Annotated in this window: 58 protein-coding genes, 2 pseudogenes and 1 riboswitch (1 of these 61 running past the window's edge); of the genes and pseudogenes, 39 read left to right on the forward strand and 21 right to left on the reverse strand. The window is 64.0% G+C overall.

Annotated elements, in window-relative coordinates:
• Window positions 1-471 precede the first annotated feature (471 nt).
• Window positions 472-2,241, forward strand: a complete 1,770-nt coding sequence (locus tag FJ414_RS26095) for an acyl-CoA dehydrogenase family protein (RefSeq protein ID WP_140647250.1) — start codon at window positions 472-474, stop codon at window positions 2,239-2,241.
• A 26-nt stretch (window positions 2,242-2,267) separates the two neighbouring features.
• Complete coding sequence (locus tag FJ414_RS26100) at window positions 2,268-3,020, forward strand: crotonase/enoyl-CoA hydratase family protein (RefSeq protein WP_140647251.1); 753 nt, start codon at window positions 2,268-2,270, stop codon at window positions 3,018-3,020.
• Window positions 3,021-3,074: 54 nt separating this feature from the next.
• Here the strand turns inward: FJ414_RS26100 and FJ414_RS26105 are convergent, their stop codons facing one another.
• Window positions 3,075-4,268 carry a phytanoyl-CoA dioxygenase family protein gene (locus FJ414_RS26105; RefSeq protein WP_140647252.1) on the reverse strand — a complete coding sequence of 398 codons (1,194 nt, stop codon included), beginning with the start codon at window positions 4,266-4,268 and terminating at the stop codon, window positions 3,075-3,077.
• 95 nt (window positions 4,269-4,363) lie between these two features.
• Between FJ414_RS26105 and FJ414_RS26110 the strand changes: the two genes are divergently transcribed.
• Window positions 4,364-5,425, forward strand: coding sequence for a LacI family DNA-binding transcriptional regulator (locus FJ414_RS26110; protein WP_140647253.1), 1,062 nt, complete (start codon window positions 4,364-4,366; stop codon window positions 5,423-5,425).
• Here FJ414_RS26110 and pdxH read toward each other — a convergent pair.
• Window positions 5,416-6,033, reverse strand: a complete 618-nt coding sequence (gene pdxH, locus FJ414_RS26115; RefSeq protein WP_140647254.1) for a pyridoxamine 5'-phosphate oxidase — start codon at window positions 6,031-6,033, stop codon at window positions 5,416-5,418. The two genes, FJ414_RS26110 and pdxH, sit on opposite strands and share 10 nt — an antisense overlap.
• Before the next feature lie 40 nt (window positions 6,034-6,073).
• Here pdxH and FJ414_RS26120 point away from each other — a divergent pair, with 40 nt between their 5' ends.
• The 4 genes from FJ414_RS26120 (at window position 6,074) to FJ414_RS26135 (ending at window position 9,147) form a co-directional block, all read left to right on the forward strand.
• On the forward strand, window positions 6,074-6,538 hold the full coding sequence (locus FJ414_RS26120; protein ID WP_140647255.1) for an RT0821/Lpp0805 family surface protein: 465 nt from the start codon (window positions 6,074-6,076) through the stop codon (window positions 6,536-6,538).
• Between the two features lie 115 nt (window positions 6,539-6,653).
• Complete coding sequence (locus FJ414_RS26125; protein ID WP_140647256.1) at window positions 6,654-7,580, forward strand: J domain-containing protein; 927 nt, start codon at window positions 6,654-6,656, stop codon at window positions 7,578-7,580.
• A 108-nt stretch (window positions 7,581-7,688) separates the two neighbouring features.
• Window positions 7,689-8,507 carry an enoyl-ACP reductase FabI gene (gene fabI, locus FJ414_RS26130; RefSeq protein WP_140647257.1) on the forward strand — a complete coding sequence of 273 codons (819 nt, stop codon included), beginning with the start codon at window positions 7,689-7,691 and terminating at the stop codon, window positions 8,505-8,507.
• 52 nt (window positions 8,508-8,559) lie between these two features.
• A complete protein-coding gene (locus tag FJ414_RS26135) occupies window positions 8,560-9,147 on the forward strand; it encodes a histidine phosphatase family protein (protein ID WP_140647258.1) in 588 nt (195 codons plus the stop codon).
• A 136-nt stretch (window positions 9,148-9,283) separates the two neighbouring features.
• Here FJ414_RS26135 and FJ414_RS26140 read toward each other — a convergent pair whose 3' ends face one another.
• Window positions 9,284-9,547, reverse strand: a complete 264-nt coding sequence (locus FJ414_RS26140; RefSeq protein ID WP_041002438.1) for a DUF1344 domain-containing protein — start codon at window positions 9,545-9,547, stop codon at window positions 9,284-9,286.
• A gap of 247 nt (window positions 9,548-9,794) precedes the next feature.
• Between FJ414_RS26140 and aroC the strand changes: the two genes are divergently transcribed.
• Together aroC and ribB are read left to right on the forward strand one after the other, a co-directional pair.
• Window positions 9,795-10,910, forward strand: coding sequence for a chorismate synthase (aroC, locus tag FJ414_RS26145; RefSeq protein ID WP_140647259.1), 1,116 nt, complete (start codon window positions 9,795-9,797; stop codon window positions 10,908-10,910).
• Window positions 10,911-11,009: 99 nt separating this feature from the next.
• A complete protein-coding gene (gene ribB / locus FJ414_RS26150) occupies window positions 11,010-12,110 on the forward strand; it encodes a 3,4-dihydroxy-2-butanone-4-phosphate synthase (RefSeq protein ID WP_140647260.1) in 1,101 nt (366 codons plus the stop codon).
• A 212-nt stretch (window positions 12,111-12,322) separates the two neighbouring features.
• Here ribB and FJ414_RS26155 read toward each other — a convergent pair whose 3' ends face one another.
• A complete protein-coding gene (locus FJ414_RS26155; RefSeq protein WP_140647261.1) occupies window positions 12,323-13,543 on the reverse strand; it encodes an MFS transporter in 1,221 nt (406 codons plus the stop codon).
• Between the two features lie 120 nt (window positions 13,544-13,663).
• On the opposite strand from FJ414_RS26155, the gene FJ414_RS26160 reads away from it, so the two are divergent.
• From FJ414_RS26160 to FJ414_RS26175, 4 genes and pseudogenes are all read left to right on the forward strand, one after another.
• A complete protein-coding gene (locus FJ414_RS26160) occupies window positions 13,664-14,272 on the forward strand; it encodes a TetR/AcrR family transcriptional regulator (RefSeq protein WP_140647262.1) in 609 nt (202 codons plus the stop codon).
• Between the two features lie 220 nt (window positions 14,273-14,492).
• Complete coding sequence (locus FJ414_RS26165) at window positions 14,493-15,476, forward strand: hypothetical protein (protein ID WP_140647263.1); 984 nt, start codon at window positions 14,493-14,495, stop codon at window positions 15,474-15,476.
• Between the two features lie 173 nt (window positions 15,477-15,649).
• Window positions 15,650-16,000, forward strand: a pseudogene (locus FJ414_RS31925) (transposase).
• Entirely contained in the window at window positions 15,973-16,797 is an 825-nt protein-coding gene (locus FJ414_RS26175; RefSeq protein ID WP_246672507.1) for an IS3 family transposase, read from the forward strand. Before FJ414_RS31925 ends, FJ414_RS26175 begins: the two are co-directional and overlap by 28 nt.
• Before the next feature lie 37 nt (window positions 16,798-16,834).
• On the opposite strand, the gene bluB is transcribed toward FJ414_RS26175, so the two are convergent.
• Complete coding sequence (bluB, locus tag FJ414_RS26180; protein WP_140647265.1) at window positions 16,835-17,566, reverse strand: 5,6-dimethylbenzimidazole synthase; 732 nt, start codon at window positions 17,564-17,566, stop codon at window positions 16,835-16,837.
• Window positions 17,567-17,608: 42 nt separating this feature from the next.
• Window positions 17,609-17,786: riboswitch (cobalamin riboswitch) on the reverse strand.
• Window positions 17,787-17,900: 114 nt separating this feature from the next.
• Here bluB and FJ414_RS26185 point away from each other — a divergent pair.
• From FJ414_RS26185 to FJ414_RS26210, 6 genes are all read left to right on the forward strand, one after another.
• On the forward strand, window positions 17,901-18,827 hold the full coding sequence (locus tag FJ414_RS26185) for a histone deacetylase family protein (RefSeq protein ID WP_140647266.1): 927 nt from the start codon (window positions 17,901-17,903) through the stop codon (window positions 18,825-18,827).
• A 3-nt stretch (window positions 18,828-18,830) separates the two neighbouring features.
• On the forward strand, window positions 18,831-19,082 hold the full coding sequence (locus FJ414_RS26190; protein ID WP_140647267.1) for an exodeoxyribonuclease VII small subunit: 252 nt from the start codon (window positions 18,831-18,833) through the stop codon (window positions 19,080-19,082).
• Between the two features lie 56 nt (window positions 19,083-19,138).
• On the forward strand, window positions 19,139-19,405 hold the full coding sequence (locus FJ414_RS26195; RefSeq protein WP_140647268.1) for a DUF2277 domain-containing protein: 267 nt from the start codon (window positions 19,139-19,141) through the stop codon (window positions 19,403-19,405).
• 9 nt (window positions 19,406-19,414) lie between these two features.
• Window positions 19,415-20,335, forward strand: coding sequence for a pirin family protein (locus tag FJ414_RS26200; protein ID WP_140647269.1), 921 nt, complete (start codon window positions 19,415-19,417; stop codon window positions 20,333-20,335).
• 121 nt (window positions 20,336-20,456) lie between these two features.
• Window positions 20,457-22,364 carry a 1-deoxy-D-xylulose-5-phosphate synthase gene (gene dxs / locus FJ414_RS26205; protein WP_140647270.1) on the forward strand — a complete coding sequence of 636 codons (1,908 nt, stop codon included), beginning with the start codon at window positions 20,457-20,459 and terminating at the stop codon, window positions 22,362-22,364.
• Window positions 22,365-22,514: 150 nt separating this feature from the next.
• Window positions 22,515-22,805: a hypothetical protein gene (locus FJ414_RS26210; protein ID WP_140647271.1), complete on the forward strand. Its 291-nt coding sequence runs from the start codon at window positions 22,515-22,517 to the stop codon at window positions 22,803-22,805.
• On the opposite strand, the gene FJ414_RS26215 is transcribed toward FJ414_RS26210, so the two are convergent.
• Entirely contained in the window at window positions 22,802-23,203 is a 402-nt protein-coding gene (locus FJ414_RS26215; protein WP_140647272.1) for a GFA family protein, read from the reverse strand. The genes FJ414_RS26210 and FJ414_RS26215 overlap by 4 nt on opposite strands.
• A 109-nt stretch (window positions 23,204-23,312) precedes the next feature.
• On the opposite strand from FJ414_RS26215, the gene FJ414_RS26220 reads away from it, so the two are divergent.
• Together FJ414_RS26220 and FJ414_RS26225 are read left to right on the forward strand one after the other, a co-directional pair.
• On the forward strand, window positions 23,313-24,086 hold the full coding sequence (locus FJ414_RS26220; protein WP_140647273.1) for a TlyA family RNA methyltransferase: 774 nt from the start codon (window positions 23,313-23,315) through the stop codon (window positions 24,084-24,086).
• Window positions 24,083-25,324 carry a class I SAM-dependent RNA methyltransferase gene (locus FJ414_RS26225; protein WP_140647274.1) on the forward strand — a complete coding sequence of 414 codons (1,242 nt, stop codon included), beginning with the start codon at window positions 24,083-24,085 and terminating at the stop codon, window positions 25,322-25,324. Before FJ414_RS26220 ends, FJ414_RS26225 begins: the two co-directional genes overlap by 4 nt.
• A 42-nt stretch (window positions 25,325-25,366) precedes the next feature.
• Here FJ414_RS26225 and FJ414_RS26230 read toward each other — a convergent pair whose 3' ends face one another.
• From FJ414_RS26230 to FJ414_RS26250, 5 genes and pseudogenes are all read right to left on the reverse strand, one after another.
• Window positions 25,367-26,035 carry a transglutaminase-like cysteine peptidase gene (locus tag FJ414_RS26230; RefSeq protein ID WP_181181718.1) on the reverse strand — a complete coding sequence of 223 codons (669 nt, stop codon included), beginning with the start codon at window positions 26,033-26,035 and terminating at the stop codon, window positions 25,367-25,369.
• 82 nt (window positions 26,036-26,117) lie between these two features.
• Window positions 26,118-26,327, reverse strand: a pseudogene (locus tag FJ414_RS31930) (hypothetical protein); the annotation flags it as partial.
• Window positions 26,328-26,411: 84 nt separating this feature from the next.
• Window positions 26,412-27,824, reverse strand: coding sequence for a metalloprotease TldD (gene tldD, locus FJ414_RS26240; RefSeq protein ID WP_140647276.1), 1,413 nt, complete (start codon window positions 27,822-27,824; stop codon window positions 26,412-26,414).
• 98 nt (window positions 27,825-27,922) lie between these two features.
• Entirely contained in the window at window positions 27,923-28,390 is a 468-nt protein-coding gene (locus tag FJ414_RS26245) for a YbjN domain-containing protein (RefSeq protein ID WP_140647277.1), read from the reverse strand.
• Between the two features lie 70 nt (window positions 28,391-28,460).
• Complete coding sequence (locus tag FJ414_RS26250) at window positions 28,461-29,000, reverse strand: invasion associated locus B family protein (RefSeq protein WP_140647278.1); 540 nt, start codon at window positions 28,998-29,000, stop codon at window positions 28,461-28,463.
• A 328-nt stretch (window positions 29,001-29,328) separates the two neighbouring features.
• Between FJ414_RS26250 and coxB the strand changes: the two genes are divergently transcribed.
• The 15 genes from coxB (at window position 29,329) to FJ414_RS26325 (ending at window position 40,361) form a co-directional block, all read left to right on the forward strand.
• The gene (gene coxB, locus FJ414_RS26255; RefSeq protein WP_140647279.1) at window positions 29,329-30,213 is read left to right on the forward strand and encodes a cytochrome c oxidase subunit II; all 885 of its coding nucleotides are present in this window, start codon (window positions 29,329-29,331) and stop codon (window positions 30,211-30,213) included.
• Between the two features lie 38 nt (window positions 30,214-30,251).
• A complete protein-coding gene (gene ctaD, locus FJ414_RS26260) occupies window positions 30,252-31,901 on the forward strand; it encodes a cytochrome c oxidase subunit I (RefSeq protein ID WP_140647280.1) in 1,650 nt (549 codons plus the stop codon).
• A 76-nt stretch (window positions 31,902-31,977) separates the two neighbouring features.
• Complete coding sequence (locus FJ414_RS26265) at window positions 31,978-32,922, forward strand: heme o synthase (protein ID WP_140647281.1); 945 nt, start codon at window positions 31,978-31,980, stop codon at window positions 32,920-32,922.
• Window positions 32,919-33,110 (forward strand): hypothetical protein, encoded by a 192-nt coding sequence (locus tag FJ414_RS26270; RefSeq protein WP_140647282.1) that lies wholly within the window; start codon window positions 32,919-32,921, stop codon window positions 33,108-33,110. The genes FJ414_RS26265 and FJ414_RS26270 overlap by 4 nt, the downstream gene beginning before the upstream one ends.
• Window positions 33,110-33,739, forward strand: a complete 630-nt coding sequence (locus tag FJ414_RS26275; RefSeq protein ID WP_140647283.1) for a cytochrome c oxidase assembly protein — start codon at window positions 33,110-33,112, stop codon at window positions 33,737-33,739. Before FJ414_RS26270 ends, FJ414_RS26275 begins: the two co-directional genes overlap by 1 nt.
• 1 nt (window position 33,740) lies before the next feature.
• On the forward strand, window positions 33,741-34,622 hold the full coding sequence (locus FJ414_RS26280; protein ID WP_140647284.1) for a cytochrome c oxidase subunit 3: 882 nt from the start codon (window positions 33,741-33,743) through the stop codon (window positions 34,620-34,622).
• Window positions 34,623-34,815: 193 nt separating this feature from the next.
• Window positions 34,816-35,253, forward strand: a complete 438-nt coding sequence (locus FJ414_RS26285; protein ID WP_246672508.1) for a L,D-transpeptidase family protein — start codon at window positions 34,816-34,818, stop codon at window positions 35,251-35,253.
• 14 nt (window positions 35,254-35,267) lie between these two features.
• Entirely contained in the window at window positions 35,268-35,654 is a 387-nt protein-coding gene (locus FJ414_RS26290) for a DUF983 domain-containing protein (RefSeq protein WP_140647286.1), read from the forward strand.
• Window positions 35,651-36,406 (forward strand): SURF1 family protein, encoded by a 756-nt coding sequence (locus tag FJ414_RS26295; protein ID WP_181181719.1) that lies wholly within the window; start codon window positions 35,651-35,653, stop codon window positions 36,404-36,406. The genes FJ414_RS26290 and FJ414_RS26295 overlap by 4 nt, the downstream gene beginning before the upstream one ends.
• 135 nt (window positions 36,407-36,541) lie before the next feature.
• A complete protein-coding gene (gene ispH, locus FJ414_RS26300) occupies window positions 36,542-37,546 on the forward strand; it encodes a 4-hydroxy-3-methylbut-2-enyl diphosphate reductase (RefSeq protein ID WP_140647287.1) in 1,005 nt (334 codons plus the stop codon).
• A 6-nt stretch (window positions 37,547-37,552) separates the two neighbouring features.
• On the forward strand, window positions 37,553-38,515 hold the full coding sequence (locus FJ414_RS26305; RefSeq protein WP_140647288.1) for a homoserine kinase: 963 nt from the start codon (window positions 37,553-37,555) through the stop codon (window positions 38,513-38,515).
• The gene (rnhA, locus tag FJ414_RS26310; RefSeq protein WP_140647289.1) at window positions 38,512-39,057 is read left to right on the forward strand and encodes a ribonuclease HI; all 546 of its coding nucleotides are present in this window, start codon (window positions 38,512-38,514) and stop codon (window positions 39,055-39,057) included. The genes FJ414_RS26305 and rnhA overlap by 4 nt, the downstream gene beginning before the upstream one ends.
• A 41-nt stretch (window positions 39,058-39,098) precedes the next feature.
• Window positions 39,099-39,686 (forward strand): histidine phosphatase family protein, encoded by a 588-nt coding sequence (locus tag FJ414_RS26315; protein WP_140647290.1) that lies wholly within the window; start codon window positions 39,099-39,101, stop codon window positions 39,684-39,686.
• 92 nt (window positions 39,687-39,778) lie between these two features.
• A complete protein-coding gene (locus FJ414_RS26320; protein WP_140647291.1) occupies window positions 39,779-40,060 on the forward strand; it encodes a type II toxin-antitoxin system ParD family antitoxin in 282 nt (93 codons plus the stop codon).
• On the forward strand, window positions 40,050-40,361 hold the full coding sequence (locus FJ414_RS26325; RefSeq protein WP_140647292.1) for a type II toxin-antitoxin system RelE/ParE family toxin: 312 nt from the start codon (window positions 40,050-40,052) through the stop codon (window positions 40,359-40,361). Before FJ414_RS26320 ends, FJ414_RS26325 begins: the two co-directional genes overlap by 11 nt.
• A gap of 4 nt (window positions 40,362-40,365) precedes the next feature.
• On the opposite strand, the gene FJ414_RS26330 is transcribed toward FJ414_RS26325, so the two are convergent.
• The 3 genes from FJ414_RS26330 to FJ414_RS26345 form a co-directional block, all read right to left on the reverse strand.
• Entirely contained in the window at window positions 40,366-40,842 is a 477-nt protein-coding gene (locus FJ414_RS26330) for a DUF2938 domain-containing protein (RefSeq protein ID WP_140647293.1), read from the reverse strand.
• A gap of 121 nt (window positions 40,843-40,963) precedes the next feature.
• Window positions 40,964-41,446 carry a peroxiredoxin gene (locus tag FJ414_RS26340; protein WP_140647294.1) on the reverse strand — a complete coding sequence of 161 codons (483 nt, stop codon included), beginning with the start codon at window positions 41,444-41,446 and terminating at the stop codon, window positions 40,964-40,966.
• Window positions 41,447-41,644: 198 nt separating this feature from the next.
• Window positions 41,645-42,451 (reverse strand): protein-disulfide reductase DsbD domain-containing protein, encoded by an 807-nt coding sequence (locus tag FJ414_RS26345; protein ID WP_140647295.1) that lies wholly within the window; start codon window positions 42,449-42,451, stop codon window positions 41,645-41,647.
• A 126-nt stretch (window positions 42,452-42,577) separates the two neighbouring features.
• Here FJ414_RS26345 and FJ414_RS26350 point away from each other — a divergent pair, with 126 nt between their 5' ends.
• Window positions 42,578-43,186 carry a YqgE/AlgH family protein gene (locus FJ414_RS26350; protein ID WP_140647296.1) on the forward strand — a complete coding sequence of 203 codons (609 nt, stop codon included), beginning with the start codon at window positions 42,578-42,580 and terminating at the stop codon, window positions 43,184-43,186.
• A 187-nt stretch (window positions 43,187-43,373) separates the two neighbouring features.
• Here FJ414_RS26350 and FJ414_RS26355 read toward each other — a convergent pair whose 3' ends face one another.
• The 4 genes from FJ414_RS26355 to thrC form a co-directional block, all read right to left on the reverse strand.
• Window positions 43,374-46,220: an EAL domain-containing protein gene (locus FJ414_RS26355; RefSeq protein ID WP_140647310.1), complete on the reverse strand. Its 2,847-nt coding sequence runs from the start codon at window positions 46,218-46,220 to the stop codon at window positions 43,374-43,376.
• Window positions 46,221-46,264: 44 nt separating this feature from the next.
• On the reverse strand, window positions 46,265-46,861 hold the full coding sequence (locus FJ414_RS26360) for a GNAT family protein (RefSeq protein ID WP_140647297.1): 597 nt from the start codon (window positions 46,859-46,861) through the stop codon (window positions 46,265-46,267).
• Window positions 46,862-46,977: 116 nt separating this feature from the next.
• Window positions 46,978-48,270: a pitrilysin family protein gene (locus tag FJ414_RS26365; protein WP_140647298.1), complete on the reverse strand. Its 1,293-nt coding sequence runs from the start codon at window positions 48,268-48,270 to the stop codon at window positions 46,978-46,980.
• 14 nt (window positions 48,271-48,284) lie between these two features.
• On the reverse strand, window positions 48,285-49,682 hold the full coding sequence (thrC, locus tag FJ414_RS26370; RefSeq protein ID WP_140647311.1) for a threonine synthase: 1,398 nt from the start codon (window positions 49,680-49,682) through the stop codon (window positions 48,285-48,287).
• A 128-nt stretch (window positions 49,683-49,810) separates the two neighbouring features.
• Here thrC and FJ414_RS26375 point away from each other — a divergent pair, with 128 nt between their 5' ends.
• Complete coding sequence (locus FJ414_RS26375) at window positions 49,811-50,557, forward strand: hypothetical protein (protein ID WP_140647299.1); 747 nt, start codon at window positions 49,811-49,813, stop codon at window positions 50,555-50,557.
• A gap of 1 nt (window position 50,558) precedes the next feature.
• On the opposite strand, the gene FJ414_RS26380 is transcribed toward FJ414_RS26375, so the two are convergent.
• Window positions 50,559-51,248, reverse strand: coding sequence for an HAD family phosphatase (locus tag FJ414_RS26380; RefSeq protein WP_140647300.1), 690 nt, complete (start codon window positions 51,246-51,248; stop codon window positions 50,559-50,561).
• Between the two features lie 237 nt (window positions 51,249-51,485).
• Here FJ414_RS26380 and FJ414_RS26385 point away from each other — a divergent pair, with 237 nt between their 5' ends.
• Window positions 51,486-52,619: a site-specific DNA-methyltransferase gene (locus tag FJ414_RS26385; protein ID WP_140647301.1), complete on the forward strand. Its 1,134-nt coding sequence runs from the start codon at window positions 51,486-51,488 to the stop codon at window positions 52,617-52,619.
• A 100-nt stretch (window positions 52,620-52,719) separates the two neighbouring features.
• Here the strand turns inward: FJ414_RS26385 and FJ414_RS26390 are convergent, their stop codons facing one another.
• Window positions 52,720-53,331 (reverse strand): HAD family phosphatase, encoded by a 612-nt coding sequence (locus tag FJ414_RS26390; protein WP_140647302.1) that lies wholly within the window; start codon window positions 53,329-53,331, stop codon window positions 52,720-52,722.
• A protein-coding gene (gene mutY, locus FJ414_RS26395) for an A/G-specific adenine glycosylase (protein WP_140647303.1) crosses the window boundary here: on the reverse strand, window positions 53,328-54,350 show its 3' portion. It continues 150 nt past the right edge of the window; only the last 1,023 of its 1,173 coding nucleotides appear in the window; its start codon lies off the right edge, out of view; it ends in the stop codon at window positions 53,328-53,330. Before mutY ends, FJ414_RS26390 begins: the two co-directional genes overlap by 4 nt.

The following is a 54,350-nucleotide window of genomic DNA, read 5'->3' on the forward strand; positions in this document are numbered from 1 at the left end:
CCTTGAAAATTGGCCTTGGCCGTCGCGATTTCGTCATTCTATGGCGAAGCAAGGAGCGAAGCGACGGGGCGCAGACCATAGAATCAATTCCGTGACGTTAAGGCGTTACCACGGTCCAGAATTCTGCTCCGCTGCATCCCTCGCGCGAGATCACGGAATGGATCCTCGGGTCTGCGCGCGTCGCTTCGCTCCTTGCTCCGCCCGTGGATGACGACGTTCGGGCGCTTCGGCTAATCCCTGAGGTCCGCGATCCGCTTCGTTGGGCAAAAGTGTCGATCACGTTCGTGATTAGCCCCGAACGCTCGTCAGGTTGTCATTCTATGGCGTCGCTCGCCCGTGGATGACGAAGTCCACCCTTGCAAAATCCGCGTGACAAAGTTTGACGTTTACGTAAAAAGAAGGTGCGAGATCGACGCATGGGTTTCGCTTCGGCCATGCACTAGGATTGGCTGGAACGCAGGAGGAGCAGACATGTATCGCGCGCCGGTCGAGGACATCGCCTTCACGCTGAAGCAGGTGGCCGGGCTGAAGCCGGCACTGGATGCCGGCACCTTCGGCGATCTCGGCGAGGACTTGGTCGATGCGATCCTGGCCGAGGCCGGGCGCTTCGCCAGCGAGGAGGTCGCTCCCCTCTACAAGATCGGCGACGAGCATGGCGCGGTGCTGAAGGACGCTGCCGTCACCACGCCGCCCGGCTGGAAGGAACTCTACCGGCGCTGGATCGACGGCGGCTGGAACGCGCTGTCCGGGCCGGAAGAATTCGGCGGCCAAGGCCTGCCGACCATGCTCGGCGTCGCCGCGCTCGAAATGTGGAATTCCGGCGCCATGGCCTTCGGCATCGGCCCGACGCTCACCATGGGCGCGGTCGAGGCGCTCGACAAGCACGCTTCGCAGGAACTCAAGGCCAAATACCTCGCAAAACTCGTCTCCGGCGAGTGGATGGGCACGATGAACCTGACCGAGCCTCAGGCGGGCTCGGATCTCGCGGCCTTGCGCAGCCGTGCCGAGCCCGTCGGCGACGGCACCTACCGCATCTTCGGCCAGAAGATGTTCATCACCTATGGCGAGCACGATTTCACCGACAACATCGTGCATCTGGTGCTGGCCAGATTGCCCGACGCGCCGGCCGGAACGCGCGGCATCTCGCTGTTTTTGGTGCCGAAGTTCTTCGTCAACGACGATGGTTCGCTCGGCGCCCGCAACGACGTCTTCTGTTCCGGTCTCGAGCATAAGCTCGGCATCCATGCCTCTCCGACCTGCACTATGATCTATGGCGACGGTTTCCAGGGCGCCAACCCCGGCGCCATCGGCTGGCTGATCGGCGAGGAGAACAAGGGCCTGGCCTGCATGTTCACGATGATGAACAACGCCCGCCTTGCCGTGGGCATGCAGGGCGTGGCCGTCGCTGAGACAGCCACGCAGAAGGCGATCGCTTATGCCAATGAGCGCCGCCAGGGCAAGGCCTCGAACTATTCCGGCTCCGGCATGGCGCCGATCGTCCATCATCCCGATGTGCAGCGCAGTTTGCTCACCATGCGGGCGCTGACCCAGATCGCCCGCTCGATCAGCTATTCCTGCGCGCATGCCATCGACCGCGCGCGCCTCGGCGAGGGCGAGGCCGCCGCCAATTGGCGCGACCGCGCCAACCTGCTGACGCCGCTTGCCAAAGCCTTCTCGACCGATGTCGGCGTCGAGGTCGCTTCGCTTGGCGTCCAGGTGCATGGCGGCATGGGCTTCGTCGAGGAGACGGGTGCGGCGGCGCTTTATCGCGACGCCCGCATCGCGCCGATCTATGAAGGCACCAACGGCATCCAGGCGATCGATCTTGTGGCGCGAAAGCTGCCGCTTGGCGGCGGTGAGCATGTGCATTCCTATATCGGCGAGTTGAAAGCGATGGCCGATGCGGTGCGCACCTCCAACATCGATGGTTTCGGCCGCACCGCCGACAATCTCGACCGTGCGCTTGCCGATCTCGACGAAGCGACCCGCTTCTTGCAGAAGCTGCTTGCCGGCGGCAAGGCGGACGCCGCCATGGCCGGCGCCACGCCCTATCTGCGCCTGATCTCGCTCGCCGCCGGCGGCGCCTATCTGGCGCAGGGCGGGCTGGCCGACCGTGGCCGCATCGCGCTTTGCCGCTTCTTTGCCGAAAACCTGCTTGGCGAGACGCGCGCGCTGAAGGAGCGCGTCATCGACGGCGCCGAGAGCCTCGCCGCCGCCGGCGAGGCTCTGATTTCCGCTTAGGCATCTCGACCTTCAAAGGACCAACCGTGACAGACCATATCCTCGTCGAGCGCCAGGGCGCCGTGCAGACCATCCGCATCAACCGCCCCGACAAGAAGAACGCGCTGACGCGCGCCATGTACGCGAAAATGTCAGCCGCCCTTGCCGAAGGCGACGCCGATCCGACGGTCCGCGTGCATGTGTTCCTCGGCGTTCCGGGCGCCTTTTCCGCCGGCAACGACCTCGCCGATTTCCTGGTCATCGCCACCGGCGGCGAGGGCGGCAACGAGGTCTGGGATTTCCTGATGGCGCTGGCCAAGGCCGAGAAGCCGATGGTGTCGGGCGTCGACGGCATTGCGGTGGGCATCGGCACCACGCTCAACCTGCATTGCGATCTGACCTTCGCTACGCCGCGCACGCTGTTCCGCACGCCCTTCGTCGATCTCGGCCTTGTGCCGGAGGCCGGCTCAAGCCTGATCGCGCCGCGGCTCCTCGGCCGGCAGGGCGCCTTCGCGCTGCTCGGCCTCGGCGAAGGCTTTTCGGCCGAGCGCGCCAAGGCGGCCGGTATGATCTACGACGTCGTCGCGGAAGACGTGCTGGAAGGCGCGGTGCTGGCCGCCGCCGGCGACATCGCCGCCAAGCCGCCGCAGGCGCTGAAGATCGCGCGCGACCTGATGCGCGAGCCGCGCGAGGAATTGATCGCCCGCATCAAGGTCGAAAGCGAGCATTTCCGCGAGCGGCTGACATCCGAGGAGGCGCGCGCCGCGCTGACTGCGTTCATGACCCGCAAGAAGGGATAGGCGCGAAGCCCATCCGGAAAGGGGCGCCCTCTGTGGCGGACGCCCGCGGACTTGTCACGTTAGCTTCTTGGCCGCCTGTTCATCTAGCGCCTTGCCGAAAGCCTCTGCTGTCCATCCGGCTTCGAGCGCGCGGTGGAACAGCGCTTGCTGCGTTTCCGGCGCCAGCCCGCCGATCGGCGGATCGCGATCGAGATTGGTCGGGAAGGAATAGCCCTCCGCCGTCGAGGCGATCGCGTTGGCGGCCGCTGCCTTCGAGATCGCGCCTTCTGCCAGCATCGTCTGGATCGCGGGATAGAGCGCGCGGCTCATCCTGGTGCGGTCCACGCTCTCCATCGCGCGGCCGTAACCCGAAGACACCTGCAGCAGATTGGCCATGCGCCGGATGTCGGCGGAGCGGTTGTTGCCGGCGGCATGGAACAGCGCCGGGTTGAAGAAAGCGGCATCGCCCTTTTCCAACGCAAGCTGCACGTGATGCTCGGCGAAATATGCCTTGAACGCCGGCAGGCTGGTGGCGAGATATCCGGGCAGATAGGCCTGCGAGTAGGGGAGGTAGAGCGTCGGGCCGCTCTCCAGCGGCATATCGCAATGGGCGACGGCCCCCTGCAGCGTCAGCACCGGCGAGATGGAGTGCACATGCACCGGATAGCGCTCGATCACTTCGGGGGTCTGGAAGCCCAGATGATAGTCGCGATGCGCCGATTGCGCGGCGCCTCCGGGATTAACGCAGTTGATCTGCGAGGTCATCTGATAGGCCGGCCCGAGCCAGGCTTCCGAGATCAATGCGATGATGTCGTTGCCGTAATAGGCGGCGAAGGCTTGCGGATCGCGCAGGCAGAATTTCTCCAGCGCATTCCAGATGCGATCATTGGCGCCCGGCTTGGCGAAATGGTCGCCGCCGCCGGTCCCGATGGCGTGCTGCTCGGCGATCATCTCGTTGAAGAGCTTGGTCGCCCTATTGATCGGCGCCGTGTCGGCGAACGCTTTCTTGAAGGCCACGACGCCAGGCCCGCTGGTCATCGCCTCGACCCACTCCGCCAGCAGCGCCTTGCGTGTCTCGGGCTCGGCCGCCGCCTTGCGGACAGCATCGCCGTCATAGACGAGCACGTTCTTTTCGACGCCGGCGGCGAAGGGGTAGTCGGCGAGCTTGGTCGCTTGCTCGACGATCGCCCGGAAGCCTTCGATGTCGCACTGGTCCTTGGTCAGCCAGACCCGTTCGGACCTGGCCTTGGCTGGGTTGTCGGCCTTCATGACGCATCCTCCTGTTGCGATCCCGGTTGTCGTTGCCGTATACCGCAATCTGCGGCGCCGGTTGCCTCCAAAACACCTCAAAAACACCTCAGAAGATGTCTCGCCCCTTTCTCGTCAAGGATATCGCTCTCCAGGCCGGGCTCAGCCTGGCGACGGTCGACCGCGTCCTCAACGAGAGGCCGGGCGTGCGCGAGCACACCGTACGGCGGGTCAGGCAGGCTATCGGCGAGCTTGAAAAGCAGCGCGCCCAGATCGGCCTTTCCGGCCGCAAGCTTGTCCTCGACGTCGTCATGGAAGCGCCGTCGCGCTTCAGCGAGGCGGTGCGGCAGGGGCTGGAGCAGGCGATGCCGTCGCTGCAGCCGGTGATCTTTCGCGCGCGCTACCATGTCGCCGAGACGCGCGGCGTCGGCGACACGGTCGCGATCATCGAGGCCTTGCGGCGGCGCGGCAGCAACGGCGTGTTCCTCAAGGCGCCCGATGTCGCGGAGGTGAGGGGCGCGACGGCCGGGCTGGTCACCGCCGGCATCCCCGTCGTCACGCTGGTAACGGATCTTCCCGACACGGGTCGGCAGGCCTATGTCGGCATGGACAACCGGGCGGCCGGCGAGACCGCGGCCTATCTTCTCGGCGAGTGGCTTGGCGGCGGACCGGCGCGCATCCTCGTCACCATCAGCAGCAACCGGTTTCGCGGCGAGGAGGAGCGCGAGATAGGCTTCCGGCAAGCGCTTCGCGAGCGCTATCCGGCGCTCGGCATCATCGAGGTCAGCGAGGGCCATGGCCTCGACCGCAACACCGGCATGCTCGCGCTCGCGGCCTTGCGGGCTAACCCCGACATTGCCGGCGTCTATTCGATCGGCGGCGGCAACCGTGCCATCGTCGAAGCCTTCGCCGCGCTCGGCCGCACGTGCCGCGCCTTTGTCGGCCATGACCTCGACGCCGACAATCTCGCGCTCCTACGCGCCGGACGTGTCAGCGCCGTGCTGCATCACGATCTCGGCCACGACATGCGAAACGCCTGCCTGCATGTCATGCGCGCGCATGGTTTGCTGCCGAAATCGCCGGTCTCGGGCATGGCCAACATCCAGATCATCACGCCCTTCAATGTGCCGCAGGCGGCTGGCAACACATGGGGCAATGCCACAGTGCTTCAGGGATAAAGCCTGACCTTGTCCCAACCGCCTTGCGCGTTGCGCGAAAAGACGACCCGGTCATGCAGGCGGAACGGGCGGTCGTGCCAGAACTCGATCGTTTGCGGCAGGATGCGGAAGCCCGACCAGTGTTTCGGCCGCGGGATCTCGCCGATGGCGTAGCGCGCCGTGTATTCGGCCACCGCCTTCTCCAGCGCGAAGCGGCCCTCCAGCGGCCGCGACTGTTTCGAGGCCCAGGCGCCGATGCGGCTGCCGCGCGGCCTGGTCGCATAATAGGCGTCGGCCTCGGCGTCGCTGACGATCTCCACCGGCCCGCGCACCCGCACCTGGCGGCGCAGCGATTTCCAGTGGAAGCACATCGCCGCCTTCATGCTGCCAAGAATCTCGCGGCCCTTGGCGCTCTCGAAATTCGTGTAGAAGACAAACCCCTTTTCGTCGAACCCCTTGAGCAGCACCATCCGCACATCCGGCATGCCGTCGGCATCGACGGTTGCCAGGGCGACGCCGTTGGCGTCGTTGATCTCGCTTTTGGTTGCGTCCTCCAGCCATGCGGCAAAGAGCCGGAACGGCTCCGCAGCCTCTGTGAAGTCACTGCTTGTTAACTCGGTTTCGTTCATAGTTTTCCAAATTTTTAATATTGCGGGAGGAGTTCGCCGATTGTCGCGTATCGCGCAAGCTTTTGACAGCGGGCAATGGAGCGTTATCGCTTCGGCCAGTGCCAAGGCTGCGCTGTTGACGTTGGCGCTTCCTCTTGCCGCCTGCGGCGCCGGCGGGTTCAGCCTGGAAAAGGCGGAGGTCGATCGCTCGATCATCACCTCCAGCGCGCCGTCCTCGCCCGCGGCTCCGGCGGCGGTCGACAAGGACTCCGACCAGACCACCATCGGCAACGCCGTTTCCTCCGCCGACATCAAGGAACTGGGCGGCCAGTCCGTGCCATGGGCCAATGCCGACACCGGCTCGCGCGGCGCCATCACCGAATTGCTGGAACTGAAGGATGGCGGCCTGACCTGTCGCCGTTTCAGCGCCACGCGCGAGAGCTTCGACGGCGTTGCCCTCTACAAGGGCGAGCTGTGCCTGGCCGGCGCCGGCGGCTGGCGCATGCAGGAATTCAAGGCGCTCTGATTTCGGGCACTCTGATTTTCGGGCGCCAATTCCCCTTGCGCCACTGGAATTTCTTCCTATGCGAGCGCATATAGGGGGCGACCCGTGAATTCAATCTCTCTTGCAGGCAGGAAGCATGCGCGACCCCTATGAGGTGCTGGGCGTTGCCAAGAACGCATCGGCCAAGGACATAAAATCGGCTTATCGCAAGCTCGCCAAGAAGCATCATCCGGACCAGAATCCGAATGATCCCAAGGCGAAGGACCGTTTTGCCGCCGTCAACCAGGCATACGAAGTCGTCGGCGACGAGAAGGCGCGCGGCGCCTACGATCGCGGCGAGATCGACGCCGAGGGCAAGCCGAAATTCCAGGGTTTTGAAGGCGCGGCCGGCGGCGATCCATTCGCCGGGTTCCGCCGTCAGCAGGGCCCGGGCGGCGCGCATTTCGAGTTCCGTAGCGGACGTCCGGGCGGCGATCCGTTCGACGGCAACAGCGACATCTTCAGCCAGATCTTCGGCGATGCCTTTTCCGGGGCCCGCGGCGCCGGCCGGGGCGATCGCCGCCAGCCTGTCCAGGCGGCCGACCTCAACGTCACCATGGACATCAGCATCGAAGAGGCAGCCAGCGCCGATAAGGTGACGGCGATGTTTCCGGACGGCCGCAAGGTGGCGGTCAAGCTGCCGGCCTATGTCGAGGACGGCCAGACGATTCGTCTGAAGGGCCAGGGCGAGCAGGGCCCGGGCCAGCCGGGCGATGCGCTGGTCAAGATCCACATCCGCCGCCACGCCCGCTACCGCATCGAAGGGCGCGACCTGCATGTCGATCTGCCTGTCGATCTGGCCGACGCCGTGCTCGGCGCCAAGGTGGCGGTCGAGACGCCGACCGGCAAGCTCGCGGTCAACGTTCCGGCATGGTCGAGTTCCGACAAGGTGCTGCGCCTCAAGGGCAGGGGTCTGCCGGAAAAGGCCGGCGGCCATGGCGATCTTTATGCCCATGTGCGGCTGATGCTGCCGGAAGGCGGCGATGCCGAGCTTGAGGCCCTTATGCGCCGCCAAAAAGGCTGATCGGCGGAATTTTGTTCCTGGTGCAGTATCTTTTGGGCGCTTGAAGGGGCTTTGTGCCTGTGCGATAGGGCTCTCCACAAAGCAGATATTCTTGCGGAGAGCTTGCACATGGCAGGTGGACAGGGCCTGATGGCCGGTAAGCGGGGCCTGATCCTGGGCGTCGCCAACAATCGGTCGATCGCTTTCGGCATCGCCAAGGCGTGCGTCGATCATGGCGCCGAAATTGCGCTGACCTATCAGGGCGAGGCCTTCAAGAAGCGCGTCGAGCCGCTCGCGGCCGAGCTCAACGCGCATGTCGCGGGCCATTGCGACGTGACCGACCCGGAAAGCCTCGACGCCGTCTTTGCCGACATCGCCGGGCATTGGGGCAAGCTCGACTTCCTCGTCCATGCCATCGCCTTCTCCGATAAGGACGAGCTGACCGGCCGCTATGTCGAGACGACGCGCGACAATTTCCTGCGCACCATGGACATCTCGGTCTATTCCTTCACCACCATCGCCAAGCGCGCCGAGCCGCTGATGACCGATGGCGGCTCGCTGCTGACGCTGACCTATTACGGCGCCGAGAAGGTGATGCCGCATTACAACGTCATGGGCGTCGCCAAGGCGGCGCTCGAAGCGAGCGTACGCTATCTCGCCGTCGACCTCGGCGCCAAGAAGATCCGCGTCAACGCGATCTCGGCCGGTCCGATCAAGACGCTGGCCGCCTCCGGCATCGGCGATTTCCGCTATATCCTGAAGTGGAACGAGTACAATTCGCCGCTCAAGCAGACGGTGACGCAGGAAGAGGTCGGCGATTCCGGCGTCTACTTCCTGTCGGATCTGTCGCGCGGCGTGACCGGCGAGGTCCATCATGTCGATTCCGGCTACCATGTCGTCGGCATGAAGGCGGTCGACGCGCCGGATATCTCGACCGTCAAGGACTGATCGCCTCCGCTTATCATCCGTCCAGGCCCTGGCCCGACCTACGGAAGACCTGATGTATCCGCTCGTCTACATCGCGCGCCACGGCCAGACCGAGTGGAATGCCGAGCACCGCCTGCAGGGCCAGGCCGACACCGACCTCAACGATTTTGGCCGCGAGCAGGCGAGGCTCAACGGCCGGCGGCTGGCGGAGCTCGTCAGAAATCCTGCGGATTTCGACTTCGTCGCCAGCCCGATGCGGCGCACCCGCGAGACGATGGAACTGGTGCGCGAAGCGATGGGGCTCGATCCCTCCGCCTACCGCACCGATGCGCGCCTGGTGGAGATAAGCTTCGGCGACTGGCAAGGTTTTACCTTCGCCGAGCTCGAGGAACGCGCCCCCGGTTCAACCAACGGCCGTCGCCACGCCAAATGGGATTTCCAGCCGCCCGGCGAGGGCGCGGAAAGCTACGAGATGCTGCTCGAGCGGATCAGGCCGTGGCTCGACGCGCTGCGTCAGCCGACCGTCTGCGTCACCCACGGCGGCGTCATCCGCTGCTTCTTCCGCTTCGTCGCGGGCTTTTCCAAGCAGGAAGCCGCCGGCCTCGAGGTGCCGCAGGACCGACTGCTGCGACTGGAAGGCCGGAGCTTGGAGTGGCTTTAACAAATCGCGCCCTGGCAAATTCAGGTCAGGCCGAGTCGAGAAGGGTGGATTCCGAGAACCGGAGCGGAGCGTACTTTCAGTACGTGAGCACCGGAAGCGCAGGAAGCCGCCCTTCGCAGGCCGGCCTCACCTGAATTCAGTTCTGGTCGCTGTCGGGCAGTTGCATATCCGTCACGACATTCTCGCCATTGGTCACGTCATAGGCGATGACGATGTCCATGCCGGGCTTCAGCGAGTCGATATCGGTCTCGGCGTTGAGCTTGTAGGCTTTGCCGTCGTCAAGCGTCAGCGTCAGCGTGTCCTTGTCGACCTTCTTGATCAGGCCTTCGGTCTGGCCGGCGAACGCGGCGGCGGTGGAAATCAGCAACATGGCGCAGGCGGCGCCAATCAGGGTACGCATCGTCGTCCTCTTTGGTCATTGCGCCGGCTGGTCAGCGGCGGATCCTCAACGGCGGATGGGAAGAGAGCAGAAACCAACCGAATGTGTCAAAACTAAATCCGCCAGATCACAGTTTGATGCAGCCGTTTGACCACTGTGGAAAACGCCAATAGAAGGCAAGCCGGCAGCGCCGCGCGTGCTTTTAGATGCGCAGGGGATGCTGCACCACTTCAGGTTGCCGGCTCCGCCGCCGGGCAGGGCGTTTTCCATGTCTCATAACACATTCGGCCATCTCTTCCGCGTCACCACCTGGGGTGAAAGCCACGGCGCCGCGCTCGGCTGCGTTGTCGATGGCTGCCCGCCTGGCATTCGCTTCAAGCGCGAGGATATCCAGGCCGAGCTCGACCGCCGCCGCCCTGGACAGTCGCGCTTCGTCACCCAGCGCCGCGAGCCGGACGAGGTCAAGATCCTGTCCGGCTTCATCCTCGACGAGGACGGCGAGACGATGATCACCACCGGCACGCCGGTTTCGATGCTGATCGAGAATGTCGACCAGCGTTCCAAGGACTATGGCGAGATCGCCCGCCAGTACCGGCCGGGCCATGCCGACTACACCTACGACGTCAAATACGGTCTGCGCGATCACCGCGGCGGCGGCCGTTCCTCGGCGCGCGAGACGGCGGCCAGAGTGGCGGCGGGCGCCCTGGCGCGCAGGATAGTGCCCGGCATGACGGTGCGCGGCGCGCTGGTCTCGATGGGCGAGAAATCGATCGACCGCGCCAACTGGAACTGGAATTTCGTAGGCGATGCCGAAAACCCGTTCTTCACACCCGATCCTGCTTCGGTGCCTGTCTTCACCCGGTATCTCGACGGCATCCGCAAGGCCGGCTCCTCGGTCGGCGCGGTGATCGAGATCGTCGCCGATGGCGTGCCGCCGGGCCTCGGCGCGCCGATCTACGCCAAGCTCGACCAGGACATCGCGTCCGGCCTGATGTCGATCAACGCCGTCAAGGGCGTCGAGATCGGCAACGGCTTCGAGGCGGCCCGCATCACCGGCGAACAGAACGCCGACGAGATGCGCATGGGCAATGACGGCAAGCCGGTGTTTTTATCCAACAATGCTGGCGGCATCCTGGGCGGCATCTCGACAGGACAGGCGATTGTGGCCCGTTTCGCCGTCAAGCCGACCTCGTCGATCCTGACCCCGCGCCAGTCGATCGACAAGGACGGCAAGGATGTCGAGGTGATGACCAAGGGCCGCCACGACCCGTGCGTCGGCATCCGCGCCGTGCCGATCGGCGAGGCCATGGTTGCCTGCGCGGTCGCCGATCATTATCTCCGGCACAGAGGACAGACAGGGAAGGCAGTAGGCAGTAGGGATTAGGCAGTAGACCGCCCGACACAGCCGTTTTCTTTCTTCTACTGCCTACTGCCTACTGCCTACTGCCTACTGCCTAATTCCTGCGAGCGAAGCGAGCGCGCCATGCCATACGACCAGAAGAAGATCGTCGAAGCGATCCGCGCCTTCGAGCGCGGCGAGATCGTCGTCGTCATGGACGACGACGGGCGCGAGAACGAAGGCGATCTGATCGTCGCCGCCGTCCACTGCACGCCGGAGAAGATGGCCTTCATCGTCCGCAACACCTCCGGCATCGTCTGCACGCCGATGCTGCGTGACGATGCCAGGCGGCTGAACCTCGCGCCGATGGTGGCGGACAACGACTCCGCCCACACCACCGCATTCACGGTCAGCGTCGATTTCAAGCACGGCACAACGACCGGCATTTCCGCCGACGACCGCACGTTGACCGTACGCAACCTTGCCAACGGCAATGTCGGCCCGTCCGATTTCGTGCGTCCCGGCCATATCTTCCCGCTGATCGCGCGCGAAGGCGGTGTCTTGATGCGCTCTGGCCACACCGAGGCCGCGGTCGACCTCTGCAAGCTTGCCGGCCTGCCCCCCGTCGGTGTCATCTCCGAACTGGTCAACGACGACGGCACGGTCAAGCGCGGCCCTGAAGTGCAGGCCTTCGCGGAACAGCATGGCCTGAAGCAGGTCTCGGTCGCAGACCTCATCGCCTACCGCCAGCGCAAGGAAACGCTGGTCGAGCGCGTCGCCTGCTCCGACATCGACACGCCCGGCGGCAAGGCGCAGGTCTTCACCTACACGCTGCCCTGGGATTCCATGCACCATGTCGCGGTCGTCTTCGGCGACATCCGTGACGGCGAGGATGTGCCGGTGCGTCTGCATTCGGAAGATGTCGTCACCGACGTCTTCGGCACCAGCCATCGCCTCGACGGCATCATGAAGGCGATGGGCGAGCGCAGGCGCGGCGTCATCGTCTATCTGCGCGAGGGCTCGGTCGGCGTCGCCCACCAGGAGCGCAAGCGCCCTGTGAGTGGCGAGCGCGAAGATCATGAAGAAGCGCGCCGCCGCGAGAACGAATGGCGCGAGATCGGCCTCGGCGCCCAGATCCTCAAGGATCTCGGCATCTCCTCGATCAACCTGATCGCCTCTCGCGAGCGCCACTATGTCGGCCTCGAAGGCTTTGGCATCCACATCGCCAAGACCGAGATTCTTTAGGCTGCCGGGGCGCCGAAGGTCCTGGCGGCAGCCCCGCCGGCGTTGCTGATTGACCAGAGCTCCGCGACGGAGGCGATTGGCCGGAGCCTCCGCGACCTCGTCATCTCGGGTCTATGCCCCGCTTCGAGTCGCTCCGCCCGTGAATGACGAAGTCGCGTAGGTCTCGGCTAACTTCCAACGTCTGCGATGATGATCGGACGGCCGAATAATCGTCACTCCGCAGGCACCACCGCTTCGCCTCTGTCCGCGTCGCAATCGCCCGTCGCCAGCCGGCACTGCCCGGCAAGCACGGTGGCCAGCGCGATCGCCCCGGCCGCCACCGACACCCAGAACCCGTTCTGCGGACCGAAATTGTCGACCATCCAGCCGGCGGCGAAGGAGCCCAGCGCCATGCCGATGCCGATGCCGGTGGTCACCCAGGTGACGCCTTCGGTGAGCATTGCCGGCGGCACGTGGCGCTCGATCAGGCCGAAGGCTGTGATGAAGGTCGGCGAGATAGCGACGCCGCTGACGAAGACCGCCAGCGCCAGCGTCGGCACCGTGTCGGCGAAAAGCAATGGCAGGGTGGTGAGCGCGATCACCGTGACCGCGACCGCGAGTTGCCGCTGCAGCGGCGCCTTCAGGCTGAGCGCGCCGACGATGATGCCGAGCACGAAGGATCCAAGCGCATAGACGCCGATGACGAGGCTTGCAGCCTCGGGCTGGCCGAGCGCCTTGGTGATGGCGACGGTGGTGACTTCCGTGGTGGCGAAGGTCGCGCCGACGAAGATCAGCGCGAAGGTGATGATCTGCACCGGCCGCAGGCGGATAGCCGAACCGGTCGCGCCATGTTCCGCCGGACGTACCGGCGGCTCGGACGAGCGGTGCAGCAGGAATGCCGCCGAACCGAGCGCGAGCAGCAACGTGCTGACCACCATGCCTGCTTCGGGAAACAGAGCCGCGCTCAAGCCCACCGACAGCGAGGCTCCGGCGACATAGACCAATTCGTCCGCGGCCGATTCGAACGCGAAGGCGGTGCTCAACTCGGGACGATCGCGAAAAATCTCTGTCCAGCGAGCCCTGACCAGCGCCGGGATGTTGGGCATGGCGGCGGCAAGCAGCGCCGACCCGAACAGGGTCCAGGCCGGCCAGTGCTGGTTGGCCGCCACGATCAATGTCGTGAAGGCAAGCACCGAGACCAGCGTGGTCGGCAGGGCAATCGCGCTTTGGCCAAGCTGATCCACCCATCGCGAGATCTGCGGTGACAAAACAGCATTCACAAGGGCGTAGGTCGCGGAGACCGCCCCGGCCAGCCAATATTCGCCATGCGTCTGCGAGAGCATCGCCACGATGCCGATCGGCGCCATGGCGATCGGCAGCCGCGCGATGAAGGCGGCCGTGGCGAAGCCTTTCGTGCCGGGAGCCCGAAAGATGTCCGCATAGGGGTTTCGCATGATCCTGCTCCTCGACAAGGTTGCATACTAAAACTACATGCGCTGCGTATGAATGTGAGATAATTCATACGCTGCGTATGTCAATTGGCATACGAGACGTATGTGAGTAGGGCCAGAGCCATGCACAGACCGCGCAAGGAGATGATCGCCGAGACGCGCGCCAAGCTGATCGCGGCCGCCCGCCACGCCTTCGGCACGGTCGGCTACGCCGAGGCCTCGATGGACGATTTCACCGCGTCGGCCGGCCTGACGCGCGGCGCGCTCTACCATCATTTCGGCGACAAGAAGGGGCTGCTGCAGGCGGTGATCGCCGAGATCGACGGCGAAATGGCCGAGCGGGTGAACGAGGTGGCTTCGAAGGCGCCGACCCGCTGGCAGCATTTCGTCGATGAATGCACCAGCTATATCGAAATGGCGCTGGAGCCGGAAATCCAGCGCATCATGTTCCGCGACGGTCCGGCGGTGCTCGGCGACCCGGCGCAGTGGCCGAATGCCAGCGCTTGCATCGCCTCGATGACCGACCATCTGACGAAGCTGCAGGACGAGGGGGTGGTCGTTCCAGAGCTTGATCCCGAGACGACCTCACGGCTGATCAATGGCGCCAGCAGCCAGGCCGCGCAGCGCATCGCCAATTCGAACGATCCCGAAGCGACGTCGAAGAAGGCGATCGCGGCGTTCAAGCAACTGCTCGAAGGCTTGCGCAAGAGGGTTGACGGCACGCTTGGGTAACCAAGCCACCGGGTTGTGCACCGCTTTCCGGCCGACGCAACCCCGCCGCGATTGACAATCAATGGGGCGAGCGCATCCTCCACCGCCAACTCTTACAGCGCCGCGCGTTCTTTGAACGCGCAAAGGACGCTGTAAAAACTTTGATTCAGCGCATGACCCTTCTCCGAAAATCGATTCCGATTTTCGGGATCATGCGCGGGGGGGTGTGGAGAGTCGGGGCATGTGGGACTTCAGCATCGCCAGGTCGGTGTCCATCATGATGCGGACATGGCCGTTCATCGTCTTTCGCATGATCGTCTATTTCGGCATCACGGTCGCCTACATCATGGCGACCGGCACGGGCGCCAGCGTCGGCTACGGCGTCGGCCACATCTCGACCGATCCCGACGGGCCGATGTCCTTCGCGCTCTGGGGCGGCGTGGTCGGCTTCGGCGTCGTGTCGATCGCCGTCTACTGGATCCGCGAATACATCCTCTACGTGCTGAAGGCGGGCCATATCGCCGTCATGGTGCATCTGATCGACGGCCACGATGTCCCTGACGGCCAGAACCAGATCGCCTATGCCAAGGAAGTGGTCACCCAGCGTTTCGCCGAGGCCAACATCCTTTTCGTCGTCGACCAACTGGTCAAGGGCGCCATCCGCGCCATCACCGGCCTGATCGGCGGGATAGCCGCCTTCCTGCCGATCCCGGGCCTGAGCGGCATCGTCAGCTTCATCAACACCGTCATCCGTATCTCGCTGACCTATGTCGACGAGATCATCCTCGGCTACAACATCCGCATCAATTCGAACTTGCCCTTCGAGACGGCCAGGCAAGGTGTCGTCCTCTACGCCCAGAACGGCAAGCACATGGTCAAGAACGCCGTCTGGCTGGCGGCGATCATGTGGGGCGTGTCCTTCGTCATCTTCCTGTTGATGCTGGCGCCCGCGGCCGCGATCCTCTGGGTCATGCCGGGTCAGCTTGCCGGCTGGGCTTTCGTGCTGGCCATCGTCTTTGCCTGGGCCTTCAAGGCGGCCTTCATCGAGCCCTTCGCCATTGCCTCGCTGATGCAGGTTTATTTCGAAGCCATCGAGGGCCAGGTGCCCAATCCCGAATGGGACCACCGGCTGGCCGAGGCCTCGTCCAAGTTCAGGGAACTGCGCGACAAGGCGCTGGGCTCCTTCGGCGGCGGCTCGCGCTGGGATACGCCCCGGGCCGCTTGATCAGGATTTTGAAGGACCGCCTAAAGCGCGTCGCGTCGAAACGGATTCACGCGACGCGCTTTAGGTCGTTGCTTGATGCATGTCGTTGACGCAAAACTGGAGTGCGCCCCTGGGGGTGGACAGATTGGCTTGATGAATTGACCAGGCTTGCCGGGTTTCCGAAAGTGGAGCCGATGGCAAAACATCGCACTCACAGTATGGAATTCAAACGGCAGGTCGCGCAGGAGTTTCTCTCGGGCGAGACGCTCTACAGTCTGGCAAAGCGCCACGACGTGTCACGCACCTTGCTGCGGATTTGAGTACGCAAGTATGAGCAAGGCGCGTTCGACGATGAGGCTCAGGCCGCCGACCTTGTCCAGGAATACGAGGCGCGGATTGCTGCCCTCGAGCGCCTGGTTGGCAAACAGGCGCTGGAGCTGGAGTTTCTAAAGGGGGCTCTGAAAAGAACACCACGGCCGAGAAGCGGAACCACATCCGTCATTACCGGCCCGCTGGTATCTCCGTCGCCGAAGGATGCCGGCTGATGGGGATCGCACGCTCTACCTACTATGACGGCCCCGAAAAGCCTGTCGATGACACCTCGATCGTGGAGGCCATGTTTGCCATTTGCGATGAGTTTGAATTTTACGGCTATCGTCGCGTTGGTGCCGCGCTGCGCCAGCAGGGCCTGGTCATCAACCACAAGAAGATCAGGCGGTTAATGCGTCAACACGGCCTGCATCCGAAGATCCGCCGTAGGTTCGTCGCGACCACAGACGGCAATCATGACGGCCCGATCTTCCCGAACCTGGCCAAGGATATCGTACCGACCGGCCCCCATCAGCTCTGGGTTTGCGACATCACTTACGTCGCGCTGCCAACCCGCTGCATCTACGTCGCGGTCGTCCTCGATGCCTGGTCACGGTTGATCGTCGGTTATGCCATCAGTCGCAGCATCGACGCGCGTCTGACGGTTGCAGCTTTGAAGGCAGCGATAGAGCGTCGCCGGCCACCACGGGGCTGCGTCCATCATTCCGACCGCGGCTCCCAATACGCAGCTCAGGCATATCGGGATGCACTGGCTGGCGCTGAACTCGCCGGCTCGATGGGCCGCAAAGGCAATCCCTATGACAACGCCAGGGCCGAAAGCCTTATGAAGACGCTGAAGGTCGAAGCGGTCTATCCGATGGCCTATGAAACATTGGAAGACGTCACCGAACACCTTCCCCGCCTCATAGAGGAGGTTTACAACACCCGCAGACTTCATTCAGCGCTCGGTTATCTGAGCCCGCAGCAGTTCGAGGATCAACACATCCGGCAGACTGGCAAAACAGCGGCCTGATCATTGTCCACCCGCAGGGGCGCACTCCAAACCGAGGTCACTTTTGCGCGACATGCATTAGCCTTGCGATCGCCGATTTGAGCGGCGCCTCGCCAGCGCCGCGAAAAGTCTCGCTCATCACCAGTTCCGGCAGCGGCAGGCGCTTGCCCCAGCCATGCGCCTCGAGATCGGGCTTCGGCGCGAAGGCTGAGACGCGGCCGACGCAGAGATAAGCGATCGGCGTCACATGTTCCGGGATCGACAAGAGCTGCTTCAGCGCTTCCGTCTCGATGATGCTGACCCAGCCGACGCCGACACCCTCGGCCCGCGCCGCCAGCCAGAAATTCTGCACCGCGCAGACGGTGCTGTAGAGGTCCATCTCCGGATTGTGCCAGCGCCCGAGCGGCGAATCCTTCGACCGCTGCCGGTCGCAGGTGATGCACAGATTGAGCGCGCTTTCGCAGATGCCCTCGAGCTTAAGCTTTCGGTACAGCGCCTGCCGTTCCGCCTCGATCGCCGGCAGTTCCTGCTCGCGCGCGGCGAGGAACAGGTCGCGCACCTGCCGACGCCTTGCTGCATCGCGGATGACGATGAAATTCCACGGCTGCATGTAGCCGACCGACGGCGCATGATGCGCGGCGGTGATCAGCCGCGCCAACACGCTGTCATCGAGGTCGTCGGGGGCAAAATGGCTGCGCACGTCACGCCTGGTGAACATCGCCCGATAGACCGCGTCGCGCGCCAATTGGTCAAAGTCGTCGCCGCTCGCGGCGATCGCTGCTGCCGTCATCGCTTTTCCCCTTGCGACAAGCAATTTCCCGCCTGACCAAGCGGAAAACCATGTCTGCCGGGCCGGTCTTCTGGCTCGGGATCCTCCCGCATCCGGCGCCTTCCCGTCATCGACAGTGGCTTTGCCGGCGCGGTCCCCCTCACAGCGTTGGGCACGCCACGGAGTTCAACCGTGTTCCCGATTCTCCCGCGTCACGGGCACCAGGCAGCGAAGAACCTTACCGCGAAGCTTGCGCCGCGCCAATGGCGCCAGCGACACGGGCTGGCGCAATTTTCCCCAGCCATTCGGCTTTCAAACATGGTCATCCGCGCCGCCGGTGCCTAGATTAGGCGCCATGACCACCCGTCTCTACACGCACCCGATCTTTCTGGAACACCTCACGCCGCCCGGCCATCCCGAGCGGCCTGACCGCCTGCGCGCCATCGAACGCGTGCTCGACGACGAGGCTTTTTCGGCGCTCGACCGCGTCAAGGCGCCCGAAGGCGACGAGAAAACGATCCTCTATGCGCATCCCGAGGATTTCGTCGAGCGCGTGCGCGCGGCGATCCCTGAGAGCGGCATCGTCTCGATCGACGCCGATACCAGCGCCAGCCCGAAAAGCTGGCAGGCCGTGGTGACGGCGATCGGCGGCGCCAACGCGGCGGTGGACGACGTCTTCGAGGGCCGTGCCGCCAACGTCTTCGTCGCTGCCCGTCCGCCGGGTCACCACGCCGAAAAGACCACCGCGATGGGCTTCTGCCTGTTCAACACGGCCGCGATCGCCGCCCGCTACGCGCAGAAGAAGCATCATGCCGAGCGCGTCGCCATCGTCGACTGGGACGTCCACCACGGCAACGGCACACAGGACATTTTTTGGGACGACCCGTCGGTGCTCTATTGCTCGACGCACCAGATGCCGCTTTACCCCGGTACCGGAGCGAAAAGCGAAACCGGCGCCGGCAACATCGTCAATGCGCCGCTCGCGCCGCAGACCGGCAGCGACCTGTTCCGCGACGCCTTCCTGTCGCGTGTGCTGCCCTCGATCGATGCGTTCGCGCCGGACCTGATCATCATTTCCGCCGGTTTCGACGCGCACCACCGCGATCCGCTCGCCGAGATCAACCTGACCGAGGACGATTTCGACTGGGCGACCGGGCAATTGATGGAGCGCGCCGGCCGCCACAGCTCCAACAGGCTCGTCAGCCTGCTGGAAGGCGGCTACGATCTGCAGGGACTGGCATTTTCAGTCGCCGCCCATGTCGGGCGGCTGATGAAGGGATAGGCTATGGCATTGGAAGGCAATGAGGACGTCAAGGCGATGAGCTTCGAACAGGCGCTCGACGCGCTGGAGAAGATCGTCGATGATCTTGAGCGCGGCGACGTCCCGCTCGACCAATCGATCAAGATTTACGAGCGCGGCGAAGCGCTGAAGGCGCATTGCGACCGGCTGCTGAAAGCGGCCGAGGACAAGGTCGAGAAGATCAGGCTGTCGCGCGACGGCAAACCGGTTGGAACGGAGCCGCTCGACGCAGAGTAACGACGCAGAGTAATTGGACGACGGTGGGCAAAGAAAGCAGGTAAGGAGTTCAAGCTATGTGCCGCAACATCAAGACCCTGGCCAATTTCGAGCCGCCGGCGACCAATGACGAAGTGCATGACGCAGCGCTGCAATTCGTGCGCAAGCTGAGCGGCTCGACCAAGCCCTCCAAGCGCAACGAGCATGCCTTCCACCATGCGGTCGAGGCGATCACAGCTGTCGCGCGCGAATTGATCGATTCGCTCGAAACCAACCAGGAGCCGCGCAACCGCGAGGAAGAAGCTGCCAAGGCCAAGGCCAGGTCTGCGCTGCGTTTCGCCTGAGGATCCGACATGAGCTTCTTTCCGGGAAACGATCCTGAACCGGGCGATGCCTTCGCCTGCGACCAGATCGAACTGATGGTCGTCCCCAACGCCAAGGACATTGGCGGCTTCGAGGTGCGCCGCGCCTTGCCGACGGCAAAACGCCGTCTGGTCGGGCCGTTCATCTTCTTCGACCGCATGGGGCCAGCGATCCTGCGCGCCGGCCATGCGCTCGACGTGCGCCCGCATCCGCATATCGGGCTTTCCACCGTCACCTACCTGTTCGACGGCAAGATCAGGCATCGCGACTCGCTCGGCACTGAAATGGTGATCGCGCCGGGCGACGTGAATTTGATGACCGCCGGGCTCGGTATCGTCCATTCCGAGCGCACGCCGGAGGAGTTGCGCGGCGCACCGATGTCGGTCTCCGGCCTGCAGACCTGGCTGGCGCTGCCCGACGGCAAGGAGGAAATTGCCCCGGTGTTCGCGAACACGTCGGTGGCCCGCTTGCCGCAGATCGATGCCGAGGGCGTCAGCGGCCGCGTCGTCATCGGCGAATTCTCAGGCCTGCGCTCGCCCGTGGCGACCGCTTCGGACACGCTTTACGCCGATCTCAGGCTGGCGGCGGGCGCGAGCGTGAAGATCCCGGCCGATGCCGAGGAGCGCGCCATCTACACGCTGGAGGGCGACGTGTCGATCGCCGGCGATATTTTCCCGGCCGAGCGGCTCCTGGTGTTCAAGCCGGGCGAGGAGATCGTCGTTTCCTCCGAGCGCGGCGCGCATTTCATGCTGTTCGGCGGCGCTTCGCTGGGCTCCAAGCGCTATATCTGGTGGAATTTCGTGTCGTCCTCGAAGGAACGCATCGAGCAGGCCAAGCAGGAATGGAAGACAGGTCGCTTCGATATCGTTCCCGGCGATGAAGAAGAGTTCATCCCGCTGCCGGAGAATTAGGGTCCGCTTGCGCGTCACTGGCGCGCATTTACATTCGTCCGCCGGCGGCCTATTCCGCGCATGATTATGGCGCAATCTGCTGATAGTGCCGTGTTCGATCGATAAGGCAGGACGCGCCCGAGTGAAGCCAGATACGCCGCTGCTCGACAAGGTCCGCATTCCGGCGGATTTGCGGACGCTCGATGAGGGCGCGCTGCCGCAATTTGCCGCGGAACTGCGCGCCGAGCTCATCGACGCCGTCTCGCAGACCGGCGGCCATCTCGGTGCCGGCCTCGGCGTCGTCGAACTGACGGTTGCGCTGCACTATATCTTCAACACCCCGGCAGACCGGCTGATCTGGGACGTCGGCCACCAGGCCTATCCGCACAAGATCCTGACCGGCCGCCGCGACCGCATCCGCACGCTGCGCCAGGAGGGCGGCCTCTCCGGTTTCACCCGGCGCGCTGAGAGCGAATACGACCCGTTCGGCGCCGCGCATTCCTCGACCTCGATTTCGGCCGGCCTCGGCATGGCCATGGGCCGCGACCTATCGGACGGCCGCAACAATGTGATTTCCGTCATCGGCGACGGCTCGATGTCGGCCGGCATGGCCTTCGAGGCGCTGAACAATGCCGGCGCGCTCGACGCCCGGCTGATCGTCATCCTCAACGACAACGACATGTCGATCGCGCCGCCGACCGGCGCCATGAGCGCCTATCTGGCCAGGCTCGCCTCCGGCAAGGCCTATCTCGGCCTGCGCGATTTCGGCAAGAAGCTGACATCCTATCTCGGCAAGCGCGCCGACCGCGCCATCACCCGGGCGGTCGAGCATGCGCGCGGCTACGTCACCGGCGGCACCCTGTTCGAAGAACTCGGCTTCTATCACATCGGCCCCATCGACGGGCACAATCTCGAACATCTGATCCCGGTGCTGAAGAACGTGCGCGACAACGGCAAAGGCCCGGTTCTGGTCCATGTCGTGACCCAGAAGGGCAAGGGCTACGCGCCGGCGGAGGCCGCGGCCGACAAATATCACGGCGTCAACAAGTTCGACGTCATCACCGGCGCGCAGGCCAAGGCGCCGGCCAACGCCCCCGCCTACACCAAGGTGTTCGCCGAAAGCCTGATCCAGGAAGCACGTGAGGACGACCGTATCGTCGCCATCACCGCCGCCATGCCGGGCGGCACCGGCCTCGACCTGTTCGGCGAGGTGTTCCCGAAGCGGACTTTCGATGTCGGCATCGCCGAGCAGCATGCGGTGACCTTCGCCGCCGGGCTGGCCACCGAAGGCTACAAGCCCTTCGCCGCCATCTATTCCACCTTCCTGCAGCGCGCCTACGACCAGGTCGTCCACGACGTTGCGATCCAGAAATTGCCGGTGCGCTTTCCCATCGACCGCGCCGGTTTCGTCGGCGCCGACGGCGCCACCCATTGCGGCGCGTTCGACACCACCTTCCTCGCTACGCTGCCGGGCTTCGTCGTCATGGCCGCCGCGGACGAGGCGGAACTGCGCCATATGGTGCGCACCGCGGCGTCCTATGATGACGGCCCGATCGCCTTCCGCTATCCGCGCGGCAACGGCGTCGGCGTCGACATGCCGGAGCGCGGCTCGCTGCTCGAAATCGGCAAGGGTCGTATTCTCAAGGAAGGGACCAAGGTCGCACTGCTTTCCTTCGGCACGCGGCTGCAGGATTGCCTTCTGGCCGCCGAGGAACTCGGCGCGGCGGGCCTGTCCACCACCGTCGCCGACGCCCGCTTCGCCAAGCCGCTGGACGAAGATCTTATCCGCCGGCTCGCCCGCTCGCACGAAGTGCTGGTGACCGTGGAGGAGGGTGCGATTGGCGGTTTCGCCAGCCAGGTGCTGCATTTCCTCGCCCATGAAGGCCTGCTGGAAAGCGGCCTCAAGGTGCGCCCGCTGGTCTTGCCGGACATGTTCGCCGACCATGCGAAACCCGAAAAGATGTATGCCGATGCCGGCCTGGATTCGGCCGGCATCGTGCGCACGGTCTTCGCGACGCTCGGCCGTGGCGTTCAGGCGCAGCGCGCCTGAATCAGGACTTCAACACGCTGAATCGGTTTGCCGGCTTTCGGATGTAACTATCTGTTAACGCTCCCGTTTGGCGGTTCGCTTACCTTGTCTCTTGGCCGATTTTCAACGGCGCCCTGCTAGAAGCTCGAGCCAGGCAGGGAGACAACAAAAATGAAAACGCTTCTGTGCGGCGTGGGCCTTTTGGCTGCCATGGCCGCGCCGGCGACAGCCGAAACGCGTTACGACCGCAACCTTGAAAAGGCGGTGCTGGATATCGTCGCCGGCAAGATGGGCAACATCCGCGGCGCCTTCTCCTACAAGCAGGTTCCTCAACTCGTCATGGTGCCGGAAGCGACGACGCCGGCTGTGCCGGCGCCGGTCGAGCCGCCGCGCAAGGAAGCTTCCGGCAATGATGGCCTGACGCCGGCCGTCGAGCGCCGGGTTTCGCGAACCGTATTTTAGAACCACATATCGCGCACGCAGCGGCCGTCGCGCGGCAGGTCGTCATACGTATCGAGGCCGTCGAAATGGTCGATCGGCAGGTCGGCGACGTCCTCGGGCGGCGCCAGTCTGACATTGACGGCGATGCGCGTGCGGCCGCTCTTGCCGGAACGCAGGCCGCGCCAGGCGACGACGCAGGCGCAGGTCGGGCAGAACAGGATCTCCAGCGAGGGTTCGGCCACCCCGGCGCGCGTATAGGATTTCACCGGCCCGGCGACGCGAATGCGCTCGTCGACATAGTCATAGGCCCAGAGCGTGCCGTAGCGGCGGCAAAGCGTGCAGTTGCAGGCGGTGATTCCGCCGGGATCTCCTTCCAGCGTCCGATGGACCGCGCCGCAATGACAGGTACCCTTCAGCATCGCCACCTCCACCGACTGACGAACGGCCCGTTCCTGTCCACATTCTGCAGCCTGTCGCCCGATATTCAAACCCATTGCGTTCGCGCCCGGCTTTCGCCAATGAAGGCCGATGAGTTCCCCTTTGCCAGCCAGCCAGCGCCAGCGGCTCGACGAATTGCTCGTCGGGCGCGGCCTGTTCGCCAGCCGCTCGCGTGCCCGCGACGCGATCGAGCGCGGCACGGTAACGGTTGACGGCATCGTTGCCCGCAAGCCCGGCCAGGCTGTCGCGCCGGACTGCCTGGTCGCCATCGACGATCCGGCGCAGGCCTATGTGTCGCGCGCGGCATTGAAGCTGATCGCCGGCCTCGATCGTTTCGGCCTCGATCCTTCCGGCAGCGAGGCGCTCGATATCGGCGCCTCGACCGGCGGCTTCACCCAGGTGCTGCTCGAGCGCGGCGCGGCGCATGTCACGGCGATCGATGTCGGCCACGGCCAGATGCATCCCGACATTGCCGGTAACCCGCGTGTGACGGTGATCGAAGGGCTGAACGCCCGCGACATGACGGCGGCCGATCTCGGCGGCCGCGTTCCCGCTTTCCTGGTCTGCGACGTCAGCTTCATTTCGCTGAAGCTGGCGCTGCCGCCAGCGCTGCAATTGGCGGGCGAGGGCGCCAGGGCAATTCTTCTGGTCAAGCCGCAATTCGAGGCCGGGCGCGAGGCCATCGGCAAGGGCGGCCTGCTCAGGCAGCCAGAAGACGCTGAGCGCATTGCTGTCAGCTTGGCTGATTGGCTTGCCGGCATTCCCGGCTGGCGGGTGCTCGGGCTGCACCCGTCGCCGATCGAAGGCGGCGACGGTAACCGCGAGTTCCTGCTCGCCGCCATAAAGGATGCGGGGTCGCGATGAGCACACGCTTCACCATCGCCAGGCTGGGCTCGCAAGGCGACGGCATCGCCAACGCCGAGGGCGGGGAGGTCTTCATCCCCTTCACGCTGCCAGGCGAAACCGTCACGGCCGCGCGCCAGAGGGATCGCGCTGCGTTGATGTCGGTGCTGGAAGCCTCGCCGTTCAGGATCGATCCCGCCTGCCGTCATTTCACCGAATGCGGCGGCTGCGCGCTGCAGCATTACGAGGCTGAAGCCTACCGGCAATGGAAGCGCGAGAAGGTCGTGCAGGCGCTGAAGGCCAAGGGCATAGCTTGCGAGATCGCTGCGCTGGTGCCGTGCGCGCCGCACACCCGCCGCCGCGTCACCTTCAGTGCCAGGCGCACCGATGCCGGCATGCTGCTCGGCTTCGTGCGCGCCCTGTCCTCCGAGATCATCCCGATCGAGGAATGCCCGATCTCGCTGCCGGCGATTGTTTCGGCGCTCGATAAATTGCGTGCTCTGGCCGGATTGGTCTGCGCCACGCCGAAGGCGTTCCATATGACGGTGACCGTCACGGCTTCGGGCCTCGACATTGCCGTCCATGATGCCGGCAAGCTCGGCGACCACCAGCGCCGCATCGCGTCGAATTTCGTCATGGCCGAGGGGCTGGCGCGGCTTTCCGTCGACGGCGAGATCGTCGTCGAACCGAAGAAGCCGGTGGTGCAGTTCGGATCCGTCGCCGTCGCCGTGCCGCCCGGCGCCTTCCTGCAGGCGACGGAAGCCGCCGAGCAGGCGATGGCGGACCTTGTCGGCCAGCACCTGTCGCGCGCCAGGAAAGTCGCGGACCTGTTTGCCGGCTGCGGCAGCTTCGCGCTGCGGCTTGGCGTGAAGTCGGAGGTCCATGCCGTCGAAGGCGATGCCGCAGCGCTCGCCGCACTCGACCGCGCCTTTCGTTTCGCCGGTGGCCTGAAGCGGGTGACCAGCGAACGCCGCGACCTTTTCCGCAGACCGCTGACCTTCAAGGAGCTGAACGCTTTCGACGGAGTGGTCTTCGATCCGCCGCGCGCCGGCGCCGAGGACCAGTCGAAGCAGATCGCCCGTTCCGACGTGCCGCTGGTCGCCGCAGTCTCCTGCAATCCGGCGACGCTGGCGCGGGATTTGCGGATTCTTCTCGATGGCGGCTACACGCTGAAGACTGTCACCCCAATCGACCAGTTTCTGTGGTCGTCGCATGTCGAGGCCGTGGCGCTTTTGGAGAAGCCGAAGCGGCGACGGTAGCCTTGCCGGTTGCAGCTCACTTCACTCAAATGGCGACTTGCCTTACGAGCTCGGCAAACGTTTCGCCGTGCCGCCGCGCTGGTTGATCGAAACCCAGCTGTTCGGGTTCTGCTGCGACTGCCGTTTCAGGAAATAATAGCCGGTGGCGTTCCAGGGGCGGATCTCGTCGACCAGATTGTCCAGGACGAGATCGCCCTTGTCGGTCTTCACCGTCAGGATGGTGTGGCCCTCATCGTGAAGGTCACGCACCACCGTCATCAGCAGCGCCTGCCGGGGAAATCCCGCTTCCTGGAGAAGCTTGCGCTTGTAGAGCGCGTAGATCTTGCAATCGCCCTTGCCGTCCACCGGATAGTCCCAGTGGTCCATCATCGTGCCCCAGTGGTCGTAATTGCTGACGGGCTTGATGGAGCGGTTCGCCTTCTGGTTGATCTGCTTGAGGATGCTCATGTTCTGCGCGGTCAGCTTGACGCTCGTGGCAGGCAAAGCGCGCACCTTGCACTCTTTCGGCCGGCGATGGCAGAAATCGAGCCAGCCGTAGGGGACGCTGGTGCTGCCGCCGACGGTGGCGTAGCTCGCAGCAGGTCGTGTCGTCGTTAGCTTGAACAGCGACGACTGCGCCGCTGCAGCGCCTATTTGCAGCGAAGTCGCACCTATCAACGAAACAAAACCAAGGAGGAGGGAAGAGGTCAGGACGCCAGGGGAACGCTGCATTGCCGACACCACCGCAACGAGAAGACTGGCGAGAAGCTAATGCGCAAACGCCCGCCCCGCCAATTAAACAATTAATAATGTCCTAACACGATTGTGTCTGGCGTAAGGCAGAGGCTGCCCCTCTTCCGGAGTTGGCATCAATCCGAGCGTGGCACTGCCGCGCTTCGGCGAGTACGCTCGCGTCCATATCTTCAAGTGTTTTTGGCCCGCCAGCACGCGGTAGGATTCCAAACACGTCCTGCGGCCGCATCGGTGCAAAGGCCGGCACCGGTTTCAAATCAACGCCCTCTGGCGCGTTCTCGGATTTGGATATGATGGCTACACGCTCGAGTGAAATGTCTTTGGCAGACGATTCTACCGGAACGGCGCCAACCCCTCAAACCCTCGTCCCGCCCACCGTCATCTGGTTCATCCGCAGATGCGGCTGGCCGACGCCGACCGGCACGCCCTGACCGGCCTTGCCGCACATGCCGATGCCGCTGTCGAGCTTCATGTCGTTGCCGATCATGCTGACGCGGTGCATGGCGTCCGGCCCGTTGCCGATCAGCATCGCGCCCTTGATCGGCTGCGTCACCTTGCCGTTCTCGATCATGTAGGCCTCGGTGCAGCCGAACACGAACTTGCCCGACGTGATGTCGACCTGGCCGCCGCCGAAGGAGACGGCGTAAATGCCGTTCTTGACCGAGGCGATGATCTCCTCCGGCTGCATGTCGCCCGCGGTCATGTAGGTGTTGGTCATGCGCGGCATCGGCTGGTGCGCATAGCCCTCGCGTCGGCCGTTGCCCGTCGCCTTCATGCCCATCAGCCGCGCGTTCTGGCGGTCCTGCATATAGCCGACCAGTTTGCCGTCCTCGATCAAGACGTTGCGCGCCGAAGGCGTTCCTTCGTCGTCGACGGTGAGCGAGCCGCGCCGCTCGGGGATGGTGCCGTCGTCGACCACGGTGACGCCCTTCGCCGCCACTTGGCTACCCATCAGGCCGGCGAAGGCCGATGTCTTCTTGCGGTTGAAGTCGCCTTCGAGCCCGTGGCCGACCGCCTCGTGCAGCATCACCCCCGGCCAGCCGCTGGAGAGCACGATGTCGAACGTGCCCGCCGGCGCAGGGACGGCCTCGAGATTGACCAGCGCCTGCCGCAGCGCCTCGTTTGCCGCATGCTTCCAACTTTCCTCGCTGACGAACTCGCCGAAACTCTTGCGGCCGCCCATGCCGTAGGAGCCGCTCTCCTGCCGGTCGCCATCGCCGACCACGACGGAAACGTTGACCCGGACCAGCGGGCGGATGTCGCGCACGATCTGTCCGTCGCCGCGCACGACCTCGACATGCTGCCACGAGGCGGCGAGCGAGGCCGTCACCTGGCGCACGCGCGGGTCCTTCGCACGCAACCAGCCGTCGATCTCCTGCAACAGCTTGGCCTTGGCCTCGAAGGAAGGCGAGGGGATCGGGTTCTCGTCGCCATAGAGGTGGCGGTTGGTGCGGGCGGGCGCTCCGGCCAATGTGCCGGAATAGCCGCCCTTGACCGCCGAGACGGCGTCGGCCGCGCGCAGTAGCGAGGCTTCGGAGAGATCGCTGGAATGTGCATAGCCGCTGGCCTCGCCGGCCACGGCGCGCAGGCCGAACCCCTGGTCGGTGTTGAAATTGGCCGTCTTCAGCCGGCCGTTGTCGAACATCAGCGCTTCGCTCTCGCTGTATTCGAGGAACAGCTCGCCGTCGTCGGCGCCCTTGATGGTCTCGGCGACGATCTCCTTGACGCGATCGTCGGAAATGTCGAATTGGCCGATCAGGCTGTTCATGGCAAATCCATTCTTGGAAACAAATCGTTCCTCGGCATGTAGGCGCGAAGCCGCCGTCGCACAATCGTCAAAGGGCCAAGTCGGCGATTACCCCGCCATCACTTGCCGTTGACGAAGTCCTTGATGTTGGCGGCCATCTCGTTCCAGTTGGAAAACTGCTCCTCGAGATTGGCCCTGGTGATGCCGCCGGCGAAGCTGACATCCATCCTGAAATTCGAACCGTCGCCGGCATAGGCCTTTACCCAGCGGTATTTCGCGTTCCAGACATTGGCCTGGTCGGCGGTCAGCGGGTCGGTGTAGCCGGTCGAGAATTGCAGCGACTTGCAGTTCTCGTGATCCTCGCAGCCATAGAAATAGATCACGTATTTGACGCCCTCGATCCGGCCGGAAAGCATCGGATCGCCATTGTCGTCCTTGTCCATCCTGGCCGAGCCGAAGCCTTTGGCGATGTCGAGGATCGCCGCCGGGTCGGGCGTCTGGAGGATTTCGGCATCCTCGGCCCGTACGGCCGAAACCGTGCCGATCAGCGCCAGACCGATAATGAAAGCGGATAAATTCGCGCGCATTGAGCCTCCTGCCGCCAAATGCGCATTCGCCACCGACCTCAGCGTCAGGAGCGGCGCATGGGCAAGAAGATCAAGGTAGGGCGGCGAAGCCTTCCGCAAAGCCCTTGAGGTCGACGGGAATGCCGATGCCTTCCTCGGGCGTCTGGAAGACGATGAAGGTGGCCGAGGTGCCGCTCTTCAGCGTGTCGAGCAGCGGCTTTTCGAGGATCACCTCGGCATAGCAGCCGTCCTGGAAGCAGCGCACGAAATAGGCGCGGCCGATATCCTTGCCATCGACATTGAGACCGAGGCCGTTGGGAAGCAGCACGCCCAGCGGCGCCAGCACGCGCAGAATCTCGGCCTTGTTGTCGGCGGTGCGCAGCACCACGACCGAAAGCCCCATTTCAGGGCGGTCCTCGGCGACGACGTTCTGCATCATCACGCATTGCTCGGAGGTAGCGCCTGCGGGCGTATCGCAGATGATCGACCACGCGCCATGCGTCGACTTCACCGTGCCGCTCGGCGGCGTGGCGTTGTTCGGCGAGGCAGCGGCGCCAACGGCTACGCCGACACCGAGCAAGGCGACGGCAAGGACGACCTTCGCCAGGGTTCTCGAAAGCCAGGAAGTCATAACGGCTCCATTGCGAATCACGGCACTTTAAGCCGCGCCGGGGCCAAGTAAAGGACGAGACCGCCGCCGGTCCGCCCCGATACCGGCAATTCCATGCTTTTCCAAAGCAAATTCGCCCGAATTGCGACCGTGGCGCATATAGCACGGCAAGCGCCGAACACGGCCTTCGGCTTGCGCGCAAAAATGCCGCACGGTTTCCTCCGCTCCTTCCTTGCGGAGGGAAATAGAGTATGGTTTGAACCACTCTAGGGACAGACCGGGATTCCCAATCCCGGCATCGTCGATTATTGGTGCGATCGGATCGCGGGAAGTGGGAGACGAGAGGGCGATGAGGAAATTCCTGGCAAGCGCTGAATTCTTGGCAGGTGCGGCAGCTTCGGCCGTGCTCTTCTCCAGCGCGGCGGCCCATGCCGACCAGCCGCGGCCATGGGAGATGACCTTCCAGGCTCCGGCCACCGACATGATGCGGCAGATCGAGCGGTTCGGGAACTACACCATGTGGTTCATCGTCCCGATCACCATCCTCGTTCTGCTGCTGCTGCTGGTTTGCATCGTCAGGTTCCGCGCCAGCGTCAATCCGGTGCCGTCCAAGACCAGCCACAACACGCTGATCGAAGTGATCTGGACGGTCGGGCCGGTGATCGTGCTTCTGCTTATCGCCATTCCCTCCTTCCAACTGCTCACCGCGCAATACACCCCGCCGGAAGAAGCCAAGCTCACCGTCAAGGCGACCGGCAACCAGTGGAACTGGGATTATGAATACCAGGTCGACAAGACCTTCTCCTTCAACTCGGCGGTTCTCCAGGATGCCGACCGCGCCAAGGCCGGCAAGGAAGATCGCGGCCTCTATCCGCGCCTGCTCGCGGTCGACAACGAGCTTGTCGTGCCGGTCAACACCTTGACCCGCGTGCTGATCACCGCCACCGACGTCATCCACTCCTTCGCCGTGCCGTCCTTCGGCATCAAGATGGACGCCGTGCCCGGCCGCACCAACGAGACCTGGTTCAAGGCGGAGAAGGAAGGCCTCTACTACGGCCAGTGCTCGCAGCTCTGCGGCAAGGACCATGCCTTCATGCCGATCGCCGTCCGCGTCGTGTCCGACGCGCAGTTCAAGACCTGGCTTGATACGGCCAAGACCGACGTGCCGGCTGCCAACAAGGCGCTGATGGCCGAGATCGATGGTACCAACAAGGTAGCGGCCGCCGGCAACTGATGCCGCGGGTTAGCAAGATTTAGGGAACGGAGCGGAACATGGCAGAGGCTGCAGCTCACGATCACGGCGACCACAGGCCGCATGGCTGGGTCCGCTGGGTCTACTCGACCAACCACAAGGACATCGGCACGCTCTACCTGATCTTCGCGATCATTGCCGGCATCATCGGCGGCGCGCTCTCGGTCGCCATCCGCATGGAGCTGCAGGAGCCGGGCATCCAGATCTTCAGCGGCCTGGCGCAGATGGTCTATGGCATGCAGGGCGACGCCGCCATCGACGGCGGCAAGAGCATGTACAATGCCTTCGGCGCCGCGCACGGCCTGATCATGATCTTCTTCATGGTCATGCCGGCCCTGATCGGCGGCTTCGCCAACTGGATGGTGCCGATCATGATCGGCGCGCCGGACATGGCCTTCCCGCGCATGAACAACATTTCCTTCTGGCTGCTGCCGCCGGCCTTCATCCTCTTGCTCTCCTCGATGTTCGTGCCGAGCGCGCCGGGCGCCTTCGGTGTCGGCGGCGGCTGGACGATCTATCCGCCGCTCTCGACGTCCGGCCAGCCCGGCCCCGCGATGGACCTCGCGATCCTGTCGATCCACATTGCCGGCGCGTCGTCGATCCTCGGCGCCATCAACTTCATCACCACCATCTTCAACATGCGCGCTCCCGGCATGACGCTGCACAAGATGCCGCTGTTCGCCTGGGCGGTGCTGATCACCGCCTTCCTGCTGCTGCTCTCGCTGCCGGTCCTGGCGGGCGCCATCACCATGCTGCTCACCGACCGTAATTTCGGCACCTCCTTCTTCGTGCCGGACAATGGCGGTGACCCGATCCTCTTCCAGCACCTGTTCTGGTTCTTCGGCCACCCCGAGGTGTACATCCTGATCCTGCCGGGCTTCGGCATCGTCAGCCATATCGTCTCGACCTTCTCGAAGAAGCCGGTGTTCGGTTATCTCGGCATGGCCTACGCCATGGTCGCGATCGGCGCCGTCGGCTTCATCGTCTGGGCGCACCACATGTATACGACCGGACTGTCGCTCGACACGCAGCGTTACTTCGTGTTCGCCACCATGGTCATCGCGGTGCCCACCGGCGTGAAGATCTTCTCCTGGATTGCCACCATGTGGGGCGGCTCGATCTCCTTCAAGCCGCCGATGCTGTGGGCGCTGGGTTTCATCTTCCTTTTCACCATCGGTGGCGTCACCGGCGTTCAGCTGGCCAATGCCGGCCTCGACCGCTCGCTGCACGACACCTATTTCGTGATCGCCCACTTCCACTACGTGCTGTCGCTGGGCGCGGTGTTCGCGATCTTCGCCGGCTGGTACTACTGGTTCCCGAAGATGACCGGCTACATGTACTCGCCGGTGATCGCCAACACCCACTTCTGGGTGACCTTCGTCGGCGTCAACCTGATCTTCTTCCCGCAGCACTTCCTCGGCCTCGCCGGCATGCCGCGCCGTACCGTCGACTATCCGGATGCCTTCGCCGGCTGGAACATGGTCTCGTCCTACGGCTCCTACATCTCGGCCGTCGGTGTTGCGATCTTCCTCTACGGCGTGTTCGAGGCCTTCCAGAAGAAGCGCGTCGCCGGCGCCAATCCGTGGGGCGAGGGTGCCACCACGCTCGAATGGCAGCTGCCTTCGCCGCCGCCGTTCCACCAGTGGGAACAGCTGCCGAAAATCAAGTAAGCAGCGTCCCGACGCATACGAGGCCGCCGGCTTGTCCGGCGGTCTTGGCCAACGGAATGATGGACTTTAAGTACGCATGGCCCTTGCCGAAGACAGATTGATGGAGGAAGCGGGTTTTCGCATGTCGGAAGCGACCGCAGCCGATTTCTTCGCCCTGTTGAAGCCGCGCGTGATGTCGCTGGTCGTCTTCACGGCCTTTGTCGGCTTGGTCGCGGCGCCCGTCGCCATCAACCCGCTGCTGGCGATGATCGCCATCCTGGCCATTGCTATCGGCGCCGGCGCTTCCGGCGCGCTCAATATGTGGTACGACGCCGACATCGACGCGGTGATGACCAGAACCGCCGGGCGCCCGGTGCCGGCCGGCCGCGTCACGCCGGGAGAGGCGTTGAGCTTCGGCCTGGTGCTGTCGGTGCTGTCGGTGATGACGCTGGGCGTGCTGATCAACTGGCTGTCGGCCGCGCTTCTCGCCTTCACCATCTTCTTCTACGCTGTCGTCTACACCATGTGGCTGAAGCGCTGGACGCCGCAGAACATCGTCATCGGCGGTGCCGCCGGCGCCATCCCGCCGGTGATCGGCTGGGCCGCGGTGACCGGTTCGGTCAGCCTCGAGAGTGTGATCCTGTTCCTGATCATCTTCCTGTGGACGCCGCCGCATTTCTGGGCGCTGGCTCTCTTCAAGTCCGACGATTACGCCCGCGCCGGCATCCCGATGATGCCGAATGTCGCCGGCCAGGCCTCGACCCGTCGGCAGATCTTTGCCTATGCGCTGATCCTGGCGCCGGTCGGCGTGCTGCCCTGGGCGCTCGGCTACACCACGGCTGGCTATGGGGTCGTCTCGGCGGTCCTCGGCGCGGGCTTCGTCTGGCATGCCTGGAAAGTGCTTGCCATGGCCGACGACGACCGCGCGATGAAGCCGGCCAAGGCCCTGTTCGGCTACTCGCTGCTCTATCTCTTCGCGATCTTTGCCGCCTATCTCGTCGACTGCGTGGTCGGGCGCGCCCTTATGATGGGGGGAGTATGATCGTGGCCGACAAGAAACTCGAACTGGTCACGCTGACCGAACGCCAGCAGAAGGCGCGCCGCAACCGCTCGATCGCCATCGGCGTCGCGCTGGCGGCATTGGTCGTCATCTTCTATGCCGCCACCATCGTGCGCTTCGGCCACACCGGGGCCAGCATCACCGGCTCCGGCCTGTTGGGAGGCGGCTGATGGGCGGCGAGACCGGCAGCAAGCCCCGCAAGGTGAACAACGGCATCGTCGCCGCCGTCTGCCTCGCCTTCTTCACCGGCATGGTCGGCATGGCCTACGCGGCGGTGCCGCTCTACAAGATGTTCTGCCAGGTCACCGGCTATGGCGGCACCACGCAGCGCGCCGAAAAGCAATATGCCGGCCGCGTGCTCGACCGCGACATAACAATCCGCTTCGACGCCAACACCAACGGCATTCCGTGGCGGTTCGAGCCTGTCGCCCGCTCGGTGACGATCAAGATCGGCGCGACGGCGCAGGCGCATTACAGCGCCACCAACAAATTCAACCGCACCATCACCGGCCGCGCCTCGTTCAACGTGCAGCCGGAAATGGCCGGTGCCTATTTCAACAAGGTGGAGTGCTTCTGCTTCACCGACACGACGCTGAAGCCCGGCGAGACGCTGGACATGCCGGTCGTGTTCTATGTCGATCCAGACATCGTCAACGTGCCGGAACTCAAGGACTTGAAGACGATCACCCTGTCCTACACGATGTTCCCGGTCGAAAAGAAACAGCCGGTCGCCTCGTCGGCGCCGGCCGCTGGCAGCAGCAACAAAGTTCCAGATTCCGACGCAAGCCTCGGGGGTTGATATGGCAGACGCGCACGCAAAACCACAACACGACTACCATCTCGTCAACCCGAGCCCGTGGCCTTTCCTGGGATCCATCGGCGCGCTGGTCACCGCCATCGGCGGCGTCTGCCTGATGCAGTATCTGAAGGCCGGCAACTTCCCGGTCTTCGGCCACAACATCGCCAATCCATGGCTGTTCTTCATCGGCCTGATCATCGTGCTCTACACGATGTTCGCCTGGTGGTCGGACACCATCAAGGAAGCGCATGAGGGTCATCACACGCGCGTCGTGTCGCTGCACCTGCGCTACGGCATGATCATGTTCATCGCCTCGGAGGTGATGTTCTTCGTCGCCTGGTTCTGGGCCTTTTTCGACGCCAGCCTGTTCCCGGGCGAAGCCTCGCAATATGCCCGCGCCGCCTTCACCGGCGGCGTCTGGCCGCCGAAGGGGTTGGAGGTTCTCGATCCCTTCCACCTGCCGCTCTACAACACCATCATCCTGCTTCTGTCGGGCACGACGGTGACCTGGGCGCACCACGCGCTGCTGCATGGCGACCGCAAGGGTCTGATCAACGGCCTGGTGCTGACCGTCGGCCTCGGCATGCTGTTCACCATGGTGCAGGCCTACGAGTACATGCACGCCCCCTTCGCGTTCAAGGATTCGATCTACGGCGCCACCTTCTTCATGGCGACCGGCTTCCACGGCTTCCATGTCATCATCGGCACCATCTTCCTGCTCGTCTGCCTGGTGCGTGCGATGCGCGGCGACTTCACGCCGAAGCAGCATTTCGGCTTCGAGGCGGCCGCCTGGTACTGGCACTTCGTCGACGTGGTCTGGCTGTTCCTGTTCAGCGCGATCTATGTCTGGGCCTCGAACGGCGCGCTGATCGAAGGCCACTGATAAAAAGCAATCCGGGAAAGCGCGTGGCGATTTTTCCGGAATTTGCTTTCAGGAGTTTTGAAGGCGGCCGCGGCGACGCGGCCTCCTTCTTCTTTTCGGCGCAATGGCCGGCCATCGGTAGGTCATGTGGGCGAAAATTCCCTTGGCCATCTGCGCGTATCTGATCACCACAGGCTCACTGCTCGACAGGGGTATGTGGCCCGGACAGACGGTCGATCTGGTGCGTGTCGAGAAATCGCAACGGCAGTTGCAACTGATCGGCGGCGGCCAAATCCTGCGCCGCTACAGCATCGCGCTCGGCGGCGATCCGGTCGGCCACAAGCACCGCGAGGGTGACGGGCGAACGCCGGAGGGGCGCTATGTGCTCGACTGGCGCAATCCCAACAGCGTCGCGCACAGGTCGATCCATATCTCCTATCCAAATGCCGACGATAAGGTGGCGGCGAAAGCGCTGGGCGTCGATCCAGGCGGCCTCATCATGATCCACGGCCAGCCGAACGGTTTCGGCTGGCTGGGCAGGCTGCTTCAAATGGTCGACTGGACCGACGGCTGTATTGCGGTTACGAACCCCGAGATGGATGAAATCTGGACAAGGGTGGCCGACGGCACACCGATCGAGATCATGAAATGAGCGAAGCTCTCTAAATGAGTGAAGACAAGGCGATCTGGCCACCCATAGATCCGATCTCGGCCGGCCTGCATGGCCGCTGCCCGCGCTGCGGCGAAGGCAAGCTGTTCTCCAGTTTCCTCACCGTCGGCAAGCGCTGCTACAATTGCGGGCTCGACTATTCCTTCGCCGATGCCGGCGACGGACCGGCGGTGTTCGTCATCCTGATCATCGGCTTCGTCGTCGTCGGCCTCGCATTGTGGATGGAGGTGACGTTCAGTCCGCCGCTTTGGCTGCACTTCATGTTGTGGATACCGCTGGCGCTGGTGCTGTGCCTGACGGCGCTGCGCCTGATCAAGGGCGTGCTGATCACCTTGCAGTATTCGAAGAGAGCCTCCGAGGGCAGGCTGGATTCCAACGAATGAGCGAGACGACCAGTTTGGTTGCCGGCCGTTCACGGTCCCGCACGGCGTTGCTCATCGGCCTCGGCCTTGTCCTGTTCGCCGTCCTGATCGGGCTCGGCACCTGGCAGGTTCAGCGCCTGCATTGGAAGGAAGGCCTGCTCGCAACCATCGATAAGCGCACGCATTCCGCGCCGCTGGCTCTAGCGGACGTCGAGAAGGAATTCGCCACTTCGCATGATGTCGATTACACGCCGGTGACGGTGACCGGCACTTTCCTGCACCAGGGCGAGCGGCACTTCTTTTCCACCTGGCAAGGCGACAGCGGCTTCAACGTCTACACGCCCCTGCAGCTCGAGGATGGCCGCTTCGCGCTCGTCAACCGCGGCTTCGTTCCCTACGATCTCAAGGATCCTTCCAAGCGCCGGCAGGGCGAAATTGCCGGCAAGGTGACCCTGACCGGGCTTGCCCGCAATCCGCTGCCTGGAAAACCGTCGATGATGCTTCCCGACAATGACGTCGCCAAGAACATCTTCTACTGGAAGGACCGCGACGTCATGGCGGCGACCGCCGGCCTGCCCGCCGGCTTCGTGCTGGTGCCGTTCTTCATCGATGCCGACAAGACGCCGAACCCTGGCGGCCTGCCGGTCGGAGGCGTCACCATCATCGACCTGCCGAACAACCACCTGCAATATGCGGTCACCTGGTATGGCTTGGCCGCCGCCCTTGCGGCGGTGCTTGTCCTCAGGCTTCGCCGCCCAGCGAATGAAGCATGAAGCCTCCTGCTCTTGACAGGGCAGGGGTGTGCACCTCATTTCGCCTTGAGCAATTCCAGGAAAGGTGTGAGCGGCTTTCCGTCCGGAATCGCGTCAAAACAAAGAGATCGATTCCGACCGAACCGGCCCGTTTTAATGACTGAGAAAAAGCCACCGCTGACGATCAGGCTCTGCCAGCCACGCGGCTTTTGCGCCGGCGTCGACCGTGCCATCCAGATCGTCGTGCTGGCGCTGAAGAAATACGGTGCGCCGGTCTATGTCCGCCACGAGATCGTGCACAATCGTTACGTCGTCGAAGGGCTGCAGAGCCTGGGCGCGGTCTTCATCGAGGAACTTTCCGAGATTCCGCCGGAGCATCGCCAGTCGCCGGTGGTCTTTTCCGCGCATGGCGTGCCGAAATCGGTGCCGGCGGATGCCGAGGCGCGCAACCTTTTCTACCTCGATGCCACGTGCCCGCTCGTCTCCAAGGTGCACAAGCAGGCGATGCGCCACCAGCGGCTCGGTCGCCATGTGCTTTTGATCGGCCACGCCGGGCACCCCGAAGTGATCGGCACGATGGGCCAGTTGCCGCAAGGCGCCGTGACGCTGATCGAGACCGAGGCCGATGCGGCGCGCTTCGTGCCGGTCGACGCTTCGGCCCTTGGCTTCGTCACCCAGACGACCTTGTCGGTCGAGGACACCGCTGGCATCATCCGGGCGCTCCAGGAGCGGTTTCCCGAATTGCACGCGGCCGCGGCCGAATCGATCTGCTACGCCACCACCAACCGCCAGGAAGCGGTGAAGGAGACGGCGGCGGGCGCCGATCTTTTCCTTATCGTCGGTGCTCCCAATTCGTCCAACTCGCGTCGCCTTGTCGAAGTGGCGGAGCGCGCGGGTGCCACGATGTCGCTTCTCGTGCAGCGCGCCGCTGAAATTCCGTGGGATGAGATCGCCGGGATCGGGACGCTCGGCCTGTCGGCCGGCGCATCGGCGCCGGAGATCATCGTCGATGAGATCATCGACGCGTTCCGCCAGCGTTTCGACGTCACCATCGATCTGGCCATCACGGCCACGGAAACGGAGGATTTTCCGGTGATGCGGGTTTTGCGCGATGTCGAACTGACGGCGGCCGACATGGCCTTCGTCAATGGAGCGGCGTGAAAACGGATGGCCGTCTACACCGACGTCAACGAGAACGAACTCAGCGCGTTCCTGAAAGCCTATCCGGTGGGCGAATTGCTCTCCTACAAAGGCATCGCCGAAGGCACCGAGAATTCCAATTTCCTGGTCCACGCCTCGACCGGCTCCTACATCCTGACGCTCTACGAGAAGCGCGTCGACAAGGCCGACCTGCCGTTCTTTCTCGGCCTGATGGGCCATCTCGCCAGGAAGGGCATTTCCTGCCCGCTGCCGGTCACCGCCGATGACGGCACCGTGATCGGCACGCTCGCCGGCCGGCCCGCCGTCATCATCACCTTCCTCGAAGGCCTGTCGTTGCGGCGGCCGACGGCCGCGCATTGCGCGGAAGTCGGCAAGGCGCTCGCCAGCCTCCATCTTGCCGGCCAGGATTTTCAGATGAGACGGCCGAACGCGCTGGCGATCGACGGCTGGCGCAAGCTCTGGACGGCCTCGCGCGACCGCGCCGACGAGGTCGAGCCGGGCCTGGCGGCCGAGGTCGATGCCGACTTTGGCGATTTCGAGCGCAACTGGCCGACCGGCCTGCCGCGGGGCATCATCCACGCCGATCTGTTCCCGGACAATGTCTTCTTTCTCGGCGAGAAGCTGTCCGGGCTGATCGACTTCTATTTCGCCTGCGACGACCTCTACGCCTATGATGTCGCCACCTGCCTCAACGCCTGGTGCTTCGAGAAGGATTTTTCCTTCAACCTGACCAAGGGGACGGCGCTGCTGGCCGGCTACCAGTCGGTGCGGCCGCTTCAGGGTGACGAGCAGGCGGCGCTGCCGATGCTGGCGCGCGGCTCGGCGCTGCGCTTCATGCTGACCCGCCTCTATGACTGGCTGACCATTCCGGATGGCGGGCTGGTGATGAAGCGCGATCCGACCGAATATATCCGCCGCATGCGCTTTCACCGCGCGATCCGATCTCCTTCCGAATACGGGCTGACATGAGCAAGCACGTTGAAATCTTCACCGACGGTGCCTGCTCCGGCAACCCGGGGCCGGGCGGCTGGGGCGCGATCCTGCGCTTCAATGGCGTTACCAGGGAATTGTCGGGCGGCGAAGCCGAGACCACCAACAACCGCATGGAGCTGCTTGCCGCCATCACCGCGCTCGATGCGCTGAAGGAGCCTTGCACAGTCGATCTCTACACCGACAGCAAATACGTCATGGACGGTATTTCCAAATGGATCCATGGCTGGAAGAAAAACGGCTGGAGGACCGCCGACAAGAAGCCGGTGAAGAACGGCGAACTATGGCAAGCGCTCGACGCAGCCAACCGCCGCCACAAGGTGACCTGGAACTGGGTCAGGGGCCATGCCGGCCATTCCGAAAACGAACGCGCCGACGAACTCGCGCGCGAAGGCATGGCGCCGTTCAAGAAGGGCTCGTCAGTGTCTGCAACGCCGAAGCCGGCAGCGGCGCCGAAACCGGCCACACGGGCAAGGCAGCCGGCAACCCCAAGGGCACGTCGTTCCACACAGAGCTATTGATTTCGGCGGGCTAGCTTGCACTCTGACCGGAGAAGCATGTCGTGCCGATAGCCTATTACATCACACACCCGCAGGTGCGCATCGACGCCGACGTTCCGGTGCCTGGATGGAGATTGTCCGACGTCGGCCGGGCGAGGGCCGTCGCCATGCTCGACCAGCCCTGGGTCGGCTCGATCGGCCGCATCGTGTCGTCCGCCGAACGCAAGGCGATCGAAACCGCGGAAATCCTGGCGGGACGTCTTCATCTTGCGGTCGAGGTGCGCGAGCGGACGCACGAGAACGACCGGTCGGCAACCGGCTTCCTGCCGCCGCCGGAATTCGAAGCGGTCGCCGATCAGTTCTTCGCCAGGCCGCACGAGAGCATCCGAGGCTGGGAACGGGCTATCGATGCGCAGGGCCGGATCGTCAGCGAGGTCGAAGCGGCGCTTACGACCGGTGAAGCCGACATCGCCTTCGTCGGCCATGGCGGCGTCGGAACGCTGTTGCTCCTCCATCTCAGTGGACGGGAAATCAGCCGCGAGGCGGATCAGCCGGCAGGCGGCGGCAATTACTTCGCCTGGGATATCGGCTCACGCCGCTTGATCCATGGTTGGCTGCCGATCGACTGGCCAGCAGCGCGGAGCCTCTGATTGTCGGCTGAACTCAGAGAAGCAGCAGCACCATTGATTGCATCTCCGAAAAGGGAGTATTATTTACTACCATAGAGCAAGGATAGCACCCCATGCCAAACGTGGAAAAGTTAAGCGTAGCCGTCACGACGCAACAGGCGGCCGTCATGCGCGAAGCTGTGGAAGCTGGCGAATACGCGACAGCCAGCGAAATCGTGCGCGAAGCGATGCGGGACTGGTTGGCCAAGCGCGAACTTCGGAAAGAGGATGTGCGGCGGCTTCAGCGCTTGTGGGACGAAGGGAAGGCAAGCGGAAAACCGGAGACTTTGGACTTCGATACCTTGCGAAGGGAAGCGCGGCAGAAGCTGAAGGACGCTTCACCAAATGGTCGTTAGGATAGTCTGGTCGCCAACGGCAAAAGCCGACCTGATCGATATCTATACCACTATAGGCGCCGAGAACTTAAAGGCAGCGGACCACTACTACGAATGGATCGAGGATCGAGTTGCACAACTCGTGGATCAGCCACGCATGGGCGTCAGACGCCCCGACATTCGCCCTTCGGCGCGAATGCTTGTCGCGGCTCCGTTTTTGCTCCTTTACGAAACGGTCCCAGATACGGACAGCGGTCCGGTCGATTTGGTGGAGATCGTACGCGTTGTCGACGGTCGCAGGGATTTGAACCGTCTCTTCTGACCAATCACCGTATCAGCAGCGCCGTCGAGAACATGCCGAGCGCGAACACCGTGTGCGCCACGAGGTTGAGCGCGCGCACCTTCGTCGGATTGGGGAGCTTGGATGCCGCCCAGCCGGCGCCCATGCCGGGCGCCAGCAGGAACCAGCCGGCCCCGACGGTGACGATGCCGAGGATGAAGGCCGGCAGGAAGGTCGGCGTCGCCAGCCAGCCCGCGCCCGCCAACGCCACGAGGATTACGCCGTAAAGGATGCCGACCAGGTAGTGAAAAACCCAGCCCAGCGCCTTTTCATGCGCATAGGGCGCGGCCTTGCCGATATCGTCATGGAAGACCTTTTCGGGCAGATGCCGAACCCAGCGCCCGACCATACCCCAATTGGGCAAAGGCTGGCCGATCGCCTTGTTGAGGACGATCGCCCAGATATCCATGAACACAGTGGCGCCGATGCCGATCGCCACAGCGCGCCAGATTGTGTCGAGCATCAGAGCATGATCCCGAACCGGAGGTCAGCGCACGCAAAAAGTGGGAACCGGTTTTCGGACAAGATCATGCTCCAACAAAGAGTGAGATCAGGATGGCGAGTCAACGAAACGTCATCCTGATCTAGAGCTGCTCGAGGATTTTTGCCGCGCCGCTCTCGTCGACGCCCGGCTTGGTTTCGACGTTGATCGCGACGACCTTGCCGTCGTCGACGATCATCGAAAAGCGCTTGGAGCGCAGACCCATGCCGGCTGCGGAAAGGTCGTTGTCGAGCCCTACCGACTTGGCGAAATCGCCGCTGCCGTCGGCGAGGTAGAAGATCTTGCCTTCGCCGCCGGAGAAGCGCGCCCAGGCGCCCATGACATGCACGTCGTTGACCGAGACGACGGCGATCGTGTCGACGCCGCGCGCAAGAATGGCGTCATGGTTTTCCAGATAGCCCGGCAAATGGTTGTTGCTGCAGGTCGGCGTGAAGGCGCCCGGGACGCCGAACAGCACGACCTTCTTGCCAGCGAAGATCTCCTTGCCCTTTATATCCTTCGCGCCATCAGCGGTCATCGTCTTGAAGGTCACGTCGGGCAGTTTTTCGCCAACCGAAATGGTCATGGGGAGAGCCTCGCTTGGGGGAGATGGGAAAGGACTGACGCCTTCGATATCGGACTGCGCGGCGGCCAGCAACCTCTCACAGCAAGTCCAGGAAAAGTGTCTAGCGGTTTTCCGTCCGGAATTGCGGCTCAAAGAGCAATTCCAGGAAAAGTGTGTAGCGGTTTTCCGTCCGGAGTTGCTGCTTAAAGAGGCGCTGGATCAAGGGAAAGGCAGCAGCCCGTCCACCGAACCCTCGGCACTGGTCAGCGTGTAATAGAGCCCACCATCGGTCGGCGTCGCCGACGGCCGGTCGAGGATCGGCACGGTGAAGACGAGCTTGCCGTCCTTCTCGCTGCGCACCGGCGCGCCGAACATGTAGTCCCGCTCGCCGGCGATGAAGAAGTCGACGGATTCCGGATTGCCTGGCGACTGCGCCTGGACGACAAGGGTTTCGTGGTCGCCGGGCAGCACGCTGACGCCGAAATCGGACCGGGCCGGAGAGGGCAACGTCGCGAGCGCGGTTTTCACCAATGCGGCGTCGGTGGCGTTGTCGGGATCGGCCCCAGGATCGACGCTGAGCCGGGTCTGCACCGGAATGCAGATCGTCTCGCAGATGCCCAGGAAGACATGGGCGTCGATGGTCGCCGGCTGGTCGGGCGAAGACAGCGTGAAGGTCACCGGCAGCGACACCGGACGGTCGTACCCGGCCCATTTGCCGTAGCCGTCGTCATGCCGCTGCGGCGGCGGGAACGACAATTGGGCGTCTGAGATGTTGGTGCTGCCGGATATGTCGAGCTGCGGCGGCACGCCGGCGTCGCCCGGATCGCGCCAATAAGTCTTCCAGCCGGGCTTCAGCGCGATGTCGAGCACCCCGTGGATCTTGCCGGCCTCGTCGGGCTTGCCGGTGGTCACCAGCCGAACCTTGCCGCCTTCACTGTTGTACCAGATTGAGGAGGAGGCCTCTGCCGGGAGGCTTGCAGCCCACCCGAAAACGACGCCGAGAACCAGTATTTTCATGTATCGCATGGCGGTGATTTGACCGTCCGTTCTTGGCCGCGCAATGACTTCGTCGCTCTCCCGGTATCATATTTGCGTTACATCGGGGACTGGCACCATCTTTTCGGCGCAGCCGAAACGCGTTACGCTCAGCCCATGGACTTGCTGCGCCACAAGAAGTCGACCGCCGGACGCGGTTTTCTCGACGACCAGTTCCTGATTGCCATGCCTGGCATGAAGGACGACCGTTTCGCGCGCTCCGTCATCTACATCTGCGCCCACAGCGACGAGGGCGCGATGGGCCTGATCATCAACCAGACGCAGCAGATGCTGTTTCCGGACCTGCTTGTGCAGCTCGGCATCATGAACGAGCAGGAAGCGATCCGCCTGCCGGCGCATACGCGCGATTTCGTCGTGCGCAACGGCGGACCCGTCGACCGCAGCCGCGGCTTCGTGCTGCATTCGGGCGACTATCGCGTGGAATCCTCGCTCAACGTCTCCGACGACGTCTGCCTGACGGCAACCGTCGACATCCTGCGCGCCATCTCGACCGGCCGTGGCCCGCGCCATGCGCTGATGGCGCTCGGCTATTCCGGCTGGGGCGCCGGCCAGCTCGAAACGGAGATCGCCGAGAACGGCTGGCTCACCTGTCCGGCGACGCCCGAGCTTCTCTTCGACACCGACATCGAGCGCAAATACGGCCGTATCCTTGCCTCGATCGGTATCGACCTTGCCCATCTCAGCGCCGCCGCGGGACACGCCTGAAGCCCAACGCTCGCGGTTGGCAGGAACGCTCGCGATTTCGTCATCCGCGGGTCAAGCCCGAGGATGACGAAGCGATGGGCCTCTAATGCATGTCGCGTAAAAGTGTGTAGCGGTTTTGCGATAACGACATGCATGAAAACAAAGGGCTTAAAGCGCGTCGCCTGAATCCGCTTCAGCGCGACGCGCTTTAAGCCTGCGTCAGCGGATACTGCTCCTTCAGCGTCTTCAGCACCTGGTCGCCGGGCATCGGCGCGCCGAACATGAAGCTCTGGACATATTCGCAGCCCATCTGGCGCAGCTCCAGCGCGTCGCTTTCGTCCGAAATGCCTTCCGCCACGACCGAAAGCCCAAGCTCATGCGCCATGTTGACCATGGATTTGAGCAGCACCGCGCGCTTCGGCGTGGCGTCGTCGACGAAGCTCTTGTCGATCTTGATCGTGTCGAAGGGGAAGCGCGTCAGATAGGAAAGCGAGGAATAGCCGGTGCCGAAATCGTCGAGCGACAGCCCGATGCCGAGTTGCTTCAGCTTGCTCAGCACATGCGCAGTCTGCTCGGGATTGTCCATCACCAGCGATTCGGTGAGTTCCAGCCGGAAGCAGCGCGGCTTCAGATTGGCACGCGCGATGACGGAGCGGACGTCGCTGACGAGGTCGCGGCGGATGAGCTGGCGGCTCGACAAATTGACCGAAACCGAGAGCGGCGCGTCGCCGATCTGCTTCTGCCAGGAGGCCAGGTCTTCGGCCGCCTGCTGCATGGCGAACAGGCCAAGCTGCACGATCAGTCCGCAATTCTCGGCCACTGGGATGAAGTCCCCCGGCGGGATCATGCCGCGGCGCGGGTGGTCCCACCGAAGCAGCGCCTCGAAGCCGGCGACGCTGCCGTCCTCCAGCCTCACGATCGGCTGGTAGGCAAGCGTGAACTCGCGCCGCTCGATGGCGCGGCGAAGATCGGATTCGAATTGCAGCCGGTCGGTGCCGACGGTGCGGAAGGCGGGCCGGAACGGTTCGATCCTGTCGCCGCCGAAGCGCTTGGCCTGGTGCATTGCAAGCTCGGCGTCCTTGACCATGTCCTCGGCCGAGGTCTGCGCCGTCGTCCAGGTGATCAGGCCGATCGAGGCGGTCAGCACGATCTCGCGCTTGGCGAAGGTGATCGGGTTGTTGATTGCGTGCTTGATGGCGTCGGCGATCGCCGCGATGCGGGCGGGGTCCTGCTCCGAAAGCAACATCAGCGCGAACTGGTCGCCGGCAAAGCGCGACAGCGAATCCTTCGGCTTCAAGAGCCGGTGCAGCCGGCGCGCGACGGTGAGCAGAATGGTGTCGCCGGCCGAAATTCCGAGACCGTCATTGACCTGCTTGAAGCGGTCGATGTCGATGATGAAGACCGTGGGGCGCACCTTCTCCTCGGTGCGGGCGATCGAGATGATCGCCTCCAGCCGGTTCATGAACAGTTCGCGGTTCGGCAGGCCTGTCAGGTTGTCGTGCACGGCATCGTGCAACAGCCTTTCCTCGGATTTCTTCTGTTCGGTGACGTCGACCATGGTGCCGACGCAGCGGATCACCTCGCCGTCGGAGCCGATAACCGGCCGGGCGCGCAGCGAGAACCAGTGGTAGTGGCCGTCGGCGCCGCGCAGGCGGAAGTTCTGCGCCACCTTGCCGCGGCGATGCTCCAGCACCACGTCGAGCGTGGTGCGGAACGTGTCGCGGTCGTCGGCATGCAGCACCGGCAGCCAGTTGCGCGCCGCACCCCCAAGGCTGTTGGGCGCAAGGCCGAGTTGCAGGCTGATGTCCGGCTTGGTCACCACCCGGTCGCGCAGCACATCCCAGTCCCAGACGATGTCGCCCGAGCCGGCGACGGCGAGCGCCTGCCGCTCGAGGTCGGAGAACAGGCCCTGGTGCAGCGCGCCGCCGGCAAAGGCGTGCTGCATGACGGTGAAGCCGATCAAGAGGATGATCAGGATCAGCCCGCCGCCCAGCGCCGGCTGGGCGATGTCGTTGTCCAGCATGCCGGTGATCGCCATCCACGACCCGCATAGCCATAGCAGCACCATCACCCAGCTCGGCACCAGCATGATCGCGCGGTCATAGCCGCGAATGCCGAGGAAGATGATGAGGCCGAGACCGGTGAGCGCGGTGGCGGCGAACGAGATGCGGGCAATGCCGGCGGCGACCGCCGGATCGACGATGGCCACGCCCGCGATCAACAGCAGTCCGAAGATCCAGACCAGCGCGCCATAGCTGAAATGGCCGTGCCAGCGGTTGAGGTTGAGATAGGCGAACAGGAACACCACGAAGGTTGCGGCCAGCGCCACCTCCGTGCCGGCCCGCCATATCTGCTCGTTGCCGGGCGATATCTCGATGATCTTGTTGAGGAAGCCGAAGTCGACGCAGATATAGGCCAGCACCGCCCAGGCGAGCGCCGCGGTCGCCGGGAACATCGAGGTTCCCTTGACCACGAACAGGATCGTCAGGAACAGCGCAAGAAGCCCCGAAATGCCGATGACGATGCCGCGGAACAGCGTGTAGGAATTGACCGAGTCCTTGTAGGAGTCCGGCTCCCAGAGATAGACCTGCGGCAGTTTCGGCGAGGCGAGCTCGGCGATGAAGGTCACCACCGTTCCGGGGTTCAGCGTCACCCGGAACACGTCGGCGTCCGGGCTTGTCTGGCGGTCGAGCGCGAAACCCTCGCTGGGCGTGATCGCGGCGATGCGGGTCGAGCCGAGGTCGGGCCAGAAGATGCCGGAATTCACCAGGCGGAAATGCGGCGCGACGATCAGTCGGTCGAGCTGCTGGTCGGTGGTGTTGGCGAGCGCGAACACGGCCCAGTCGCCGCTCGAGCGCGCGTCATTGGCCTCCACCTCGATGCGCCGCACGATGCCGTCGGGGCCGGGCGCCGTCGAGACCTGGAAATTCTCACCCTGGTTCCGGTAGATCTCGACGGCGCCGGACAGGTCCAGCGCCTTGTCGTCGCGCGCGATCTTGATCGGCTCGACGGCGAAAGCCGGCATGGCCGAAGAAAGCGTGACGACGACCGTCATGATGAGGGCGAACAGCGACGCTAATCGCGGAAAATTCGTCACAGTCAGCCCTTCGTTCCATCGCCCGGCGGATCGTCCGCGATCCGGGCGTAGAGGTAGTGATCCTGCCAGATGCCGTTGATCCTGAGATAGGATCGCAGAAGTCCTTCGCGCCGGAATCCGGCTTTTTCAAGCACGCGGATCGACCGGGCGTTTTCGGGAATACAGGCAGCTTCGATCCGGTGCAACCGCAGCGTATCGAAGGCGAAGCGCGAGACGAGCTTGACCGCATCGGTCATCAGGCCGCGGCCGCCGAATCGTTCGCCGATCCAGTAGCCGATATGGCCGCTCTGGGCGACGCCATGGCGGATGTTGCCGAGCGTGATGCCGCCGGCAAGCTTGCCGCTCGATTTCTCGAAGATGAAGAAGGCGATCGCCGTGCCTTGCGCGTAATCCTCGCGGTAGCGGCTGATGCGCAGGCGCCACGCGGTGCGGTCGAGCTCGTCCGGCTGCCAGCGCGGCTCCCAGGGTTCGAGGAAAGCGCGGCTTTCGCCGCGCACCGCCGCCCATTCGCGGTAGTCGTTGGTCAAGGGCACGCGCAGCGTGACCTTGTCGCCCTTCAGTGCCGGCAGGTCGCGGCGAAAGAAAGGGAGCGCGAACACGGCGCTTGTTCTAAGCGGATATTCGTGGGATGCCCCACGAATATCTGCTTAGATTCCCTGGTTTTTCGCAGGCTCTGATCGCAAAATGGGACACTTTTGCGGAACCTGCTTAGGGGTCAGACGGCGAGCCGGCGGGCCGTCGTCTGCGGGCCCGCAAGCGATTCGAGGATCGCCTCGTAGGGCGCAAGCGTGCCCACGGGGCCGACCGCGGTAAGCGTCGGCTTGGTCGAGAACAGCCGCGAGGAGAGGTCGGTCAGCCGCTCGACGGTCAGCGCCGAAAGCCGCTCCATCAATTCCTCCTTGGCGATCGGCCGTCCGAACAACAGCAATTGCCTTGCGATCTGCGAGGCGCGGCTAGCCGGGCTTTCGGCCGACATGATGAGCCCGGCGCGGTATTGCGCCCGGGCCCGGTCGAGTTCTTCCTGCAGGATGCTTTCGCCGGCCTTCTGCAACTCGCCAATGATCACCGGCACCAGCTTGGCGATGTCGCTCTGGCCGGTCGCGGCATGCACGCCGAAGATGCCGGTGTCGGAAAAACCCCAGTGGAAGGCATAGACCGAGTAGCAGAGGCCGCGCTTTTCGCGCACTTCCTGGAACAGCCTCGACGACATGCCGCCGCCCAGGATCATCGACAGCACCTGCGAGGCGTAGAAATCGCGTACATGATAGGCGCGGCCCTCGAAGCCGAGCACGATCTGCGCATCCATCAGGTCGCGATCCTCGCGGAAGTCGCCGCCGACATATTGCGCGTATTGCGGGATGTTGCCCACTGCCTTGGCGCGGAAGCCGCCGAGCTGCTTCTCGACCTCGCGCACGAAATTGTCGTGCTTGACGTCGCCGGCGGCCACGATGACCATCCGCTCGGCGTCATATTGCCGCTCGATGAAGTCGTGCAGTTGCTTGGAAGTGAAGGATTTGACCGTCTCCGGCGTGCCCAGGATCGAGCGCCCGATGGTCTGGTGGCGGAAGGCCGTTTCGGTGAAGCGGTCGAAGACGATGTCGTCGGGCGTGTCGTGCGCGGCGCCGATCTCCTGCAGGATCACATGCTGCTCGCGCTCCAGCTCCTCCGGATCGAATTCGGACTCCTGCAGAATGTCGGCCAGGATATCGACCGCCAGCGGCACGTCGCCGGACAACACCCTTGCATAGTAGGACGTCGTCTCGACGCTGGTGGCGGCGTTGATCTCGCCGCCGACATTCTCGATTTCCGAGGCGATCTCGAAGGCGCTGCGGCGCTTTGTGCCCTTGAACGCCATGTGCTCGAGCAGATGGGCCATGCCATGCTCTTCGTCGCGCTCGTTGCGGGCGCCTGACTTGACCCAGGCCCCGAGGGCAACCGATTCGATGCTTGGAAGGGTTTCGGTGGCGACTGTCAGGCCGTTCGACAGACGGCTTACCTCAACACCCATATGGCAAGTACTCCCTAACGCGCCGCCCGCGAGTGGCGGTTCACATAATCTTCCACCATTTTCAAGTCGGATGGAAGTATCGTGTATTTTTCGTCGGCTGTCATCAAGCCGCCTAGCCATGCGGGCAGGGCAGGGGTGACGCCGCTCGCTGCCTCGACCGCGGCCGGGAATTTCGCCGGATGCGCGGTGCCGAGCACCACCATAGGCGCCGGACCGGAGGCATGGGCGGCAGCGACATGAACGGCGGCGGCCGTGTGCGGATCGAGCAGGTAGCTGCTCGCCTCCAGCGTCGCGCGGATGGTGGCGGCGACCTCATCGACGCTGGCGCGGCCGGCGTCGAATTCGGCGCGGATGCGCTTGAGTTGGCCTTCCTCGATGGTGAAGGCGCCCGACTGCTTCAGGCCGTTCATGTAGCGCCTGACCGTCTCGGCGTTGCGACCGGCCGCCTCGAACAGCAGCCGCTCGAAATTCGAAGACACCTGGATGTCCATCGACGGCGAGGTCGTGGCGAACACGCCCTTGGTGCGGTATTCGCCGCTCGCCAATGTGCGCGCCAAGATGTCGTTGTCGTTGGTGGCGATGATCAGCCGCTCGATCGGCAAGCCCATGCGCTTGGCGGCGTAACCGGCGAAAATATCGCCGAAATTGCCGGTCGGCACGGTGAAGGAAACCGGCCGGTCCGGCGCGCCCAGCGACAGTGCCGACGAGAAATAATAGACGATTTGGGCCATGATGCGGGCCCAGTTGATCGAATTGACGCCCGACAGCGACACCCGGTCGCGAAAGGCGTGGTCGTTGAACATGTCCTTCACCAGGCCCTGGCAATCGTCGAAATTGCCTTCGACCGACAGCGCATGGACGTTTGCCGCGCTCGACGTCGTCATCTGTCGCTGCTGCACCGGCGAGACCTTGCCGTGCGGGAAAAGGATGAAGATGTCGGTGCGGTCGCGGCCGGCGAAGGCGTCGATCGCGGCGCCACCGGTGTCGCCAGAGGTCGCGCCGACGATGGTGGCGCGCTGGCCGCGTTCGGCAAGCGCATGGTCCATCAGTCGCGCCAGCAACTGCATCGCCACGTCCTTGAAGGCCAGCGTCGGGCCGTGGAACAGCTCGAGGATGAAGGTGTTTTTCCCGGTCTGCACCAGCGGGCAGACGGCCTCATGCCGGAAGGTCGCATAAGCCTCCCGCACCAGCCGCTCGAAGACGGGCGTCGCGATCTCGCCGCCGAGGAACGGTGTCAGCACGCGAATGGCAAGGTCGGGATAGGCAAGCCCGCGCATGGCGCGGATGTCGGCGGCTGAAAATTGCGGCCACTCGCGCGGCACGTAAAGCCCGCCGTCGCGCGCCAGGCCGGCCAGCACCGCGTCGGAAAATCCAAGCGCGGGCGCATCCCCGCGGGTACTCACATATTGCATCTTCAAAGGCCCATTGTTGCCGGTCGCGTCATCCACGGCAATTGGTTAATTTTCCGAGCCGGCTCAGTCGCATTTTTGCCGCGCGGTTGCTATACGTCACCGGCTTTGTGAGAGGGAAGTGCAGTTTCATGGCGTTTTATTCGGTCAACCGTCGTTTTGTCGCGGGTCTGGCGCTCACCGGCTTTATGCTTGCCGCCGCCGGCTGCCAATCGAGCGACAATGGCATCCTGGACCTCGGTTTCGGCAAGAAAACGGATCCGACCGCGCCGCCACCGCCGCCGGATCCCAAGATCCTCGCCAGCCAGCTGCGCGCCTATTGCCCGAAAGTGACGCTGCGCGACGGCACCGCCTATTTCAACACCTATGCCAAGGGCACCGCGGCGAAGCCGAAGAAAAAGAAGCTTGATCCCGCGGCGCAGGCCGAGGCCGAGGCAGCCGCCGCGGCCGCCCAGACCGGACCAAACGGCCAGCCGATCGACCCCGATCACGATCCGTCGAAGGTCATCTACCAGGCCTCGATCACCGACGTGACACGCGATTGCACCCATGCCAACGGCCAGATGTCGATGAAGATCGCCGTCGCCGGCAAGGTCGTGCCGGGGCCAGTCTTCACACCCGGCACCGTCACCATGCCGATCCGCATCGCGGTTCAGCATGGCGACGAGGTGCTTTATTCGCAGCTGCATCAGTATCAGGTGCAGGTCACCGACCCTTCGGCTGCCACCCAGTTCGTCTTCGTCGACAGCAATGTCGTGGTGCCGGAGCCTTCCGCGCGCGACTACCAGGCCTATGCCGGCTATGACGAGAACACGCCGGCTACGGCCGCCGAAAAGTCCAAGGGCAAGAGGAAGAAGCGCGCTCCGGCCACGAACTAGCCTAGGCGTCCTCGGACCACTCCGACAATGCGGCGATGGTGCTGTTCAGTTCCGCCCAGCGGCGGATGACCGTTTCGGCGCCGGCCTCGGTCAGCGCATCGGCATGGCCCGGATAGCTATGCCCGGCGCCGGTGAAGCCGATGACGCGCATGCCGGCCGCCCTGGCGCCGGCGATGCCATGCACGGAATCCTCGATGACGAAGGTGTTCTTCGGGTTGGCGCCGAGTTGTTCGGCGGCGTAGAGGAACACGTCCGGCGCCGGCTTGGTCTTCTTGCTGGGAATGTCCAGCCCCGAAAAGATGCGGCCGGCGAAGAACGGCAGCAGCCGCACCTTCTCCAGCATGAATTCGACCCGTTCGGTGCGCGAATTGGAGCAGACGGCGCGCGGCGCGGTGACTGCGGCTACCGCCTCGCGGGCGCCCTCGATGATGCGCACGTCTGCGCGCAGCTTGCGGTCGACCAGTTCCTCGGCGCGGTCGATCAGCGAGGCCTGGAACGGAATCTGCGACTTCTCCTCGACCCGCAGCATGATGTCCTTGAAGGTGAGACCGGCATAGGTCTCGGCAAGCTCCTCGGCCGAAATCTCGAATCCGGCCGACGTCAGAAGCTCGGCCTCGACCCGCGCGGCGATGATTTCGGAATCGACGAGCACCCCGTCGCAATCGAAAATGACAAGATCTGGCTGGGGCATGGCAATCCGGGAAACGTTGGGGAAAAAGCCTATTGGCTTAGAGCATGATGCCGAAAAGTGTGGAGCGGTTTTCGGAGGGCATCATGCTCTATTTCTTTGATCTAGGCGGCGCGGCATACACCAATGGACCGGCCTGCGCAAACCGCGTGAGCCGGGCGGCGAGCCTTCACCGAATGTTTACGCTGATCGGTAACCATAACAGCCAGTAAACCGTAACGCGTTCTTTTGGGTGTTTTGATGTCTGCCGTGCGTCTTATCGACGAGCTTTCCCAATCTCCCCAGCAGTCCGAATGGCTGGACACGATCCTGAAGGGCGACTGCGTCGCCGCGCTGGACAAGCTGCCGGAAAAATCGGTCGACATCATCTTCGCCGACCCACCCTACAATCTGCAGCTCGACGGCGACCTGCGCCGGCCCGACCAGTCCAAGGTCGACGCCGTCGACGACGACTGGGACCAGTTCGAGAGTTTCGAGGCCTATGATGCCTTCACCCGCGCCTGGCTGCTCGCGGCGCGGCGCGTGCTGAAGCCCAGCGGCACCATCTGGGTCATCGGCTCCTATCACAACATTTTCCGCGTCGGCGCCCGCCTGCAGGATCTCGGCTTCTGGATCCTCAACGACATCGTCTGGCGCAAGACCAACCCGATGCCGAATTTTCGCGGCCGCCGCTTCCAGAACGCGCATGAGACGATGATCTGGGCCTCGCGCGACCAGAAGGCCAAGGGCTACACCTTCAATTACGAAGCGCTGAAGGCCTCGAACGACGATCTGCAGATGCGCTCCGACTGGCTGTTCCCGATCTGCACCGGCGGCGAGCGGCTGAAGGACGAGAACGGCAACAAGCTGCATCCGACGCAGAAGCCGGAAGCGCTGCTTGCCCGTATCATGATGGCCTCGACCAAGCCGGGCGACGTCGTGCTCGATCCCTTCTTCGGCTCCGGCACCACGGGCGCCGTCGCCAAGCGCCTCGGCCGCCATTTCGTCGGCATCGAGCGCGAGCAGGCCTATATCGACGCCGCCAATGAGCGCATCGCCGCGGTGCGTCCGCTGGAAAACGCCGATCTCACCGTGCTTTCTGGCAAGCGTGCCGAGCCGCGTGTCGCCTTCATCAGCCTGATCGACAACGGCCTGGTGACGCCGGGCGCCACGCTTTACGACGCCAAGAAGCGCTGGGCGGCAAAGGTGCGCGCCGACGGCACGCTGGCGATTGGCGACAGCGCCGGCTCGATCCACAAGATTGGCGCCGAAGTGCAGGGGCTCGATGCCTGCAACGGCTGGACCTTCTGGCACTATGAGCGCAGCGGCGGCCTGACCCCGATCGACGAATTGCGCCGCATCGCCCGCCTCGGCATGGAGCGGGCAGGGGCCTGAATCACAGCAATTCCAGGAAAGTGCCGAGAGGTTTTTCGTCCGGAATTGCGTTGAACCCTCTTGAATCAAGACGTGAACGGATCGCCGCAAGCGATTCAGTTCAGGCCGCAATCCCGAACCGCTGAAGGTCTGCTTTAAGCGTCTTGGCGTCGGTGAACAGCACCGACTGCCAGCCGGCGGCCCTGGCGCCGTCGACATTCTTCTGGCTGTCGTCGATGAACAATGTGGCGGATGGCTCGAGACCGAACGCGGTCACGTGATGATCATAGATGGCGCGGTCCGGCTTGATCTGGCAGATGTCGGCCGACACGGTCACGCCGCGCGGCCGGTTGAGAAAGTCGAAACGCTGCCGTGCTTCGGCAAGCGTGTCGGCGGCGAAGTTGGTCAGCATGGTCACATCGTGGCCGCGCTCGATCAGGCCGAGCATGATGGCGACGCTGTCGTCATAGGCATGCGGCACCATCTCGTGCCAATGGCGGCGGAAGTTACGGATGTTCTCGGCGTGATCGGGATGCTCGGCGATCAGCAACGCCTCTGCATCTTCCCATGTGCGGCCGCGATCCTGCTCGATGTTCCACTCGCTGGTGCAGACATTGTCGAAGAACCATTTGCGCTCTTCGGCATCCGGTATCAGCTGGCTGAATGCAAGGTCCGGATCGTAATGGATCAGCACCTTGCCGATGTCGAACACGATATGGCGGATTTCGGTCATGCAGGCCTCTTTGCACTGTGCGGCGACGGTTTCTTGGTCGCGCCCGGTATCGCCACCTCGATTGCCTTTTTCATGACAGTCGGCAGCGCTTCCCCGGAAATTTCATGAGCCAGCGACCAGAAATGCCCGTCCGGTGCGTCGCCTTTGACGCGGGCATGGAAGATTTCGAGCTCGAGCGCGAAATGGGTGAAGACATGCCCGATCTGCCCGGCGCGGCGCCAATCGGCGGGAAAAGGCGCGGCTTCGGTAGTCGTGGCGCCGTCGACTCGCGCCGTCCAACCCGTGGTCGGCACTTCTGTCATGCCGCCAAGCAAGCCTTTCTCGGGCCGCTTGCGGAGCAGGATGGCGCCGTCCTCGCGCTCGGCGACGAAGGCGGCACCCTTGCGCAGCGGCTTGTCGTCTTTCGGCAGCCGGACCGGGAAACGTTCCGGATCGCCGGTGAGAATGGCGCTGCAATCCCCGCGGATCGGGCAGAGCATGCAGCGCGGCCGCTTCGGCGTGCAGATCGTCGCGCCGAGATCCATCATCGCCTGGGCAAAGTCCCCGGGCCGCGTCTGCGGCACCAGTTTTTCGACCAGCGCGCGGATCTCCGGCTTGGCCTCGCCGAGCGGCGTTTCGATCGAATAGAGCCGGGTCACGACCCGCTCGACATTGCCATCGACGACCGCCGCTGGCCGGTCGAAGGCGATCGCGGCGATCGCCGCCGCGGTATAGGCGCCGATTCCCGGCAATTCGCGCAGACCCGCCTCGGTGTCGGGAAAACGGCCGCCTCGGAGCGCCACCAGGTCGGCGCAGGCTTTCAGGTTGCGCGCCCTGGAATAATAGCCGAGCCCGGCCCACGCCTTCATCACATCCTCGGCGGGCGCCGCCGCCAACGCTTCGACCGTCGGCCATTTCTCGACGAAATTGCGGAAATAGGCTTTCACCGCCTCGACCGTGGTCTGCTGCAGCATCACCTCGGACATCCACACGCGATAGGGATCGGCCCTCACGCCGCGCCCAGACGCGACCGGCGTGAC

It is taken from the genome of Mesorhizobium sp. B3-1-6 (genome assembly GCF_006439555.1).
Lineage (GTDB): Bacteria > Pseudomonadota > Alphaproteobacteria > Rhizobiales > Rhizobiaceae > Mesorhizobium.

Excerpts from the sequence above, each read along its gene's own strand:
- FJ414_RS26095 (WP_140647250.1), top strand. The coding sequence starts at position 472 with ATGTATCGCGCGCCGGTCGAGGACATCGCCTTCACGCTGAAGCAGGTG.
- FJ414_RS26105 (WP_140647252.1), bottom strand. The coding sequence starts at position 4,268 with ATGAAGGCCGACAACCCAGCCAAGGCCAGGTCCGAACGGGTCTGGCTG.
- FJ414_RS26110 (WP_140647253.1), top strand. The coding sequence starts at position 4,364 with ATGTCTCGCCCCTTTCTCGTCAAGGATATCGCTCTCCAGGCCGGGCTC.
- pdxH (WP_140647254.1), bottom strand. The coding sequence starts at position 6,033 with ATGAACGAAACCGAGTTAACAAGCAGTGACTTCACAGAGGCTGCGGAG.
- FJ414_RS26125 (WP_140647256.1), top strand. The coding sequence starts at position 6,654 with ATGCGCGACCCCTATGAGGTGCTGGGCGTTGCCAAGAACGCATCGGCC.
- fabI (WP_140647257.1), top strand. The coding sequence starts at position 7,689 with ATGGCAGGTGGACAGGGCCTGATGGCCGGTAAGCGGGGCCTGATCCTG.
- FJ414_RS26135 (WP_140647258.1), top strand. The coding sequence starts at position 8,560 with ATGTATCCGCTCGTCTACATCGCGCGCCACGGCCAGACCGAGTGGAAT.
- FJ414_RS26140 (WP_041002438.1), bottom strand. The coding sequence starts at position 9,547 with ATGCGTACCCTGATTGGCGCCGCCTGCGCCATGTTGCTGATTTCCACC.
- aroC (WP_140647259.1), top strand. The coding sequence starts at position 9,795 with ATGTCTCATAACACATTCGGCCATCTCTTCCGCGTCACCACCTGGGGT.
- ribB (WP_140647260.1), top strand. The coding sequence starts at position 11,010 with ATGCCATACGACCAGAAGAAGATCGTCGAAGCGATCCGCGCCTTCGAG.
- FJ414_RS26155 (WP_140647261.1), bottom strand. The coding sequence starts at position 13,543 with ATGCGAAACCCCTATGCGGACATCTTTCGGGCTCCCGGCACGAAAGGC.
- FJ414_RS26160 (WP_140647262.1), top strand. The coding sequence starts at position 13,664 with ATGCACAGACCGCGCAAGGAGATGATCGCCGAGACGCGCGCCAAGCTG.
- FJ414_RS26165 (WP_140647263.1), top strand. The coding sequence starts at position 14,493 with ATGTGGGACTTCAGCATCGCCAGGTCGGTGTCCATCATGATGCGGACA.
- bluB (WP_140647265.1), bottom strand. The coding sequence starts at position 17,566 with ATGACGGCAGCAGCGATCGCCGCGAGCGGCGACGACTTTGACCAATTG.
- FJ414_RS26185 (WP_140647266.1), top strand. The coding sequence starts at position 17,901 with ATGACCACCCGTCTCTACACGCACCCGATCTTTCTGGAACACCTCACG.
- FJ414_RS26190 (WP_140647267.1), top strand. The coding sequence starts at position 18,831 with ATGGCATTGGAAGGCAATGAGGACGTCAAGGCGATGAGCTTCGAACAG.
- FJ414_RS26195 (WP_140647268.1), top strand. The coding sequence starts at position 19,139 with ATGTGCCGCAACATCAAGACCCTGGCCAATTTCGAGCCGCCGGCGACC.
- FJ414_RS26200 (WP_140647269.1), top strand. The coding sequence starts at position 19,415 with ATGAGCTTCTTTCCGGGAAACGATCCTGAACCGGGCGATGCCTTCGCC.
- FJ414_RS26210 (WP_140647271.1), top strand. The coding sequence starts at position 22,515 with ATGAAAACGCTTCTGTGCGGCGTGGGCCTTTTGGCTGCCATGGCCGCG.
- FJ414_RS26215 (WP_140647272.1), bottom strand. The coding sequence starts at position 23,203 with ATGCTGAAGGGTACCTGTCATTGCGGCGCGGTCCATCGGACGCTGGAA.
- FJ414_RS26220 (WP_140647273.1), top strand. The coding sequence starts at position 23,313 with ATGAGTTCCCCTTTGCCAGCCAGCCAGCGCCAGCGGCTCGACGAATTG.
- FJ414_RS26225 (WP_140647274.1), top strand. The coding sequence starts at position 24,083 with ATGAGCACACGCTTCACCATCGCCAGGCTGGGCTCGCAAGGCGACGGC.
- FJ414_RS26230 (WP_181181718.1), bottom strand. The coding sequence starts at position 26,035 with ATGCAGCGTTCCCCTGGCGTCCTGACCTCTTCCCTCCTCCTTGGTTTT.
- tldD (WP_140647276.1), bottom strand. The coding sequence starts at position 27,824 with ATGAACAGCCTGATCGGCCAATTCGACATTTCCGACGATCGCGTCAAG.
- FJ414_RS26245 (WP_140647277.1), bottom strand. The coding sequence starts at position 28,390 with ATGCGCGCGAATTTATCCGCTTTCATTATCGGTCTGGCGCTGATCGGC.
- FJ414_RS26250 (WP_140647278.1), bottom strand. The coding sequence starts at position 29,000 with ATGACTTCCTGGCTTTCGAGAACCCTGGCGAAGGTCGTCCTTGCCGTC.
- coxB (WP_140647279.1), top strand. The coding sequence starts at position 29,329 with ATGAGGAAATTCCTGGCAAGCGCTGAATTCTTGGCAGGTGCGGCAGCT.
- ctaD (WP_140647280.1), top strand. The coding sequence starts at position 30,252 with ATGGCAGAGGCTGCAGCTCACGATCACGGCGACCACAGGCCGCATGGC.
- FJ414_RS26265 (WP_140647281.1), top strand. The coding sequence starts at position 31,978 with ATGGCCCTTGCCGAAGACAGATTGATGGAGGAAGCGGGTTTTCGCATG.
- FJ414_RS26270 (WP_140647282.1), top strand. The coding sequence starts at position 32,919 with ATGATCGTGGCCGACAAGAAACTCGAACTGGTCACGCTGACCGAACGC.
- FJ414_RS26275 (WP_140647283.1), top strand. The coding sequence starts at position 33,110 with ATGGGCGGCGAGACCGGCAGCAAGCCCCGCAAGGTGAACAACGGCATC.
- FJ414_RS26280 (WP_140647284.1), top strand. The coding sequence starts at position 33,741 with ATGGCAGACGCGCACGCAAAACCACAACACGACTACCATCTCGTCAAC.
- FJ414_RS26285 (WP_246672508.1), top strand. The coding sequence starts at position 34,816 with ATGTGGCCCGGACAGACGGTCGATCTGGTGCGTGTCGAGAAATCGCAA.
- FJ414_RS26290 (WP_140647286.1), top strand. The coding sequence starts at position 35,268 with ATGAGTGAAGACAAGGCGATCTGGCCACCCATAGATCCGATCTCGGCC.
- FJ414_RS26295 (WP_181181719.1), top strand. The coding sequence starts at position 35,651 with ATGAGCGAGACGACCAGTTTGGTTGCCGGCCGTTCACGGTCCCGCACG.
- ispH (WP_140647287.1), top strand. The coding sequence starts at position 36,542 with ATGACTGAGAAAAAGCCACCGCTGACGATCAGGCTCTGCCAGCCACGC.
- FJ414_RS26305 (WP_140647288.1), top strand. The coding sequence starts at position 37,553 with ATGGCCGTCTACACCGACGTCAACGAGAACGAACTCAGCGCGTTCCTG.
- rnhA (WP_140647289.1), top strand. The coding sequence starts at position 38,512 with ATGAGCAAGCACGTTGAAATCTTCACCGACGGTGCCTGCTCCGGCAAC.
- FJ414_RS26320 (WP_140647291.1), top strand. The coding sequence starts at position 39,779 with ATGCCAAACGTGGAAAAGTTAAGCGTAGCCGTCACGACGCAACAGGCG.
- FJ414_RS26325 (WP_140647292.1), top strand. The coding sequence starts at position 40,050 with ATGGTCGTTAGGATAGTCTGGTCGCCAACGGCAAAAGCCGACCTGATC.
- FJ414_RS26330 (WP_140647293.1), bottom strand. The coding sequence starts at position 40,842 with ATGCTCGACACAATCTGGCGCGCTGTGGCGATCGGCATCGGCGCCACT.
- FJ414_RS26340 (WP_140647294.1), bottom strand. The coding sequence starts at position 41,446 with ATGACCATTTCGGTTGGCGAAAAACTGCCCGACGTGACCTTCAAGACG.
- FJ414_RS26345 (WP_140647295.1), bottom strand. The coding sequence starts at position 42,451 with ATGCGATACATGAAAATACTGGTTCTCGGCGTCGTTTTCGGGTGGGCT.
- FJ414_RS26350 (WP_140647296.1), top strand. The coding sequence starts at position 42,578 with ATGGACTTGCTGCGCCACAAGAAGTCGACCGCCGGACGCGGTTTTCTC.
- FJ414_RS26355 (WP_140647310.1), bottom strand. The coding sequence starts at position 46,220 with ATGACGGTCGTCGTCACGCTTTCTTCGGCCATGCCGGCTTTCGCCGTC.
- FJ414_RS26365 (WP_140647298.1), bottom strand. The coding sequence starts at position 48,270 with ATGGGTGTTGAGGTAAGCCGTCTGTCGAACGGCCTGACAGTCGCCACC.
- thrC (WP_140647311.1), bottom strand. The coding sequence starts at position 49,682 with ATGCAATATGTGAGTACCCGCGGGGATGCGCCCGCGCTTGGATTTTCC.
- FJ414_RS26375 (WP_140647299.1), top strand. The coding sequence starts at position 49,811 with ATGGCGTTTTATTCGGTCAACCGTCGTTTTGTCGCGGGTCTGGCGCTC.
- FJ414_RS26380 (WP_140647300.1), bottom strand. The coding sequence starts at position 51,248 with ATGCCCCAGCCAGATCTTGTCATTTTCGATTGCGACGGGGTGCTCGTC.
- FJ414_RS26385 (WP_140647301.1), top strand. The coding sequence starts at position 51,486 with ATGTCTGCCGTGCGTCTTATCGACGAGCTTTCCCAATCTCCCCAGCAG.
- FJ414_RS26390 (WP_140647302.1), bottom strand. The coding sequence starts at position 53,331 with ATGACCGAAATCCGCCATATCGTGTTCGACATCGGCAAGGTGCTGATC.